At 65.5% G+C, this 57,671-nt stretch carries 45 protein-coding genes and 3 pseudogenes (1 of these 48 running past the window's edge); 27 read left to right on the forward strand and 21 right to left on the reverse strand.

Going from position 1 to position 57,671, the window contains the following annotated elements:
* A pseudogene (locus AWC27_RS31275) lies at window positions 1-667 on the forward strand (PE family protein); the annotation flags it as partial.
* Here AWC27_RS31275 and sucD read toward each other — a convergent pair.
* A complete protein-coding gene (sucD, locus tag AWC27_RS20290) occupies window positions 664-1,566 on the reverse strand; it encodes a succinate--CoA ligase subunit alpha (RefSeq protein WP_085672129.1) in 903 nt (300 codons plus the stop codon). The pseudogene AWC27_RS31275 and the gene sucD sit on opposite strands and share 4 nt — an antisense overlap.
* 19 nt (window positions 1,567-1,585) lie before the next feature.
* Complete coding sequence (gene sucC, locus AWC27_RS20295) at window positions 1,586-2,749, reverse strand: ADP-forming succinate--CoA ligase subunit beta (RefSeq protein ID WP_085672130.1); 1,164 nt, start codon at window positions 2,747-2,749, stop codon at window positions 1,586-1,588.
* 273 nt (window positions 2,750-3,022) lie between these two features.
* On the opposite strand from sucC, the gene AWC27_RS20300 reads away from it, so the two are divergent.
* Both AWC27_RS20300 and AWC27_RS20305 read left to right on the forward strand, forming a co-directional pair.
* Window positions 3,023-4,090 (forward strand): M23 family metallopeptidase, encoded by a 1,068-nt coding sequence (locus AWC27_RS20300; RefSeq protein ID WP_085672131.1) that lies wholly within the window; start codon window positions 3,023-3,025, stop codon window positions 4,088-4,090.
* A gap of 3 nt (window positions 4,091-4,093) precedes the next feature.
* Window positions 4,094-4,708: a hypothetical protein gene (locus AWC27_RS20305; RefSeq protein ID WP_139837119.1), complete on the forward strand. Its 615-nt coding sequence runs from the start codon at window positions 4,094-4,096 to the stop codon at window positions 4,706-4,708.
* A gap of 82 nt (window positions 4,709-4,790) precedes the next feature.
* Here the strand turns inward: AWC27_RS20305 and pcrA are convergent, their stop codons facing one another.
* Window positions 4,791-7,103 (reverse strand): DNA helicase PcrA, encoded by a 2,313-nt coding sequence (gene pcrA, locus AWC27_RS20310; protein WP_085672132.1) that lies wholly within the window; start codon window positions 7,101-7,103, stop codon window positions 4,791-4,793.
* 84 nt (window positions 7,104-7,187) lie between these two features.
* Window positions 7,188-9,188: a PPE family protein gene (locus AWC27_RS20315; RefSeq protein ID WP_085672133.1), complete on the reverse strand. Its 2,001-nt coding sequence runs from the start codon at window positions 9,186-9,188 to the stop codon at window positions 7,188-7,190.
* Between the two features lie 295 nt (window positions 9,189-9,483).
* Here AWC27_RS20315 and AWC27_RS20320 point away from each other — a divergent pair, with 295 nt between their 5' ends.
* The 3 genes from AWC27_RS20320 (at window position 9,484) to pgi (ending at window position 12,617) form a co-directional block, all read left to right on the forward strand.
* Entirely contained in the window at window positions 9,484-9,798 is a 315-nt protein-coding gene (locus AWC27_RS20320; RefSeq protein ID WP_085672134.1) for a chorismate mutase, read from the forward strand.
* A gap of 62 nt (window positions 9,799-9,860) precedes the next feature.
* Window positions 9,861-10,826, forward strand: a complete 966-nt coding sequence (locus AWC27_RS20325; RefSeq protein ID WP_085672135.1) for an esterase family protein — start codon at window positions 9,861-9,863, stop codon at window positions 10,824-10,826.
* Between the two features lie 126 nt (window positions 10,827-10,952).
* Window positions 10,953-12,617, forward strand: a complete 1,665-nt coding sequence (gene pgi / locus AWC27_RS20330; protein ID WP_085672136.1) for a glucose-6-phosphate isomerase — start codon at window positions 10,953-10,955, stop codon at window positions 12,615-12,617.
* Between the two features lie 43 nt (window positions 12,618-12,660).
* On the opposite strand, the gene AWC27_RS20335 is transcribed toward pgi, so the two are convergent.
* The 6 genes and pseudogenes from AWC27_RS20335 to cobF form a co-directional block, all read right to left on the reverse strand.
* Window positions 12,661-13,407, reverse strand: a complete 747-nt coding sequence (locus AWC27_RS20335) for an SDR family oxidoreductase (RefSeq protein ID WP_085672137.1) — start codon at window positions 13,405-13,407, stop codon at window positions 12,661-12,663.
* Between the two features lie 29 nt (window positions 13,408-13,436).
* Entirely contained in the window at window positions 13,437-13,904 is a 468-nt protein-coding gene (locus tag AWC27_RS32315; RefSeq protein WP_245847354.1) for a zinc finger domain-containing protein, read from the reverse strand.
* 150 nt (window positions 13,905-14,054) lie between these two features.
* Window positions 14,055-14,300 (reverse strand): annotated as a pseudogene (locus AWC27_RS32320) (DNA-formamidopyrimidine glycosylase family protein); the annotation flags it as partial.
* 48 nt (window positions 14,301-14,348) lie between these two features.
* On the reverse strand, window positions 14,349-16,046 hold the full coding sequence (locus tag AWC27_RS20345; protein WP_085672139.1) for a PE family protein: 1,698 nt from the start codon (window positions 16,044-16,046) through the stop codon (window positions 14,349-14,351).
* A 103-nt stretch (window positions 16,047-16,149) separates the two neighbouring features.
* Complete coding sequence (locus tag AWC27_RS20350) at window positions 16,150-17,856, reverse strand: PE family protein (RefSeq protein ID WP_085672140.1); 1,707 nt, start codon at window positions 17,854-17,856, stop codon at window positions 16,150-16,152.
* Between the two features lie 128 nt (window positions 17,857-17,984).
* Window positions 17,985-18,758, reverse strand: a complete 774-nt coding sequence (gene cobF / locus AWC27_RS20355) for a precorrin-6A synthase (deacetylating) (RefSeq protein WP_085672141.1) — start codon at window positions 18,756-18,758, stop codon at window positions 17,985-17,987.
* A gap of 127 nt (window positions 18,759-18,885) precedes the next feature.
* On the opposite strand from cobF, the gene AWC27_RS20360 reads away from it, so the two are divergent.
* Both AWC27_RS20360 and AWC27_RS20365 read left to right on the forward strand, forming a co-directional pair.
* Window positions 18,886-19,791, forward strand: coding sequence for an AurF N-oxygenase family protein (locus AWC27_RS20360; RefSeq protein ID WP_085672142.1), 906 nt, complete (start codon window positions 18,886-18,888; stop codon window positions 19,789-19,791).
* Between the two features lie 203 nt (window positions 19,792-19,994).
* Window positions 19,995-20,972 carry a DUF4873 domain-containing protein gene (locus AWC27_RS20365; RefSeq protein WP_245847357.1) on the forward strand — a complete coding sequence of 326 codons (978 nt, stop codon included), beginning with the start codon at window positions 19,995-19,997 and terminating at the stop codon, window positions 20,970-20,972.
* A 293-nt stretch (window positions 20,973-21,265) separates the two neighbouring features.
* Here AWC27_RS20365 and AWC27_RS33440 read toward each other — a convergent pair.
* Window positions 21,266-21,358, reverse strand: a pseudogene (locus tag AWC27_RS33440) (DUF8092 domain-containing protein); the annotation flags it as partial.
* 30 nt (window positions 21,359-21,388) lie between these two features.
* Between AWC27_RS33440 and AWC27_RS20370 the strand changes: the two are divergent.
* Entirely contained in the window at window positions 21,389-22,153 is a 765-nt protein-coding gene (locus AWC27_RS20370; RefSeq protein ID WP_085672143.1) for an STAS domain-containing protein, read from the forward strand.
* A 1-nt stretch (window position 22,154) separates the two neighbouring features.
* A complete protein-coding gene (locus AWC27_RS20375; protein WP_085672144.1) occupies window positions 22,155-23,024 on the forward strand; it encodes a TIGR03619 family F420-dependent LLM class oxidoreductase in 870 nt (289 codons plus the stop codon).
* On the opposite strand, the gene AWC27_RS20380 is transcribed toward AWC27_RS20375, so the two are convergent.
* Both AWC27_RS20380 and AWC27_RS20385 read right to left on the reverse strand, forming a co-directional pair.
* Window positions 23,021-23,824, reverse strand: a complete 804-nt coding sequence (locus tag AWC27_RS20380) for an SDR family NAD(P)-dependent oxidoreductase (protein WP_085672145.1) — start codon at window positions 23,822-23,824, stop codon at window positions 23,021-23,023. The genes AWC27_RS20375 and AWC27_RS20380 overlap by 4 nt on opposite strands.
* Window positions 23,825-23,838: 14 nt before the next feature.
* Window positions 23,839-25,227, reverse strand: coding sequence for a cytochrome P450 (locus AWC27_RS20385; protein WP_245847337.1), 1,389 nt, complete (start codon window positions 25,225-25,227; stop codon window positions 23,839-23,841).
* 26 nt (window positions 25,228-25,253) lie between these two features.
* Between AWC27_RS20385 and AWC27_RS20390 the strand changes: the two genes are divergently transcribed.
* Window positions 25,254-26,075: a mycofactocin-coupled SDR family oxidoreductase gene (locus tag AWC27_RS20390; protein WP_085672147.1), complete on the forward strand. Its 822-nt coding sequence runs from the start codon at window positions 25,254-25,256 to the stop codon at window positions 26,073-26,075.
* Between the two features lie 36 nt (window positions 26,076-26,111).
* Here the strand turns inward: AWC27_RS20390 and AWC27_RS20395 are convergent, their stop codons facing one another.
* The 4 genes from AWC27_RS20395 to AWC27_RS20410 all read right to left on the reverse strand — a co-directional run bounded on the left by AWC27_RS20395 (window position 26,112) and on the right by AWC27_RS20410 (window position 31,172).
* Window positions 26,112-27,374, reverse strand: a complete 1,263-nt coding sequence (locus tag AWC27_RS20395) for an amidohydrolase family protein (RefSeq protein ID WP_085672148.1) — start codon at window positions 27,372-27,374, stop codon at window positions 26,112-26,114.
* A 28-nt stretch (window positions 27,375-27,402) separates the two neighbouring features.
* Entirely contained in the window at window positions 27,403-28,218 is an 816-nt protein-coding gene (locus tag AWC27_RS20400; protein WP_085672149.1) for a mycofactocin-coupled SDR family oxidoreductase, read from the reverse strand.
* Window positions 28,219-28,256: 38 nt separating this feature from the next.
* On the reverse strand, window positions 28,257-29,744 hold the full coding sequence (locus AWC27_RS20405) for an aldehyde dehydrogenase family protein (protein ID WP_085672150.1): 1,488 nt from the start codon (window positions 29,742-29,744) through the stop codon (window positions 28,257-28,259).
* A gap of 63 nt (window positions 29,745-29,807) precedes the next feature.
* Window positions 29,808-31,172 (reverse strand): cytochrome P450, encoded by a 1,365-nt coding sequence (locus AWC27_RS20410; RefSeq protein ID WP_085672151.1) that lies wholly within the window; start codon window positions 31,170-31,172, stop codon window positions 29,808-29,810.
* 645 nt (window positions 31,173-31,817) lie between these two features.
* Between AWC27_RS20410 and AWC27_RS20415 the strand changes: the two genes are divergently transcribed.
* From AWC27_RS20415 to AWC27_RS20460, 10 genes are all read left to right on the forward strand, one after another.
* Window positions 31,818-34,583, forward strand: coding sequence for an AAA family ATPase (locus AWC27_RS20415; protein ID WP_085672152.1), 2,766 nt, complete (start codon window positions 31,818-31,820; stop codon window positions 34,581-34,583).
* A 90-nt stretch (window positions 34,584-34,673) separates the two neighbouring features.
* A complete protein-coding gene (gene idsB, locus AWC27_RS20420) occupies window positions 34,674-35,708 on the forward strand; it encodes a geranylgeranyl diphosphate synthase IdsB (RefSeq protein WP_085672184.1) in 1,035 nt (344 codons plus the stop codon).
* Window positions 35,709-35,719: 11 nt separating this feature from the next.
* A complete protein-coding gene (locus AWC27_RS20425) occupies window positions 35,720-37,108 on the forward strand; it encodes a cytochrome P450 (protein ID WP_085672153.1) in 1,389 nt (462 codons plus the stop codon).
* Entirely contained in the window at window positions 37,101-38,087 is a 987-nt protein-coding gene (locus AWC27_RS20430) for a terpene synthase family protein (RefSeq protein WP_245847339.1), read from the forward strand. The genes AWC27_RS20425 and AWC27_RS20430 overlap by 8 nt, the downstream gene beginning before the upstream one ends.
* A complete protein-coding gene (locus AWC27_RS20435) occupies window positions 38,087-38,839 on the forward strand; it encodes a hypothetical protein (protein WP_245847342.1) in 753 nt (250 codons plus the stop codon). The genes AWC27_RS20430 and AWC27_RS20435 overlap by 1 nt, the downstream gene beginning before the upstream one ends.
* A gap of 38 nt (window positions 38,840-38,877) precedes the next feature.
* Window positions 38,878-39,894, forward strand: coding sequence for a hypothetical protein (locus AWC27_RS20440; RefSeq protein ID WP_085672185.1), 1,017 nt, complete (start codon window positions 38,878-38,880; stop codon window positions 39,892-39,894).
* On the forward strand, window positions 39,891-40,838 hold the full coding sequence (gene ispH / locus AWC27_RS20445; RefSeq protein WP_085672155.1) for a 4-hydroxy-3-methylbut-2-enyl diphosphate reductase: 948 nt from the start codon (window positions 39,891-39,893) through the stop codon (window positions 40,836-40,838). Before AWC27_RS20440 ends, ispH begins: the two co-directional genes overlap by 4 nt.
* On the forward strand, window positions 40,835-42,628 hold the full coding sequence (locus AWC27_RS20450; protein ID WP_085672156.1) for a 1-deoxy-D-xylulose-5-phosphate synthase: 1,794 nt from the start codon (window positions 40,835-40,837) through the stop codon (window positions 42,626-42,628). The genes ispH and AWC27_RS20450 overlap by 4 nt, the downstream gene beginning before the upstream one ends.
* The gene (ispG, locus tag AWC27_RS20455) at window positions 42,625-43,752 is read left to right on the forward strand and encodes a flavodoxin-dependent (E)-4-hydroxy-3-methylbut-2-enyl-diphosphate synthase (RefSeq protein WP_139837121.1); all 1,128 of its coding nucleotides are present in this window, start codon (window positions 42,625-42,627) and stop codon (window positions 43,750-43,752) included. Before AWC27_RS20450 ends, ispG begins: the two co-directional genes overlap by 4 nt.
* Window positions 43,753-44,958, forward strand: coding sequence for a cytochrome P450 (locus tag AWC27_RS20460; protein ID WP_085672157.1), 1,206 nt, complete (start codon window positions 43,753-43,755; stop codon window positions 44,956-44,958).
* A gap of 3 nt (window positions 44,959-44,961) precedes the next feature.
* Here AWC27_RS20460 and AWC27_RS20465 read toward each other — a convergent pair whose 3' ends face one another.
* A complete protein-coding gene (locus AWC27_RS20465; RefSeq protein ID WP_085672158.1) occupies window positions 44,962-45,768 on the reverse strand; it encodes an enoyl-CoA hydratase/isomerase family protein in 807 nt (268 codons plus the stop codon).
* 57 nt (window positions 45,769-45,825) lie between these two features.
* Here AWC27_RS20465 and AWC27_RS20470 point away from each other — a divergent pair, with 57 nt between their 5' ends.
* Window positions 45,826-47,190 (forward strand): HNH endonuclease signature motif containing protein, encoded by a 1,365-nt coding sequence (locus AWC27_RS20470; protein ID WP_085672159.1) that lies wholly within the window; start codon window positions 45,826-45,828, stop codon window positions 47,188-47,190.
* Between the two features lie 31 nt (window positions 47,191-47,221).
* Here the strand turns inward: AWC27_RS20470 and AWC27_RS20475 are convergent, their stop codons facing one another.
* From AWC27_RS20475 to AWC27_RS20485, 3 genes are read right to left on the reverse strand one after another with little or no spacing between them, the layout of a single operon-like run.
* Window positions 47,222-48,847 carry a PE family protein gene (locus tag AWC27_RS20475; protein ID WP_085672160.1) on the reverse strand — a complete coding sequence of 542 codons (1,626 nt, stop codon included), beginning with the start codon at window positions 48,845-48,847 and terminating at the stop codon, window positions 47,222-47,224.
* A gap of 56 nt (window positions 48,848-48,903) precedes the next feature.
* Entirely contained in the window at window positions 48,904-50,847 is a 1,944-nt protein-coding gene (locus tag AWC27_RS20480; RefSeq protein WP_085672161.1) for a fumarylacetoacetate hydrolase family protein, read from the reverse strand.
* Complete coding sequence (locus AWC27_RS20485; protein WP_085672187.1) at window positions 50,844-53,111, reverse strand: ATP-dependent DNA ligase; 2,268 nt, start codon at window positions 53,109-53,111, stop codon at window positions 50,844-50,846. Before AWC27_RS20485 ends, AWC27_RS20480 begins: the two co-directional genes overlap by 4 nt.
* A 22-nt stretch (window positions 53,112-53,133) precedes the next feature.
* On the opposite strand from AWC27_RS20485, the gene AWC27_RS20490 reads away from it, so the two are divergent.
* The 5 genes from AWC27_RS20490 to AWC27_RS20510 form a co-directional block, all read left to right on the forward strand.
* Window positions 53,134-54,057 (forward strand): carbohydrate kinase family protein, encoded by a 924-nt coding sequence (locus tag AWC27_RS20490; RefSeq protein WP_085672162.1) that lies wholly within the window; start codon window positions 53,134-53,136, stop codon window positions 54,055-54,057.
* Between the two features lie 54 nt (window positions 54,058-54,111).
* Complete coding sequence (locus AWC27_RS20495) at window positions 54,112-54,333, forward strand: CsbD family protein (RefSeq protein WP_085672163.1); 222 nt, start codon at window positions 54,112-54,114, stop codon at window positions 54,331-54,333.
* 56 nt (window positions 54,334-54,389) lie between these two features.
* Complete coding sequence (gene ku / locus AWC27_RS20500; protein ID WP_085672164.1) at window positions 54,390-55,307, forward strand: non-homologous end joining protein Ku; 918 nt, start codon at window positions 54,390-54,392, stop codon at window positions 55,305-55,307.
* Window positions 55,308-55,361: 54 nt separating this feature from the next.
* Window positions 55,362-56,486, forward strand: a complete 1,125-nt coding sequence (gene pstS, locus AWC27_RS20505; protein WP_085672165.1) for a phosphate ABC transporter substrate-binding protein PstS — start codon at window positions 55,362-55,364, stop codon at window positions 56,484-56,486.
* Window positions 56,487-56,756: 270 nt separating this feature from the next.
* Window positions 56,757-57,671: the 5' portion of a serine/threonine-protein kinase PknD gene (locus tag AWC27_RS20510; protein WP_085672166.1), read on the forward strand. It continues 1,197 nt past the right edge of the window; the window shows 915 of its 2,112 coding nt (coding positions 1-915); it begins with the start codon at window positions 56,757-56,759; its stop codon lies off the right edge, out of view.

Here is a 57,671-nt window from a genome sequence, read left to right on the forward strand (position 1 = left end):
CGGGATCGGCGGCGTTGCCGGCTGGGGCGGCCAGGGCGGCGACGGCCTCGGTCTGCTCTTCGGCCTGGGCGGCACCGGCGGCGCCGGCGGCGCGACCAACAACACCGTTGGGATCGCGGGCATAGGCGGGACTGGCGGCAGCGGCAACCTCCTGTTCAACCTGATCAGCACGGGCGCCGACGGCGGTGCCGGCGGCGCCGCGCCCGGCATCAACAACATTGGCGGTCAGGGCGGCACCGGCGGAAGCGGCGCCGGCCAGCTCTTCGGTTTCGGCGGCAACGGCGGGGCCGGCGGGGCGTCGCTGACCGCCGGGCATGGTGGGCCGGGCGGGTACGGCGGCGACGGCGGCGCCATCTTCGGCATCGGCGGCGCCGGAGGTGCCGGCGGGGCCGCCCAGACCGGCGGCCATGGCGGGGTCGGCGGGCTGGGTGGCCTCGGCGGCATCCTGTTCGGGCTCGGCGGCGCCGGGGGCAATGGCTTCGGTGCGTCCGACCTGGCGTTCGGCGGTAACGGCGGCCAGGGCGGCTACGGCGGCATCTTCTTCGGCATCGGTGGCGCCGGCGGCAACGGCGGCATCGGAGCCACCCCGGGCATCGGCGCGCCCGGCGGCTTCGGTGGCTACTTGGTGTTCGGTCCGAACGGCCGCAGCGGCGTCACACCCGGCTAGAGAGTCTTCAGGATCTCCCGGGCCAGCGCCGCCGTTGCGGACGGAGTCTTGCCGACCTTGACGCCCGCGGCCTCCAGCGCCTCCTTCTTGGCGGCCGCCGTACCCGATGACCCGGACACGATGGCACCCGCGTGACCCATCGTCTTGCCTTCCGGCGCAGTGAATCCCGCGACATAACCGACGACTGGCTTGGACACGTTGGCCTTGATGAACTCCGCCGCTCGCTCTTCGGCATCACCGCCGATCTCGCCGATCATGACGATCAGCTTGGTGTCGGGGTCTTTCTCGAAGGCCTCGATTGCGTCGATGTGGGTGGTGCCGATCACCGGGTCGCCGCCGATACCGATCGAGGTAGTGAACCCGAAATCGCGTAGCTCGTACATCATTTGGTAGGTCAGCGTGCCGGACTTGGACACCAGCCCCACCGGACCGGGACCGCTGATGTTGGCCGGCGTAATACCGACCAGCGCCTGGCCGGGGCTGATGATGCCCGGGCAGTTGGGGCCGATGATGCGGGTCTTGCCGCCCTTGTTCAGGTTGTAGGCCCACGCATATGCGGTGTCCTGCACCGGGATTCCCTCGGTGATGACGACCAGCAGCGGAATCTCGGCGTCGACGGCCTCGATGATCGCATCCTTGGCGAACTTGGGCGGCACGAACGCGATCGACACGTCGGCACCGGTCTTCTCCATCGCCTCGGCGACGCCGCCGAACACCGGCAGCTTGACGATCCTGCCGCCCTTGTCCTCGTGGGTAACCGTGGTACCGGCCTTGCGCGCGTTGACGCCCCCGACGATCTGGGTGCCCGCCTTGAGCATCCGAGCGGTGTGGACGGTGGCCTCGCTACCGGTGATGCCCTGAACGATGACCTTGTTGTCTTTGGTCAAGAAGATAGCCATGGGGTCTTGTCTCCTTATCTCAGGCGCTCGCCAGCTCGGCGGCCTTATCGGCGGCCTCGTCCATCGTCGGTACCAACGTCACCAATGGGTGATTGGCTTCGGCCAGGATTCGCCGGCCTTCGTCGACGTTATTGCCGTCGAGACGCACCACCAGTGGCTTGTTCGCCTCGTCGCCAAGGATTTCCAGCGCCTTGACGATGCCGGTGGCGACCGCGTCGCACGCGGTGATGCCGCCGAAGACGTTCACGAACACGCTCTTGACCTGCGGGTCGCTCAAGATCACGTCCAGCCCGGCGGCCATCACCTCAGCCGAGGCGCCGCCGCCGATGTCCAGGAAGTTGGCGGGTTTGACGCCGCCGTGCTTCTCACCGGCGTAAGCCACGACGTCCAGCGTCGACATCACCAGGCCCGCGCCGTTGCCGATGATGCCGACCGCACCGTCGAGCTTGACGTAGTTGAGGTCGTGCTCCTTGGCCTTGAGCTCGAGCGGGTCGGTGGCCGCGCGGTCCTCGAACTCGGCGTGACCCGGCTGCCGGAAGTCGGCGTTGGCATCCAGGGTGACCTTGCCGTCCAGCGCCAAGATCTTGTCGTCAGGGGTGCGCACCAAGGGGTTGACCTCGACCAAGGTCGCGTCCTCGCCGACGAACACCCCCCACAACTTCTCGATGGTGACCGCGGCGGCGTCGAGCACCTCGGCCGGCAGGTGGCCCTGCTCGGCGATGGACCGCGCGAACGCCAGGTCGACACCCGTGACGGCATTCACCGGAACCTTGGCCAGCCGGTCCGGCTTGGTGGCGGCCACCTCTTCGATCTCCATGCCGCCCTCCACCGAGCACATCGCCAGGTAGGTGCGGTTGGCCCGGTCGAGCAGGAAAGACAGGTAATACTCCTCGGCGATGTCGCTGGCCTCGGCGACCAGCAACTTCTTCACGATGTGGCCCTTGATGTCCAGGCCCAGGATGTTCTTGGCGTGCTCGTAGGCCTCTTCGGGCGTCGCCGCGTATTTCACGCCGCCCGCCTTGCCCCGGCCGCCCGTCTTGACCTGGGCTTTGACCATCACCGGTGCACCGATCTCGGTGGCTATGGCCTTTGCCCCCTCCGCGGTGTCGGTCACTCGGCCCTGAGTGCCGGGCACACCGTGCTTGGCGAACAATTCCTTGGCTTGGTACTCGAAAAGGTCCATGGGCTCACTGTCTTCGTCGACTTGTTGCTAGGCCAGTAGGTAAGCGCTGCCGGATTGGGCAACTCGCACGGAGGAACTGTATCGAGGCGGGAAAACGACTCAGCGTTCGCATCCACCCGTGTGGCGCAGGTCATCGAACGTTCATTCGGTTGAAACGTGATCCAAGTCACATTATTGGCGAGATTCCATACCGAGGTTGCCAGTTCGAGCCGTCAACCGATACCGTGCTCAGGGTCCAGATAACGTTATGGTCACGATCCGAGGACATTCAGGTTGTCCCAGCACCGATTCGCCCGCTCCGCCGTTGGTTCGGCTCGCGCACCCCGCGATCGTTGGTTGCACCATCACCGCAATGAAGTCACCGAAATCATTGCACTGGATTTCGAGGAATTCGACGATCTGGAACTCGCCGACCTCGATGAGCTGGATTTCGGTGACGAGTACACCTTCGATTACGAAGCCGAGCTGCTAAACGCTCCAGAACTCGACGACCTCAGCGAGGCCGACGATCCGACGCCCTTTGACCTCACCGCGCCCACCGAGGTGCTGGTTCTGACGGTCCCCGGTGCCGGTCCCGCCGGTCCCGACGGTTCGGACGTGGAGATCACCAACGTCATTCCCCTCCCCCGCCGTGCTGGACAGCACCGCAAGCAGCCGACCAGCGCGGCCAAGGGACGCCTGCTGATCTCGGCCATGGCCGCCGGCGCGGCCGCCGCGGCAGCGCACAGCGTGACCCACCACTCGGACGCCCCCAGGACCGAGACCGTACTGACCGCGAACGCGTCGGCGCTCAACGGCGGTTCGGGCGCCAACGCGCCGCGCGGTGTCCAGGTGATCGCCTCCCAGCCGGCGGCGGATGTCGCAGTGCACAACGAGGAGTTGGCGCGAGGCGTGGCCTTCGCCCAGGAGCGCGCCCAGCGTGAGGCACGCCTGCAGCAGCCGCTCTATGTCATGCCCACCAAAGGCATCTTCACCTCGAATTTCGGATACCGCTGGGGTGTGCTGCACGCCGGTATCGACCTGGCCAACTCGATCGGGACGCCGATCCTTGCGGTGTCCGACGGTGTCGTGATCGACGCCGGTCCCACCGCGGGTTACGGAATGTGGGTCAAGCTGCTGCACGCCGACGGCACGGTCACCCTCTACGGCCACGTCAACACCACGCTGGTCAGCGTCGGGCAGCGCGTGATGGCCGGCGACCAGATCGCCACCATGGGCAACCGAGGCAATTCCACCGGCCCCCACCTGCACTTCGAAGTACTGCTGGGCGGCAGCGAGCGCATCGATCCCGTGCCGTGGCTGGCCAAACGGGGACTCTTCGTCGGGAATTACGCCGGCTAACCGGTGACGGCGCCGAACGACCCCCCTGCGCGCGAGAATCCGCCCGAGCCTGAAGCCGGGAAGGCGCTGCCCCCAGAACCCCGGATGCCCCCCGAACCCCGGACGCGGATCATCCGTCGCGCGCCGACCGGACCGCTGCCGGCCGTGTCCGCTTCTGAGACCACCCAGCTGCCCGGCGGGCGTGGCCTACCACCGCAAGATGCGACCATCCGCGCGAACCGGCTGCCGAGTACGTCGCTGCTGGAGCCGAGTTCCCGCACGGCCGTCGCCGCTTGCGCCGTCAGCATCGTCAGCGGCTGGGCCACCTCGGTGGTGGCCACCGACCTGATCGCCGGCTGGTGGCGTACCGACCGGTTATTCTGCGTGGCCGTCGGGTTTCTCGCCCTGGTCTTCGCGATAGCGACGGTCTCCGGGGTGATCACGCTGCTGCTGCGGCGTCCCGTCGGGCGCTACCTGATCGCGGCGGGTGCGGTGGTGGCGGTGCTGACCTATGGCGGCGTGTTCATCGCGGGCGCCCGCGTCGGGTGGATCGTGCACACGCTACCGGTGCTGCCCATCGCCAGCGTGCTGCTGGCGCTGCACCCGCAGACCAAGCGCTGGGTGTTGTGGGGCGATTAGGGTCCGACCCCCGTCGCCGAACGTGTTCTCACTGCGAACAATTCGCGATTTTTTCGCAGTGAGTACACGTTCGGCGAGCCGGCTAGAGCTTGCTGACCGGGGCGTGGTTGTGCATCAGCTTGACCCGGCCCGAGCTGCCGAAGTCGATCAGCGACATCGCTGATTCGCCCATGCCGGAGACCTCCTCGACGCGGCCCAGGCCGTACTTGTCGTGCGTGACGCGGTCGCCGGGCTGCAAGACCAGCAGCGGACGCTTGCCCGCTCCGGAGCGAGTCGGTGACGGGCGGGGCGTGCTCCCGAACCGGCCGGCGCCGCTCACCGGCGCGCTGAACGACGGCTTGGGCGCCAGGCGCCGCCAGTCGATGAGCTGCTGCGGAATCTCGCGCAGGAACCGGGATTCCGGATTCAGCATCGGCTGGCCCCAAGACGAACGGACAATCGCCCTACTCACATACAGCCGTTGCCGGGCCCGGGTGATGCCGACGTAGGCCAGCCGCCGCTCCTCGGACAGCTCGGTGGGATCGTCGAGCGCCCGCATGTGCGGGAACATGCCGTCCTCCCAACCGGTTACGAACACCACCGGGAACTCCAGACCCTTCGCGGTGTGCAATGTCATCAACGTGACCACACCGGCGGCGTGCTCGGGTATCTCGTCGGTATCGGCGACCAGCGACACCCGCTCCAGAAACGCCGCCAGCACACCGGTGTCCGGCACGTCTTCGTTCTCGGGTGTCATCGCCTCAGCTTCTTTAATTTGCAAGGCCAGGTCGATGCTGAATTCGTGTGCGACGCTGACGAGTTCGTTGAGGTTGTCCAGCCGCGCCAGCTCCTGCGGGTCGGTGGAGGATTCCAGCTCGCGGCGGTATCCGCTGCGTTCCAGCACCGCTTCGACGAGCTCGCCGAGGTCTTCGTCGAGGTGGCCCCTTAATTCATCCAGCAGCTCGACGAAACTCGAAATCGCTTTCTCGGCACGGGAATTCAGCATCGGGACCTTGCCCTGAGCTGCGGCCAGCAACGCATCGGAGAAGCTGGCACCGGTGTTCTCGGCGTACACCGCCACACACGCCTCGGCCCGGTCGCCGATGCCACGCCGCGGCGTGTTCAGGATGCGCCGCATGCTGACCGCGTCGCCGGGGTTGTCCAGCACCCGCAGGTAGGCGACGATGTCGCGGATCTCCTTGCGTTCGTAAAAGCGCACTCCCCCGACGACTTTGTAGGGAATGCCGGCCCGGATGAACACCTCTTCCAGCGACCGCGAGGAGTTGTTGGTGCGATAGAAGACGGCCACGTCGTTGTAGGTGATGTCGCCGCGCTCGGCCAGCGCGTCGATCTCTTCGGCGACGAACCGCGCCTCGTCGTGCTCGTTGTCGGCGACGTAGCCGACGATCAGCTCGCCTTCTCCAGCGTCGGTCCACAGCCGCTTCTCCCGGCGCCCGGAGTTGCGGGCGATCACCGAGTTGGCCGCCGACAGGATGTTCTGCGTCGAGCGGTAATTCTGTTCCAGCAGAATGGTTGTGGCGTCGGGGTAGTCGCGTTCGAAGTCCTCGATATTGCGGATCGTGGCGCCGCGAAACGCATAGATCGACTGATCGGCGTCGCCGACGACGCACAACTCCCCGGGCGGCACGTCATCTGCCGATTCGCTGCCGCGGCCCACCAATTCCCGCACCAGCACATACTGCGCGTGGTTGGTGTCCTGGTATTCGTCGACGAGCACATGCCGGAAGCGCCGCCGGTAGTACTGAGCGATCTGCGGGAAGGTCTGCAGCACCGCGACCGTCTCGCCGATGAGGTCGTCGAAGTCCAGTGCGTTGGCCGCGCGCAGCCGCCGCTGGTATTCGCCGTAGACGGAGGCGACGGTGCGCGCCAGATCGTCGGATTCGTCGGTGAGGTCGGACACGGCCTGGTGCGGGTCGATCAACTCGTTCTTCAGGTTGGAAATCGCATTGGCCAACAGCCGCGGCGAATAACGCTTGATGTCCAGGCCCATGTCCCGGCCGATCATCTGCAGCAGCCGCCGCGAATCGTCGGCGTCATAGATGGAGAAGTTGGAGTTGAGACCTTCGATCAGCGATGCCTGATTGCGCAGGATGCGCACACAGGTGGAGTGGAAGGTGGACACCCACATGTACCGGGCCCGGTCGCCGACCAGCTTCACCACGCGTTCACGCATCTCGGCGGCGGCCTTATTGGTGAAGGTGATGGCCAGAATCTGCCCGACCCCTACGCCGCGGTCGGCGATCAAATACGCGATGCGCCGGGTCAGCACCGCCGTCTTGCCCGAGCCCGCACCCGCGACGATCAGCAGCGGCGAACCCTCATGCACCACCGCCTGGCGCTGTTGAGGGTTGAGACCTTCGAGGAGTTGGTCGGAGTCGGTCGCTTGCACACTCATGTCCGTCCAAACTTACCGCCGACCACCGACAACCTGGCGGACCAGGCGGGTTGTCCGGCTAACCAGCCGACCGGTGGATCGAGATCAGTTGCCGAACCCCGATTGCTGATTTCCCTTGTTGAATCCGCCCGAGCTGTGTGAACCCGAATTGGAGAAGCCCGAATTGTGGTCGCCCGACTGGCCGAAGCCGCCGTTGTCCAGGCCCACATTCATGAAGCCCACGTTGCCCGCGGTGCCGGCATTGCCATAGCCGACGCTGAGGTTGCCAGAGTTCGAGATGCCCACGTCATTGGTGCCGGAGTTGAAGAAGCCGGTGTTCTTGCCGTTCGTGTTCTGGAAACCTGTTTGCTGGTTCCCGGTATTTCCATAGCCTTCGCTGTCGTTGCCGACGTTCTGGAAGCCAGAGTTGTTGTTTCCGTTGTTGTTCCAGCCCGAATTATTGGTACCGGTGTTGCCGAAGCCGGAGTTCGTCAGGCCGGTGTCGGTCGCGCTGCCGAAGCCCGTATTGACGTCGCCGGCATTGCCGAAGCCGGTATTCGTGTTGCCTGAATTGCCCCAGCCGGTGTTGAAATTACCCGAGTTTCCGAATCCGGTATTACCCAATCCGGAGTTGCCGTAGCCCACGCTGCTGTTGCCCGAGTTGCCGAAGCCGAGGGTGCCGCTGGATGCGCCGTTGAGTCCGCCCATCGAGAAGCTGCCCGCATTGCCGAAGCCCATGTTGTCGTGGCCGGCATTGAAGAAGCCGACGTCGCCGTGACCGGAGTTGGCGAAACCGACTCCGGTGTCGGCAGTATTCGAGAACCCGGTGTTGATGTCGCCGGTGTTCCAGAAGCCGGTATTGGTGGCGCCCGTGTTCATGAAGCCGGTATTGAAGTTGCCGGAGTTACCGATGCCCCAGTTTCCGTTGCCCGAATTGAAGAAGCCGACGTTGTTGTTGCCGGAGTTGAACAGGCCGACGTTCCCGGTGCCGCCGTTCAGGCCGGCGAGGTTGATCCCGACCTGGTTGTTACCGGTGAGCCCAATCCCGAAGTTGTTGCTGCCGGTGTTCCCGAAGCCGATGTTGTTGTTACCGAGGTTTCCGAAGCCGAGGTTGCTCAGGCCTTTGTTGCCGATGCCGATGTTGAAGTTGTTCGTGTTGCCGAAGCCGAAGTTCTGGTTACCTTCGTTGCCGAAGCCGATATTGAAGCTGCCGAAGTTGCCGCTGCCCCTGTTGTAGCTACCGGTATTCCCGTTGCCGATATTGCCGCTGCCGCTGTTTCCACCGCCGGTGTTGCCGCTGCCGAAGTTCCCGATGCCCAGGTTTCCGCTGCCGCGGTTGCCACCGCCCAGGTTGCTGCTACCGACGTTTCCAGAACCCAGGTTGAAACTGCCGGTGTTTCCGTCGCCGAGGTTGATATTGCCGGCGGCGTTTCCGCTGCCGAAGTTGAGCAAGCCCTTATTGCCGCTACCGAAGTTGGCGCTACCGGTATTGCCGCTCCCTAGGTTGATACTGCCGATGTTGCCCAGACCTAAGTTCCCGGTGCCGATATTGCTGACGGCCGAGATAGCACCCAGAGCCGGGAAGGCTTGCACCACCTGCTCCCACGGGGTCAGCGCCGCGGCCACCGCCGACGCTCCGCTGTGGTAGCCGAACATCGCCGCGACGTCCTGAGCCCACATCTCCTCGTATACGGCTTCGGCAGCCGCGATCGCCGGCGCGTTTTGACCGAACAGGTTCGAAAGGACCAGCTGCACAAACCCAGAACGGTTGGCGGCCACGGCGATCGGATGGATCGTCGCCGCCCGCGCGGCTTCGAACACGCTGGCCACCGTCTGGGCCTGCCCAGCCGTCCCCGCCGCGTGCGCCGCCGCCGCACTCAGCCAGCCCGCATAGGGAGCGGCCGCCGACGCCATCGCCGCGGACGCTTGGCCCTGCCAAGCCTGGCTCACCAGCGTCGAGGTCACCGAACCGAATGAGTCCGCCGCCGCACCCAGCTCATCAGCCAGTCCCTCCCAGGCCGCCGCCGCCTCCGCCATGGGGGCCGATCCCGCGCCGGAGAACATCAGCACAGAGTTGATCTCTGGCGGCAACACCGAAAAGTTCATGAACAACGTCCTTCCTCACCGGGCCTGTCTGAGTGCCAGCGAGTGGAAGCCTAAGGCCATCGGGACGGAGAAAACGTGCGTTTTCGGCAAATCGAGTTGGCTTGCTGGAACGAGCGATTTGCGCATCTTTTTGCGCAGGCACGGCGCAGGATGGCACACTCGATTGGTGCTCAACATGCAGCGCCGATTTTTTTACGGGTACCGGCCAGCGGTGCCCGTGGTGTAGCTGCTTTCGCAGAGCCCCGTGGTCCGCTACCGGATACGGGGCTCGTCTCTTGTGTGAGGCCCGAACCGGATGAGACCAGAACCCCCACCTCACGACAACGCGGAGTTAGCAGAAATGAACCTCGAGACAATCGATACTCCACAGCTCGATATCGACGAGTTACGCGAAGAAATCGATCGGTTGGACGCCGAAATCCTGGCCGCGGTCAAACGCCGCGTCGAGGTATCCCAGGCGATCGGCAAGGTCCGGATGGCGTCCGGAGGCACCCGCCTGGTGCACAGCCGTGAGATGAAGGTGATCGAGCGCTACAGCGAGCTCGGGCCCGACGGCAAGGACCTGGCGATTCTGCTGTTGCGCTTGGGCAGGGGACGACTCGGCCACTAAACGGTTACTACCGTCGTGACCTTCGGCCGATCTCGGCTTTGCTGAGGTAAATTTCGCCGGAAATGGTTACGGCAGTGGCAACTGGGGCTTCGCCGTTGCGCCGGCTGATGCTCGTATCGGCGGCGATGTTGCTCGCGCTGGTGTGCGGGCTCTCGACAAGCTCGGCGACCTCGTCGGCGTGGTCACGGACCAGTCTGCCGATCGAGTACCTGATGGTCCCCTCACCCTCGATGAACCGCCAAGTGAAGGTGGAGTTTCAAGGCGGCGGCAGCCACGCGGTGTATCTGCTGGACGGGATGCGCGCCCGAGAGGACTTCAACGGCTGGGACATTCACCTCCCGGTGTTCGAATGGTTCGAGCCGTCGGGGCTATCGCTGGTAATGCCCACCGGTGGAACGGCCAGTTTCTACTCCGACTGGTACAAACCGGCCATCGGCAATAACGGTGTGTCGACGTACAAATGGGAGACCTTTCTCGCCCAGGAGCTGCCGCAGTGGCTGGCGGCCAACAAGGGGATCAGCGCAACCGGCAACGCCGTCGTCGGCGCATCGATGTCGGGCTCGGCGGCACTGATCCTGGCGGCCAAACATGCCCAGAACTTCGTCTATGCGGCGTCGATGTCGGGCTTTTTGAACCTGTCCGCCGGAAACTGGCCATCGTTGGTCAGCGCTGTGCAACTAGGCGCCGGTGGTTTCCGCTCCGAGGCAATGTGGGGGCCGCCCACCGACCCGGCGTGGGCGGCTAACGACCCCACCGTCAATGTGAAGAGCCTTATCGCCAACAACACCCGCATCTGGGTGTACACCGGAAACGGCGGGGAATCGGACCTGGGCACCAAGCTGGACGCCAGCCTGCTGGAAAGCGCTACGCGGATCAGCAACAAGGTTTTTCAGAGCCGGTATCAAGCCAAGGGCGGGCGCAACGGGGTATTCAACTTCCCCGACAACGGCACCCACACCTGGTCGTACTGGGGCCAACAACTCCAAGCCATGCTGCCTGACCTACAGCGCACCTTGGGCGCGGCCTAAACCAGTGCCGAGGCTGCACTTTTGCAGGCAATGTACGAGTAAGGCCCGGCGATTTCGCAGGCTCGGTGCCCGCTGTCCTGGCTCACGGCTGCCACCGCGCCAGCGCCTCCGCATTAATGTCGAGGCATGACCTCCGAGCAATCCATCGCTGACATCACCGCCACCCCGGCGTGGGACGCCCTGCGCAGGCATCACAACCAGATCGGAGAAACCCACCTGCGCCAGTTCTTCGCCGACGACCCCGCTCGCGGGCGCGAACTCACGGTCACCGTCGGCGACCTCTACATCGACTACAGCAAGCACCGTGTCACCAGGGAGACCCTCAAGCTGCTAGTCGATCTGGCCAGGGCAGCCGGCCTGGAACAGCGTCGCGACGAGATGTTCTCCGGTGTACACATCAACACCTCGGAGGACCGCGCGGTGCTGCACACCGCGCTGCGGTTGCCCCGCGACGCCGAATTGACCGTCGACGGAACCAACGTCGTCAAAGAGGTGCACGAGGTGCTGGAAGCGATGGGCGACTTCACCGACCGGCTGCGCAGCGGCGCATGGACCGGAGCCACCGGGGAACGGATCCGCACCGTGGTCAACATCGGCATCGGCGGGTCCGACCTTGGCCCGGTGATGGTGTACCAGGCGCTGCGGCACTACGCCGACGCGGGAATCTCGGCGCGCTTCGTGTCCAATGTCGACCCCGCCGACCTGGTTGCCACGCTTGCCGACTTAGAGCCTGCTACAACGCTTTTCATCGTCGCCTCGAAAACCTTCTCCACCCTGGAGACGCTGACCAACGCCACCGCCGCGCGCCGCTGGCTGACCGGCGCACTCGGCGATGCCGCGGTGGCCAAGCACTTCGTCGCGGTCTCCACCAACCGCCGCCTGGTCGATGAATTCGGCATCAACACCGACAACATGTTCGGCTTCTGGGATTGGGTGGGCGGACGCTATTCGGTCGATTCGGCGATCGGGCTGTCGGTGATGGCGGTCATCGGCCGAGAAGCGTTCAGCGACTTCCTATCTGGGTTCCACATCGTCGACGAGCACTTCCGCACGACTCCGCTGGAGTCCAATGCGCCTGCACTGCTTGGCCTTATCGGCCTGTGGTACTCCAATTTCTTTGATGCGCAATCACGTGCCGTGCTGCCCTACTCCAACGATCTGGCCCGCTTCGCGGCCTACCTGCAGCAGCTGACCATGGAATCCAACGGCAAGTCCACTCGCGCCGACGGCACACCGGTAACCACCGACACCGGCGAAATCTTTTGGGGCGAACCGGGAACCAACGGTCAGCATGCCTTCTACCAACTGCTGCATCAGGGCACCCGGCTGGTGCCGGCCGACTTCATCGGGTTCAGCGAACCTCTCGACGACCTGGCGACCGCCGAAGGCACCGGCAGCATGCACGACCTGTTGATGAGCAACTTCTTCGCACAGACTCAAGTGCTGGCGTTCGGCAAGACCGCCGAGGAGATCGCCGAAGAAGGCACCCCCGCCGATGTGGTGCCACACAAGGTGATGCCCGGCAATCGGCCGTCGACATCGATTCTGGCCAACCGGCTTACGCCGTCGGTGCTGGGCCAGCTGATTGCTTTGTATGAGCACCAGGTGTTCACCGAGGGCGTGGTGTGGGGTATCGACTCGTTCGACCAATGGGGTGTGGAGCTGGGCAAGACGCAGGCCAAGGCGCTGCTGCCGGTGATCACCAGCGACAATTCGCCCAAGCCGCAATCGGACAGCTCTACCGACGCGCTGGTACGTCGCTACCGGACCGAAAGAGGCCGCGCAAGCTGACTTTTCGGGCGCGCGAACCGTGCGCAGATGTACGCTCGCGGTACTAGAAGTACTTGGTCAGCGGGGGCGGGAGGACCCGCATCAGCTGCACCAGCGGCGCCCACGGCCACCACGGCACGACGGCTCGCCCGGGCTCGCGCTCCATGGCGCCGACGAGCGCCTTGACGCCAGTTTCGTTGTCCACCATCAACATTGTGGTCTCGGACTTGGCCGTCATCTCCGATTCGATGTAGCCGGGCTCTAACACCGTGACCTTGATGGGACCCTTGGCGTATTCGGCGCGCAGGGATTCACCCAAGGAACTAAGCCCGGCTTTGCTTGCGGCATAAGCGGCTTTGACTCCCGGCACGCCTTTATTGCCGAGTACCGAGGAGACCAGCACCAAATGGCCGGACCCGCTCTGCTGGAACATCTCCAGTGCCGTCTCGATCTGCACCAGCGCCGACACCAGGTTCGTCTCGATGGTGGCCTTGTTCGCCCAGAGCTTGCCCGAGCCCAGCCGCGCCCCCTTGCCGATGCCGGCATTGACGATGATGCGGTCGACGCCGCCGAGCTCGTCGCTCAATTCGGCGAACACCTTGGGCACCTGGTCGTGGTCGTCGACGTCCAGCGCGGCCACCGCGACCTTGATATCTGGATATTGTTGTGTCAGTTCGGCTTTCAGTTCGTCGAGGCGCTCGGTGCGACGGGCGCACAGCGCCAGGTCGCGGCCTTTGGCGGCGAAGGCTCGGGCCATTCCGGCGCCCAGGCCGGAACTTGCACCGGTGATGAGGATCTTCTGGCGAGTCACTCGGGCAGCATATCGAGGCAGCGTGGCGACTACTTGAGCAGCCGCGACATGCGCCGGTCGGCCAGCACCTTGCCGCCGGTCTGACAGGTTGGGCAGTACTGAAAAGACTTGTCCGCGAACGACACTTCGCGCACGGTGTCGCCGCAGACCGGGCAAGGCAGCCCGGTGCGGGCATGCACCCGCAGCCCTGAGCGCTTTTCCCCCTTGAGGGTGGCGGCCTGCTGGCCGACGGACCTGGTCACCGCGTCGGTCAAAACCGACACCATCGCGTCGTGGAGGCTGATCAGTTGTTTCTCCGAAAGCTTCCCGGCGGTGGCGAACGGTGACAGCCGGGCGACATGCAGAATTTCGTCGCTGTAGGCGTTGCCGATTCCGGCGATCACCTTCTGGTCGGTGATGACGGACTTGATCCGGCCGGTGTTGCCGGTCAATAGCCCGGCCAGGTCGTCGGCGCTGATATCCAGGGCATCCGGACCAAGCGCGGCGATGCCCGGCACCTTGGCCGGGTCGTCGACCAGCCACACCGCCAGCCGCTTCTGGGTTCCGGCTTCGGTGAGGTCGAAGCCCGGTGCGCTGCCCGGGGTGCCCAGGTGCACGCGCAGCGCGATCGGCCCCTTGCCGGGCCGCAGCGGCGCCGGCGCGAGCTGATCGGACCAGCGCAGCCAGCCCGCGCGCGAGAGGTGGGCGATCAGAAACAGGTCGCCGGCGTGCAGCCCCAGGTACTTGCCCCAGCGCTGGGCCTCATCCACGACCTGCCCGTGCAGGGCATTGATCGGCGGGTCGAAGGTTTTGAGCACCGACAGCGCGGCCACGTCGACGCGGCCCACCGGCAAGCCGACGGCGTGCCGCCGCAAGTGATCGACCAGCGCTTCGATCTCGGGGAGTTCGGGCACCCGTCCAGTCTGCCGATCACGGCCGACGGGTGTCCATCCACCCGCTTGTTACGCGGGCCCCGCCGCCCCCGGCGTGCCGAACAGCACTCCACGGCGACCGCCCGCGCCGCCCACACCGGCGAAGGGCGCGCCGGACCCGGCCCCGCCGTTGCCGCCATTGCCGATCAACTGGGCGTTGCCCCCGGCACCGCCGACACCACCCTCGAAGCTCGGGGCCGACGCCGCAGTACCTGCGTTGCCACCCCGGGCGCCATTGCCGTACAGCAGCCCGCCGTCACCGCCGCCACCGCCGTTGGAGATCTGAACCACGAAGCCGGTCCCGTTATCACCGCCGTTGCCCCCGACGCCGCCGTTACCGAGGAAGAACGCGTCGCCCCCGTAGCCACCGAAGCCCCCCAAACCAGCCTGGTTGGCGTGCACGCCATCGGTGCCACCATTGCCGCCGTGCCCGCCGCCCCCGCCGGCACCGCCGTCGCCGATGAATCCGGCCTTACCGCCAGAGCCACCCGATCCCGCGAAGCCCCCCATGCCAGCGAAGCTGCCGGGCGTGGCGGTGACGTCGCCACCGGCGCCGCCCGCGGCACCGACGCCTCCTGCGCCTCCGTTGCCCCAAATCCACCCGCCGTGGCCGCCATTGCCACCGCCGCCGCCGAAGCCTCCGAAACCGCCCACCCCGCCGGAGACGACGCTGGCCTGGCCGGCTCCGCCCAACGCTCCGTTTCCGCCGGCCCCGCCGCGGCCGAACAGGCCGGCATCGCCGCCGTTACCGCCGTACACGTCGAAGCTGCCGAGGCCGGCGCCATTTGCGCCATGGAAGACGGTCGCGTCGGCTACGAAGGATCCGCCGGCGCCGCTGTTGCCGCCGGCACCTCCGTCGCCGTAGAGCCATCCACCATTGCCGCCATTGCCGCCGCTGCCGCCGCGGCCGGCGGTGCCACCGGTGAGTTCAAGAGGGTTCGTGGCCCCCGTCGCCGCCCCGCCCTGACCGCCGGTCCCACCGGTGCCACCGGTGCCGAACAGTAGCCCTCCGTGACCGCCGGCACCTCCGGCGCCGCCGGCGCCACCGTTGAAACCTGCACCGGTACCGAGGTTTATCGCGCCCCCGCCGATTCCACCGACCCCGCCGGTTCCGCCAACGCCGTACAACCAACCACCGGCGCCGCCGGCACCCCCATTGCCGGCCGCACCGCCGACCCCACCAGAACTCGGTGAGCCCGTTGCGCCGGCGCCGCCCGCGCCCCCGGCTCCACCGTTACCGATCAAACCCGCGGCCCCGCCCGCGCCGCCGTTTCCGCCCATCGCCCCGGACCCACCGCGGCCGCCGTTGCCCCACAGGATGCCGCCGGCCCCGCCGGCGCCCCCGGTCCCGTCGACGCCGTCGCTGCCGTTGCCGATCAGCGGACGGTTCAGCAGCGCCATCGTCGGCGCATTGATCAGGTCGAGCAGCTGCTGCAGCGGGGAGGCGCTGGCGGCCTCGGCGGTCGCGTACGCCGAAGCGCCCGAGTTCATCAACTGCACAAACTGCTGATGGAATGTCGCCGCTTGAGCGCTCAGCGCCTGATAGCTCTGGGCGTGGGCGCCGAACAACGCCGCGACCGCCGCAGATATCTCGTCGGCGCCGGCGGCCAGGACCGACGCCGTCGGCGCTGCGGCGGCCGAATTGGCCTGGGTTATCGATGAGCCGATACTCGCCAGATCCGTTGCAGCCGAGGCCACCCACTCAGGCGATGCAAACACGAACGACATCCGAGAACCTCCCGACCACCGGCCGCATCGTTGCAGCACGTGCCAGGAGATGCTATCGCAGCTACCCCCTACCGGAGCGTGCGTTCCGCAAACTTGGTTCGAACTACGCGGGTCCGTTAGCCCCGTGCTGGCCGAATAGCGTGCCGCCGGTGCCGCCCTCGCCACCGGTACCGCCCTGGGCAGCTCCGGCACCCGGGCCGCCGTTGCCGCCGTTGCCCACCAGCCCGGCATTACCGCCATTGCCGCCGATGCCGTTACCGGTGGGTGCGAAGAAGCCGGGTGGGATGGTTCCGGCGAATCCGCCGTTGCCGCCGTTGCCGTAGAAGAAGCCGCCGTCGCCGCCATTGCCGCCGTCGGCCGTCTGGTTCACGACGGCGGCACTTCCGGCACCGACTGCCCCGGTGTTGCCGCCGGCGCCGCCGTTGCCGCCGTTGCCCCACAGCTGGGCGCTGCCGCCGAAGCCACCCAGCGCCCCTGGGCCGGCTCCGCCGCTGTTGTCTCCGCCGGTGCCGGAGTTCCCGCCGCCGCCGCCGTTGCCGGCGTTGCCGCCGTTGCCGATCAGGCCGCCCTGGCCGCCGTTACCACCGAAGCCGCCGAAGCCGCCGAAGCCGTTGAAGCTCAAGAAGCCGGATGCGGAGTTGCCCCCGTTGCCGCCCAGGCCGCCGACGCCGCCTTGCCCGCCATTGCCGTAGATAAACCCGCCGTCACCGCCATTGCCGCCGAACCCGCCGCCACCGCCCTCACCGGCAGTACCGGTGGCGCCGATGGTGACCGACTGGCCCGCCCCGCCCAATCCGCCATTACCCCCGGCGCCGCCGTTGCCGAACAGACCGGAGTTGCCGCCATTGCCGGCGGTGGCGCCGAAGCTGCCGCCGCTCACGCCGGCCGCGACCGTGTTATCGGCCACGAACGAGCCGCCATTGCCGGAGTTGCCACCTGCACCGCCGTCGCCGTACAGCCAGCCGCTGTGACCGCCATTGCCGCCATTGCCGGCCGCCCCGGCATTGCCGGCAAGCTGCCCACCTGTCCCGCCGGTGCCGTTGCCGCCGTTGCCGCCCAGCCCGCCGATTCCGCCCTGGCCGAACAGCAGGCCACCGGCCCCTCCTACGCCGCCGGCACCGCCATTGCCGCCGTTCAGGCCGCCACCGCCGACTGCGCCGCTGGCATTACCACCCAAACCGCCCGCGCCACCATTGCCACCCAGTCCATAGAGGAAACCACCGGCGCCGCCCGCACCGCCATTGCCGCCCGCCTGGCCGGGTTGATTGGTCCCACCGTTTGCACCCGCACCGCCCGCACCGCCGCTGCCGCCGTTGCCGAAGAAGCCGGCCGATCCACCGGCGCCGCCGTTCTGACCGACTCCCCCGGATCCGCCGTTGCCGCCGTTGCCGTACAACCACCCGCCAGGGCCGCCGGCCCCGCCCGTCCCGTTGACCCCGTTCGCGCCGTTGCCGATCAGCGGGCGCCCGGTCAGCGCCACGAAGGGGTCGGTGGACGCCGCGGCGACGACCGCCTGCAGCGGCGATGCGTTGAGCGCCTCGGCGGTGGCGTATTGCTCCGCGCCGCCGCTGAGCAGCGAGACGATCTGGTCGTGGAAGGCAGCCGCTTGGGCGCTGAGCGTCTGGTAAGCCTGCGCGTGCGCGCCGAACAACATGGCCAGCGCCGTGGACACCTCGTCAGCGCCGGCGGAAACCAGAGCCGTGGTCGGGAAAGCCGCCATCGCGTTCGCCGAGCTGATCGTGGACCCGATACCGGCGAGGTCGTTGGCCGCGGCCGATAGGTACTCGGGACCTGCGATCACCCACGACATCTACGACCTCCCACCATCTCGACGGCCCCGCCACCGCCAGTGATCCACGACACATTACTCATTCGGGAGCAGATGTTATCGCGTTACGAGAGCTAGTCCGCCGCTTCGGAGAAATTTGTACTCTCGTATCAAAAATTGGCGCGATAGCTGTGCGATTCGCCCTGCGCCGAACGCAGTAAATAGATGTCCATGAGCCAGCCGTGCCGCTCGCGGGCGTCGGCGCGCAGTGCCACGATTCGCTCCCCCACCTCCCCGACCGTGCCCGCTACCAGCAATTCGTCGTCGGTGCCCAGATACGCGCCCCACCAGATCTGGGTGTCCGGCGGGCAGGACCGGAACGAGCACTCGCCGTCGAGCATGACCACCGCCGAACCGGACAGCCCGTGCGCGCGCAGCTGTCTTCCCGTCGTAATCAGGACGGGCTCGCCAACTTCGTTGAGCGCAATGCGGTGCCGGGCGGTCAGCGCCTGCACCGCGGTGATGCCCGGAATCACGTCGTAGCTGATGTCGACTTCAGCGGCGACGACCTCCAGGATGCGCAGTGTGCTGTCGTAGAGCGACGGATCGCCCCAGGCCAGAAAGGCGCCGACGCCATCGGGCTGCAGTTCGTCGCAGATGGCCGCCGCCCAGATCCGCGCGCGGGTGGCATGCCATTGCGAAACCCCTTCCCGATAGCCGGCCTCGACCGACCGCTGGGGGTCGGGCAGCTCGACGAATCGATAGCCGGGCTCGCGGATGAACCGCGCGCAGATCTTCCGGCGCAACGCCACCAGGTCGCTCTTGGCCTCACCTTTATCGATCGCGAAGAACACCTGGGTGTCGTTGAGCGCGTCGATCGCTTGGACGGTCACATAGTCGGGGTCCCCGGCGCCGATGCCGATGACGTGGATATGCCGGCCCATGCCGGTCAAACTAGTGGAGACCGTCCGTTACCTATCCGAGACCGCCGGTACCCGGTACCAGAGGTATTGACTAAGTAGTGTGATCTGCCTAACGTCGGATTTACCCGATCGCGAAGGGACGTCAACGATGACCACTGCGGTGAAACCAAGTGGGCCGAGTCGTGAAGAGTTCTCAGAGCGCCTGCTCAAAGGCTCGGTCAAGAAGTCCTACGAACCCGTCGTCGATATCGACTGGGATGCCCCGCTCGAACCGGACAAGTTCTATCTGCCGCCCCGCCTGGTGTCGTTGTACGGCACGCCGATGTGGGACGAGATGACCCGCGAGCAACAAATCGAGCTGTCCCGCCAGGAACTGGTGAACACGCTCTCGGCCGGAATCTGGTTCGAGAACATGCTCAATCAGTCCTTGTTGCGCACCATCCTGCACGAGGACCCGACCAGCCGGTCGACGCACTACAAGCTGACCGAACTGGGTGACGAGACCCGGCATATGGTGATGTTCGGCAAGGCCATCGAACGTATCGGCGCCAAACCGGTGCGCCCGCGGCGATTCCACCGGTGGGTCATCAATGCGCTGCCGCTGGCCTTCCAGCGGGGCTCGATGCTGTGGGTGGCGGCCCTGATCGGCGAGGAGATCTTCGACTCGCTGCAGCGGCAGATGATGGATGATCCGGAATTGCAGCCAATCATCCAGCGGCTCATGCGAATTCACGTCACCGAAGAGGCCCGCCATATCCAGTTCGCCCGTGACGGCGCGCGCAAACGGGCGGCCGAAATGCCGCGGTTCAACCGCTGGTTCATGGCCAACATCAACGGGCTGGGTGGGTACTTCTTCAATTACCTGTTCAGCAACCCGATTCCGTATGCACGCACGGGCCTGGACGCAAAGCGGGCGCGACGGACCGCGCGCACCAGCGAGCATCGCCGGGAAACGCAGATTGCCGGCTTCGCTCCGCTGGCAGCGTTTTTGACCGAGGTGGGCCTGATGGGCCCGATCGCCCGCCGCGGCTGGAAGCGCAGCAGGTTTCTGTGACCCAGGCGCCGGCGCACTACCACGTCGTTGTTGTCGGCCACCCAGCCGCCGGTCTGCCCGCAGCAGCCCTGGTTCTGCCCAGCGATGAAGTCCTCGGTTCGGTCTTCGACGACTCGACCGACACCTGGGTGCTGAGCACGGCCGACCAAACCGTGCGCGCGGGCGTCGTCCTCGCCACCGATCCGGCCGGCTATACGCCGTGGATACCCGAACTCCCCGGCGTCTTCGGGGGTCAGTCGTTTGCCGCGGCGGCCTGGGACGCCGATTTCGATCCAGCCGGCAAGCACATCGCGGTGATCGGCACCGACGCGGCCGCCGCCCACTACCTCGGCGGGCTGACCGAATCGGCGAGATCGGTAACAGCTTTCGCCCACGCGCCGCGCCGCTTCATCACCGAGATACCGCTGCCGTCCACCCGCGCCAGGCGCTGGCTGCGCCGCCATACCCGGCGCGAGCGGGCGCAGCCGGCGGTGCGACGGGTGAATTCGGCGATCCAGGCCGTGACGTCGTCGGGTATCCGCACCAGCGACGGCGTCGAGCACCGCGCCGACGTCATCATCTACGGCACCGGCTACGCCGTCGGCGACTCCGACTGGAATCTGGTCGGCTCGCGCGGGGTGACCATCCGCCAGGCCTGGGACGACGGCATGGAGCCGTTTTTCGGCGTGGCCGTGCACGGCTTCCCCAACTACTTCTTCCTGACCGGGCCCGATTTCGGTACCCAGGCGAGCTATATCGCCGAGTGCCTGCAACTCATGAACCACACCGCCAGCACCCGCATCGAGGTGCGCCGCAGCAGCCAGCAGCTGTTCAACGAGCGCGCCCAGCTGACACCCGCCGCCGCGCCGCCGGTGGCGGCCGCTTTCGACATGTCCTCGGACGCCCCCGATTCAGCGGAGGGTCATTGCGGCTATGACGGCACCGCGACCCTGGACCTGGGTGGCGTCCGCCACGCCGTGCGCGTCCGGCTCACCGGTCACCTTGACCCGATCGACGGCAATTACCACTGGCAGGGGACCGTGTTCGTGCGGCTGCCGCTGGAGTCGCTCAAGCACGGGCGGGCGGCCACGCTCACCGTCGGCGAACACAGCGCGCCTGCACGAATCATCGAAGAAACACCGTGGGGCACACACTCGGTCGCCGGCGTGGGCACACCGCCCTATGCCCGCAGTGGCCGCTGACGCCACCCGCACATCCGTCGTCTGATGTGCGAATTCACCGCTTTCGGCGGTCAGAATCCCGATAGGCTGAGGATCTCCCAGGCAACAGGTTGGCCGCACGCTGTTAGTGGGTAATCCTGCTGGGTGGCGTGTGCTGCAGCAGACTACAGGGCAAACGAGAACGGTATGTTCGGCGTAGTGGCGGTCGGTGCTCCGGACTGGCGCGGTCGAGTCGGCTACTCGACCCGCGCCCAGGTTGCAGCGCAACAAGGTGCACAAATCGGGGCCGTTGTCCGAAGATAGAATTTCCGCCGTCAAACGTGCAGCACGAGAGGCGGCATCCTCAAGCAATTGGCGGGGCAGGAGTTCGAGGAGCAGGCGATGGAACCGGACGACCCGATAGCGCTGGCAGGCCGGTTCGTGCGAGGGTGGCTTCAGTGAACGCGGTAGCCAAGTCCTCGAACTCGTTAGCCATTGCGGCCAGAACTGAGGAGTCGACCGTCTTCCTGACAGCCGACGGAGTGCTCGACGCCAACAATTCCGCCGAACTCCGCGACACGGTCATGAAGGCCACCCTCGACGAGCCGTCGGCCGTCGTCATCGACGTGACAGGGCTTCAGGTTGCCGACGACGCCGGCTGGACGGTCTTCATCAGTGCGCGCTGGCAGGTCGACACCCGGCCCGACGTGCCGATCGTCCTGGTCTGCGGCAACCGCGCGGCCCGCGAGGCGATCACCCGCAGCGGGGTCACCCGCTTCATGCCGGTGTATCCGACCGTGAAAGGGGCCAGTAAAGGCCTCGCGAAGATCGCGCGCCGCAACTTCCGCCATGCCCAAGCCCAACTGCCGGCCAACCTGACCAGCCTTCGCGAGTCCCGCCGGCTGGTACGCGAGTGGCTTACCGCCTGGTCGAAGCCGAGGCTGATTCCGGTGGCGTTGGTCGTGGTCAACGTGTTCATCGAAAATGTCCTGGAACACACCGGCAGCGACCCGGTGGTGCGCGTCGAGTGCGACGGTCCGACCGCCACGATCGCGGTGTCCGACGGCAGCGGGGCGCCGGCGGTGCGGCTGTCCTCACCCCCGAAGGGCATTGACGTGTCCGGCTTGGCGATCGTCGACGCGCTGTCGCGAGCGTGGGGTAGCACGCCCACCTCGTCGGGCAAAACGGTCTGGGCGGTCATCGGCCCGGAAAACCAGCTTTGACGTGCGGTTCAGTTACGCGGAATCACTGACCGACCCGGCCTTCTATATTCCCCTGGCCAAAGCGGCCGAGGCGGCCGGCTACCACAGCATGACGATCGCCGACAGCCTCGCCTACCCCTACGAGTCGGATTCGAAGTATCCGTACACCCCCGACGGCAACCGCGAGTTTCTCGACGGCAAGGAAATCGTCGAAACCTTCGTCTTGACAGCGGCGTTGGGGGCGGTGACCACGACGCTGCGGTTCAACTTCTTTGTGCTCAAGCTGCCCGTGCGCCCACCGGCGCTGGTGGCCAAGCAGGTGGGTTCGCTGGCCGCGTTGATCGGCAACCGGGTGGGCCTCGGGGTGGGCACTAGCCCGTGGCCCGAGGACTACGAGCTGATGGGTGTCCCATTCGCCAAGCGCGGCAAGCGGATGGACGAATGCATCGAGATCGTGCAGGGACTCACCACCGGCGAGTACTTCGAGTTCCACGGCGAGTTCTACGACATTCCCAAGACGAAGATGTCCCCGGCTCCCAGCCAGCCGATCCCGATTCTGGTCGGCGGTCACGCCGATGCGGCGCTGCGGCGCGCGGCCCGGCTGGACGGCTGGATGCACGGCGGCGGCAGCGACCCCGAGGAACTCGATCGACTCATCAAGCGCGTCAAACAGTTTCGCGCCGAAGAGGGTAAAACGGGCCCGTTCGAGATTCACGTGATCTCGATGGACAGCTACACCGTCGACGGTATCAAGCGCCTGGAGGACAAGGGCGTCACCGACGTCATCGTCGGCTTTCGCTGGCCCTACATCAACGGACCCGACACTGAGCCGCTGGAGCGCAAGATCCGCAACCTGGAGAAGTACGCCGACAAAGTGATGTCCAAAGTCTAAGCACTGCAGGAATTCTCGCTGAGGAGCGCTCGGATTTGGGGCATGGCCGGCAAGTGCGCAAGCAGGCCGCTGTCGGCGGCGATCACCTGCCCGGTAATGAGCGCCGCCCGGTCCGAGGCCAGGAAACAGACCAGTTCGGCGATGTCACGCGGTTCGCCGATGCGCCCGCCAAGGTGGTGGGCGGTGAAAATCTCGACGATCGGCTGCGGCAGCCCCACCTGGAGTTTCGGGGTGCGCACCAAACCGGGCGCGATCGCGTTGCAGCGGATACCGTGGCACCCGTATTGCGTTGCCACATAACGGGTCAGGGTTTCGATAGCGGCCTTGGTGCAGGCGTATGCCGTCGACATGTCGTAGGCGGCATGGGCGGTTGCCGAAGAGATGTTGACGATAGCGCCCCCGCCCGAGCTGATGAGCCGGGGAATCGCATGCTTGCACATGAGCATGGTGCCGCGGGCATTGACCGCGAAGGTCTGGTCCCACATATCGGCTGTCATCTCGGTGACCAGCGCGTCGGCGACGTCGGCATGCGCGGCGTTGTTGTCCACGACATCGAGCCGGCCCAATGTGTCGACGGTGAAATCGATCAGGGCGCGCACTGATGCTTCGTCGGTGAGATCGACCGCGTGGTGGACGGCTCCCTCGCCGACGGCGGCGGCTGCGCCGGCGAGGTCGGTCTCGGCCAGGTCGGCCAACACAACATGGGCACCCGCGTGCGCCAACACCCGCGACGTCTCTAATCCGATACCACCGCATGCACCGGTGACAATCGCAACCTTGCCTTCGAGTTCTGCTGCCATAGCCGCTCGGCTGACTAGTCCCATACCACCGGAAGCGCCGACGGCCTGCGGAAGTGCATGCCGGTGATCAACGGCGGCGGCGCATCGGGATCGCAGCGCAAATTGGGCAGGTTGTCCAACATCGCCTCGATCAGTGCCGTGATCTGGCGCCGAGTGGTGTTGATGCCCGTGCAGATATGCGGACCGAAACCGAAGCTGACGTGGTGTGGTCCCGTGCGCCCGATGCGGAACTCGTCGGGATCGGGCGGATAAGCCTCGGGGTCCCTGTTGGCCGACCCGATGGCCACCAGCAGCGGCGTTCCGGCAGCGAGCTTCGTGCCTCGAATAACAACCTCGCGGGTGGTGATGCGCGGCAAGAAGACCGCAGGCGATTCGAGGCGCTCGCCCTCGACGAGCGCCAGCTGCAGGCGGCTGCGATCCCGGCGGATACGTTCCAGCTCGTCTGGCCGTTGCAGCAGCAGCGTCAACGTGTTCAAGAACTGGCGGGTCGTGTTATCCGTCGCCGCCAGCAGCAGCGCCCGCATGAACGACGTGATCTGCTCGTCGTCGAGAACGCCGCCGTCATACTCGGCTCGGATAAGGGAACTGACAAGGTCGTTTCGCGACGCACCGGCTGCCCGCGCGCGCTGCACGACCGGCAGCAGGCGATGCCATTGCCGCTCCGAGGCCTCGACGGCTCGGTCGAACCTGCGCCGAACTTGCTCTGCTTGCACCGGATCTGGGGTGGACCACCCCGCCAGCAGGATGCTCAGTCCATCGATCTCGAACTCTTCGTAGCTGTCTTCGTGGTCCTGCAGGCCCAAGATTTCATACGTCGCCCGCAACGGGTATTCCAGAGCCACTTCGATGAGGTCCGCACCGCGCTTGGAAGCCATCTCCGCCACGAGCTTTGCGGCCAGTGGCCGAAAGGTGTTCTCGTCCCACGCATTCAGGAGCTTGCCGCCGAAAACCGATTGCAGGTAGCCGCGCCACTGGCGGTGCTCGGCGCCGTCCAGCGCCAGGATCGAGCGCCCGATCAAAGCACCCTGGGAGACTTCCCAGATGCTGCTCGAGAAGGTTTCCGAATCGCGCAGGACGGCCATGATGTCGTCGTAGCGAAACACCGTGTACGTCTCGTCCGCGCGGTCACCGATGAAGGACGGAACTCCGAGTTCAACCATGATGTCGCCCTTCATCACCGGCGTCTCGCGCCGGTGCCGGGCGAGCACCGAATAGGGATCATCCATCGTCGACACGCGGAAGGCTTCCCCGAGTTCTTCTGAGAGTTGGGCAACCGATGGGCTCATGGGTGCGACGCTAACAGGGCGACGGCGCGTTTTTAAGGCTTGTGATGCCGCACATCCAACAATTGAGTCATTTGACTGATCAAACGAATCACCAAGCGAGACATAGTCCTTGATCAAGTGCGCCAATTGAGATGAGGACGGCGATGGCAGAGTTGACGAACCGAGTCGCGTTGATTACCGGAGCTGCCCGCGGGCAGGGCCGAAGTCACGCGGTCGCGCTGGCAGGCGAGGGTGCCGACATCATCGCCATCGATATCGCCGCCGACATCGAATCAATTCCATATCCGTTGGCGACCAAGGAAGAACTCGAGGAGACAGCACAACTCGTGCGCGACACCGGGCGACGGGCCGCCACCTATCTCGCCGACGTGCGCCAGCTGGCCGACCTGCGGGAGTGCGTGCAGTTGGGTACCGCCGAACTCGGCGACATCGACGTAGTGGTGGCCAATGCCGGTGTGGTGGGCGTCGGAAAGACCGACCCGCATGACGAACAGGTGTACCGCGACGTCGTCGAAGTCAACCTGTTCGGTGTGTGGAACACGATCGCCGCGACCGTGCCATCGATCATCCGCAAGGGCCGGGGCGGCTCGATCATCTTGACCGGCTCGACACAGGGACTGGTGGGCCGCGGCGGCGACGGCTCCGCGGCCATGTTCGCCTACGCGGCCTCTAAGCACGGCGTCGTGGGGCTGATGCGCTCTGCCGCGAATGCCTATGCGCAGCACAACATCCGGGTCAACACGGTACATCCCACCGGGGTGGCTACGCCCATGGTCACCAACGACTACGCTGCCGAGTCCTTTCAGGGCAGTCCGACGGCAGCCAAGGTCTCCACCAACCTGCTACCCGTTTCACTCATCGAAGCCCAGGATGTGACCGATGCGGTGGTGTGGCTGGCCAGCGACAAAGCGCGATATGTCACCGGTGTCAGCTTGCCGGTCGACGCCGGCTTCACCGTGATGTGACAGTGATGTGACAACCACCGCGGGCTCGCAGAGCGGTCAGGGTTCGACCAGGATGCTGGCCCGCTGCCCCGCCTGGTGCCGGTTGAGCGCCCGAACGGACACGTCGTGGCCCGTGGCCGCCGTACGTAACGCGCCAACCGTCGCCTGCTCGCGCTGGATTCGCGTGAACGGGTCGAATGAGTACCAGCGCATCGCGTTCCGGTGGGTGATCTTGTCGATCTCATCGTCCGGAACGTCGTTGAGCGACAGCATATCCCAGAGTTCCTCGGGGGCGCCCGGCCACATCGAGTCACTGTGTGGGTAGTCAGCCTCCCAGGCGATGTTGTCGATACCGATCATGTTGCGCAGCCGGATACCCACCGGGTCGCTGATGAAGCAAGTCAGGAAGTGCTCCCGGAACACCTCCGATGGAACCTTGCCGCCGAAGTCCTGACGGGTCCAGGTGGAATGCATCTCGTAGGTGCGGTCCGCTCGCTCCAGAAAGTACGGGACCCATCCCGTGCCCCCTTCGGACAACGCGATCTTCAGGTCCGGATACTGCTTGATCGGCTTGGACCACAACAGATCCGCGGCCGCCTGAATGACGTTCATCGGGCCCAGGGTCATCAATACGTCTATCGGCGCGTCCGGTGCCGTCGTCACCAACTTGCCGGACGAACCGAAGTGCAGGTTCATCACGGTGTTGGTGTCGCACAGCGCCTTCCACAGCGGATCCCAGTAAGCGTCATGGAAGCTCGGGTAACCCATCGCCGCCGGGTTCTCGGTGAAAGTCAGCGCGTGCACACCCTTCTTCGAAACCCGCCGCACCTCCGCCGCACATGCCTGGGCATCCCACAGCACCGGCAACGCCATCGGGATGAACCGCGCCGGGTAAGCCCCGCACCACTCATCGATGTGCCAGTCGTTGTAGGCCTGAACCAATGCCAGGGAGAAGTCGGAATCTTCGGTGGCGAACAGCCGCCCGGCAAAGCCGGGGAAGGAGGGAAAACAAATCGAAGCCAGGATGCCGCCGGCGTTCATGTCTTTGATCCGTTCGTCGACCTGGTAGCAGCCGGGCCGGATCTCATCCAGACCCTGCGGCTCCAGCCCGAATTCATCCTTGGGCCGGCCGGCTACCGCGTTGAGCGCTGGATTCGGAATCACCCTGTCCCGGAACTTCCAGACATCCGAACCATCCGGATTGTGCACCAGCCGGGGCGCCTCGGCCGAATACCTTGCCGGCAAATGGTTTTCGAACATGTCCGGTGGCTCGATGGTGTGGTCGTCGACGCTGATCAGGATCATGTCATCTTTGTGCATGGGCGTTCCTTCCTCCAAGGCGCAGCGGCTAGCGGATTGAGAAGCCGGCGTCGAGGGGCCACTGCACACCGGTGATGAAGCGCGCCTGGTCGGAAACCAGGAAGGCCACCGCGTTAGCGATGTCTTCGGGCTGCAGGATCTCGATGGGCAGCGCGTTCTGCATCGCGGCGATGCCTTCGGGACTGCGGGCCGCCGCCCGCGGCAGCGCCTCGTTGTCGGTCATGCCGCTGAGCACACCGGTCGGGTGAATCGTGTTGACCCGAATCCAGTGCGGGGCAAGATCATTGGCCATGGTCTGCATGTATCCGACGAGCCCGCGCTTGGCCGCGACGTAAGCTTGCATGGCCGCGTCGTGGGTCGCGCTGCCCTTCAGCCCGCCGGTAGAACTGGTGAGCACGATCGAGCCGCCCCGGCCGCCCTCGATCATCGAGGGCAACGCCGCGCGGACCGTCTGGAAGGGACCGGTGAGGTTGACGTCGATGACGTCCTTCCACTCCGCGACGAAATCCTCCTCTGGGTCGTAGCGGACGATCCCCGCGTTGGCGATGATGATGTCCACCCTGCCGAAGTCGGCGAATCCCTCCTGAAATACCTCGGCGACCTGCCCGTAGTCACGCACGTCAGCCTTGCGGCCGACCATGCGGCGGCCCTGGGCCTCGACCATCTTGATGGTGGTGGCGAGGTCCTCCTCGCTGGCGTTCGGGTAGTCCATCGTCGCGATGTCCTGGCAGATGTCGAATCCGATGATGTCGGCCCCGTCTCGAGCGAGACGGATCGCGTGCGCTCGCCCCTGTCCGCGCGCAACACCGGAAATGAAGGCGACACGTCCTTGCAATCCGCTCATCCCGTCCTCCTTGAACTGACGTATCGGTAGCACTGTGTTCAGCCGAACGGCAGCGCGGCAGTCGTTCCAACGCCGACACCTTTGAGTCGCAAGAACTCCTCGATGCCGGCGCGGCCACCCTCCTTGCCCTGCCCGCTCATGCCGAGCCCGCCGAATGGCCGCCACACCGCAACGTTGGACCCGCCATTGATCAGCACCTCGCCGGTCTGCAGCTCCTCGGCCACCCGCAGCGCGCGGTTCAGGTCACGGGTCTGGATGTAGCCGGACAGCCCGTAGCGGGTGTTGTTGGCGATCGAAACCGCCTCGTCCTCGTCCCGGAACGGCATGATCGCCAGCACCGGCCCGAAGACCTCCTGCTGCGCCAGCTCGGACACGGGGTCGACGTCGGCGAAAGCGGTTGGCGCGAAGAAGAAGCCGTCGGTCAGGTCACCTCCGAGCCGTTGCCCGCCGGTGAGCAGCCGCGCACCCGTCGCCTGGGCTCGTTCGACCGTGCCGCGCACCCGCCTCAGTGCGGCCTCGGTGATCAACGGCCCGGAGGCCACCTGCGGGTCGAACGGGTCGCCCACCGCCAGGTTCCCGGCAATGTTGACCACCCGCTGGCACACCTCGTCATAAATCGATTCCGCGACGATCATGCGGGTGGGAAACGCGCAACCCTGGCCGCTCAAAAGACCGATCGACATGAACGTGCCGTGCAGGCACACCGAGTCCAGATCCGCGTCTGCGAAGACGATGTTCGCCGACTTGCCACCGAGTTCGAGCACCGCGGGCTTCATGGTCGCCGCACAATCGGTGAGGATCCGTTGCGCGGTTGCCGGCCCCCCGGTGAAACTCACCTTCGCCACCGACCGATGGCCGACCAGGGTGGCACCCGCGGCAGCGCCGCCGGGCACAACCGAGAGCACGCCGTCGGGTATGCCCGCGCGCTGCGCCAGCTCGGCGTAGAGGCCGCAGCAGAACGGGCTCAACTCAGATGGCTTGACCACCACCGTATTTCCCGCCGCGAGCGCCGCGGGTACCTTCATCGCCAACGAGATCAGCGGGCTGTTCCAGGTGACGACGACCCCGATCACCCCATAGGGCTGCCGCAGGGTCAGACCGAGCTCACCATCAGCAGTGAACGACGCGGTCGTGTTTCCCTCGATCTTGTCCGCCCAGCCTGCGTAGTACCTGGTCCATTCCGCGGCGATCGCCGGAGATGCGGCGGCGGTGGTGATCGGGGTTCCGTTGTCGAGCACTCCCAGCCTGGCGAATTCCGCCGCATGCTCTTCGATGAGGTCCGCGAAGTGCGTGAGGATCGCCCGGCGCTCGGCGGGCTTGGTCCGTCGCCAGCTGTCGAACGCCTTATCCGCCGCACGCACCGCTTGATCGACCTCGGCGGGTCCCGCCAGCGGAATGGTGGCGTCCACCAGCCCGGTTGCCGGATTCACGTGTTCGTACAATCCGCCGCTGCCGGCGTCGCGTCGTTCACCGGCGATGTTCAGGAAAACCTCGGGTGCGGTCCGGATCGTTGTGCAGGTCGACATTGGGTGCGCTTTCGGGTCGGCAGGCGATGCGGCGGCTGGGCTGCTGTCACGAATCGTGTTGAGCTACAGGGCCGTACGTCTTGGCGATGGAGTCATCCGCAGGCCGTGCGGTTGCACGATTGCCCAGGGCCGTTCCCGGACGCGGGCGCCGGGCTCAAGTGACAGCCGCCAGTCGCGCAACACGGTGGCGGCCGTGACATGCATTTCGGTGATGGCGAACGAGTCGCCGATGCACTTGTGCTTGCCAATTCCGAAGGGAATGAACATATGTCGCGGCAGGCGCGCCGAGTTCTCCGGGGCCCAGCGGTCCGGTTTGAAGGCGAGGGCGTCGTCATAGACCGTTGGATCTCGGTGAATTGCGGTGGGGCTGAACCCAACCTCTGCCCCGGCCGGAAGCCGGAACTGCCCGAGTCGAACCTCCCGCACGGCTCGACGGGACAGCATCGAGTTCGGCGTGTGCAGCCGCAGAGTCTCGTTGACAACCCGTTTGACAAGCTCGAGGTTGCGCAGGTTGTCGTAGGTGATGGGCCCCCCGGCCAGCCTGTCGTCGAGTTCGTGGGCTACCGCGCGCTCGATCTCGGGGTGCCGGTCCAGCTCGTAGAAAAGCCAAGACAGGGTGGTGGAAGACGTCTCGGTTGCTGCGAGTAGGAGCGTGAGCACTTCGTCTCGCACCTGGTCGTCATCCATGGGTTGGCCCGTGTCTGCGTCACGGGCTTGGAGCAGCATGGCCAGCACACTCTCGCCACCTTCGCCGGTGGTGCGATATGCGGTTATGAGGTCCCCGACCAGCGCGCGTACGTCGGTGATCGCGGACTGGAACCGGCGATTTACCGGAATGGGCAACCGGGTGAGCCAGTCGAATGGGTAGAGGGTCTGCCAGATCACCCCTTGGTTGATTCCGGTCAGCGCCCGCTCGACTCGGGAGACCGCACAGTGGCCGAGATCGGTCTGGAAGAGTCCCCGGCACACCACCGCCAGGGCCATGGTGTGTATTTCGTGGGTCACTTCGATCGGCTGGCCGGGGCGCCACGTCCGCGACAAGGTCTCGGCGGCCTCCGCCATGACCGCGGTGTAGCGGGCGATCTGCCGTTGCTGGAAAGCGGGCTGAAGCAGCCGACGTTGACGGCGGTGGAGCTCGCCGTCGGAGACGAGCAGCCCTTGGCCGAGGGCCTTGCCGGCGCGCTCGAAAACCGCTCCGCGGGTGAAGTAATCGGATTGACTGACCATCATGTCGCGCACCAGGTCATGCGAGGTGACCAGATAGACCGGACGTGGGCCCAGGTAAATGGTGACGACATCGGCCACTGAGCGAAGCCGTGCCATGAATCCGAGTGGGTCACGGGCCAGTGCGCCCAGATGCCCCAGGCCCGGCAGCCGTCCGGGGGCCAGCGGCGGTGTGCTCAGCGTTGATGGAGTCGCGACCGTCATTTCAAGGTCATTTCAGGGTCATTTCGGTTCTCGGCGAGCAGGATTCGCGGGGATCGCTTCCCAAAGTTCTTCTGACACTCGACCGGTGAGGCCATGGGCGCCGACGCTAACACGACAACACCGCCGTTTTAAGGGTCTCGACGCAGCACCCGACACAATTGAGTCATTTGACTCAACAACATCGCCCGCCAGTTCGGGCCCGGCGAACCCACGGGACCCATCCCCCGCCCGGCCCGCTAATCACATGGCAAATCGTTGTATTTTCTACGTGAGCGCTAGTCATCGCCTGTGAATCTGCTGTAAAAGTGATTTGACGGGCGTTCGGCCCTAGCGCCATTGGTGAAGAGTGTGCGGCGCCGCCTGGAGGCGATGGGAGCTGACACCGAGTATCGGGAGGAGAGGGGCAGCTGCTGCTTTGATCGAGGGCCGGATCGACACGGTTGGACGGTCCGGAATCACCGATCTGAGCAGCGGGACGAGCGATATGTATCTGTGTGCGATCCGCGGCGAACGCGCGCCCGCCACCCCGAGGGCGGCGCCGTTCGATGCGAGCCACCGGTTGGAATCGGATTTCGTTGTGGCAGTTGCTAATTGCGCTGCTGTACACAAGTCTCCGCTTAGCTCCGCCACGGAAGCAAGCTAGCGGTGTCCACTTTCTCGAGGGAACCGCAGCTCGGCGGCGAGAAGCTGATCGACCGGGTGGATGAACTAGTCGCGCTGGAGTCGTTCCTCGATGACACCGGCTCTCCTGGTGGCCTGTTGCTCCGTGGCGACGCCGGGGTCGGTAAGTCGATGCTGATCCAGGAGCTGTCGGACAGAGCGGCCGCACGGGGCTGGCGGCTGTTGCGCTGTAGCGGCGTCGAAGCCGAGGCATCCTTCGTGCTGGCCGGCCTGAGCCAGCTCGTCTATCCGCTGCGCGATTTCATCGGCGGCCTCGGGGTCGAGGATCAGCGCACCTTGCAAACCGTGTTGGGCGCGTCATGCGATAGGGCACCCTCGGTGAGTGGGCTGACGTTCGCTTTGCTGAGCCTGTTGACGGCAGTGGGTGACGCGGAGCCGTTACTGGTGGTTATCGATGACGCGCATTGGTTCGATGATGTCAGCGCACGGGTGATCGGCATGGCCGGCCGCCGGCTGGATGTGGCAGCGGTTCGGTTGATCGGCGCATGCCGCAACGAGGTACCTAACCCGCTGGCCGACGGCGGATGGCCACAGCTGACGCTGGGTCCGTTCGGTGCCGAGCACTCCGCGAGTTTTCTCGACGAACTCGGAATCGACTTGGGGCCAACGGCACGTCTTGCCGTGCTGGAGCAGGCCGCCGGCAATCCGCTGGCGCTGGCAGAGCTTTCCCGGTGTGCATTGGAGAACGCGTGGACCCCCGACACACCGTTGCCGCTTACGCAACGCCTGGTCGCAATCTTCGGCCACCGGCTCAAAAGCCTCGACGAGGCCGCGCGGGCCGAGCTGCTGCGCGGGGCCCTCGACGGTGCCGCCACCGCGGGCGTGGCATCGGCCCCGCTGCGAACCCGCTACGTAATGCGGGGTGTCGAGGCCGCTGTCGAGTACGGCATCCTGATGGTCGACAACCGCGGCGAAATGGTGTTCAGGCATCCGCTGGTACGTGCCGCGGTAATCCAAGCCTCGATCGCCGAACACCGCCGGGCCGCTCACGCACTGCTGGCCGACCTCTATCCCGATGATCTCGTTCGCCGCGCAGCGCACCTCGCCGACGCCACCGTCGGTCCCGATCAGGCCGTTGCCGATACCCTGGCCAAGGCGGCTGAACTGACGATCCGGCGTGGCGGCGCGCGGCAGGCGATCGGATTGTTCAGGCGCGCAGCCGAATTGTCCGAGGAACTGCGGCGGCGAGAAGACCTGTTGGCCTACGCGGCCTTCGTCGCGTTGCAAGCCGCGCAGCTCGACGAAGCCGAGCAACTCCTCGCTGAGGTGGATCTGGGTGCGCGCGCGTCCGGTGCCGCCGTGCTGACCTCGTCATTCATCTCGCTGTATCGCTACGGCGATGTGGCCGCAACGCATCGGCGCCTTGTCGAACGGTTGCGATCATCCGACGACCTCGACGCCGAAACCCTTTCTCGCATGGTCAATTTGCTGCTAGCGGCAAATATGTTCGGTGGCGACCCGGTTCAGTGGGGCATCACCGATGGCCTCGTGGACTCACTCGTCGACAGGCTGGGCGAACTGACCCTGATTTACCGCGACGCCTGGGCCGACGCGGCCCGCCGCAGCCAAAGCGTGCGACCGCGACTGAACGTGCAATTGAATCGACTGCCGGAGCTGCAGCCGTGGGATCTGATGCGGCTTGCCCTGGCGGGCTACTACGTTGACGTGATCGATGACTTCCGTCCAGCACTGGACCGCGTCGTTGAACGCGAAATGTACGGTGGCGCAGCCACTATCGCACTCGCGACGCTCGCGCTGGTAATGGTCCATCAGATGGCCAGCGGTCAGTGGGCCGAGGCGCAGCGCTCGGGCCAGCGCGGAATGGCGTTGTGCAGCCGGCACAAATACGAGTTGTTCGACTGCCAGTTCAAGAGCTACATGGGGCTGCTGGCAGCTTGCCAGGGCGATGTCGCGCGGGCCGCCGAGCTTGCCGCGGAGGTAAGAGTATGGGCCGAGCCGAGGAGGGTGGGCTTCCTGATAGGCAACGCCCAGCAGATCGGGGTCCTATGCAGCCTTGGCGAAGGCAACTACGAATCGGCCTACCTGCAGGCCGCGACGATCACTGCACCGGGCGAATTCCCGCCTTACTCGCTGCACGCCCCCCGCACCCTCTTCGACTTGGTCGAAGCCGCCATTCACACCGACCGGCTGGACGAGGCGCACCGGCACGCGCAGGCTGCCGAGCGCCTTCAGTTTGCTGACGCCTCGCCGCGGCTGGCTATCGCGACGCGTGCAGCGGCGGCCATGTGCGCCTCGGACGAGCTGGCTCCCGCGCTGTTCGAGGAGGTATTGCAGCACCCCGGGATCCACTCATTCCCGTTCGAACACGCCCGCGTTCGCCTGGCCTACGGCATGCGCCTGCGCCGGTCGCGCCAGGTCACCGGCGCTCGCGTCGCGCTGGGTGCCGCCGCGGAGATCTTCGCCGGTCTGGGCGCGCAACCGTGGGCCCAGCGGGCCCGGAATGAACTTCGCGCGGCAGGCGCCACCCTGCATCACTCAGCCGCGGGGGGCCCGGCCCCACTGAGCGCACAGGAACGGCGCATCGCCGAATTGGCCGCCAAAGGCCTGACCAACAAAGAGATCGCCAGGCAGCTCAGTCTGTCCTCGCGCACCGTCGGTGCGCACCTTTATCGGCTGTTCCCGAAGCTGGGTGTCACCAGACGCGCCGGATTGCATGACGCCCTGAAGGCCTTCGATGCTGCACCGGGCGCGATTGAGTCATCTGACTGATCCCGGCCAGTCCACCAAGCGCGACCATCTCTTGGCATGTCACCGCGACGAAGCGGGACCAGGGCAAGGGCTATCGGATGGCGCATGTGGATGTCAGTTGATACAACGCAGGTAACCGAGGTGTCTCAGGCTGGATCAGCTGTTCTGAAACGCGCTCAGATCGAATGTGATCCGCTGCTGCGGAAGGCAATTGGATCGCTGCCTGAACCGCTGGCCACAATGGGCGGGTATCACTTCGGTTGGTGGGATGCCAATAGGTGTGATGCGCCAGGTGCGCCGGGAAAGTCGATTCGGGCGGCCCTGGTGTTCGGCGTGGCACGTGCGTGCGGAAATGGCGGCGACGCGATGCCCGCAGCGGCAGCGGTCGAGCTGATTCACAACTTCACGTTGCTTCACGACGACGTCATGGACGGTGATTCCACTCGCAGAGGCAGAGCAACCGTGTGGCGAGTGTGGGGAGTCAACAACGCGATCCTGCTCGGGGATGCGCTGCATGCCTTGGCAATGCGGATCTTGACCGAATCGCTCAGAGACACTGTGGCCGTCGACGCGATCGCGCGACTCGAGCAGACCTGTCTCGACCTGTGCGTGGGCCAACAGGAAGACTGCTCGTTCGAGCGGAGCACGAACATAACGGTTCCGGATTACCTACGCATGGCCGCCGGGAAGACCGCCGTGCTGATGGGATGCGCGTGCGCGTTGGGCGCGCTGAGCGCCGGCGCGGACGCAGCAACGGTAGCCGCGATGGAGCGGTTCGGTTACGAGCTCGGCCTCGCGTTTCAGATCGTCGATGATTTGATCGGGATCTGGGGTGATCCTGCTGCGACGGGAAAACCGGCCGGCAACGATTTGGCCCGGCGTAAGGCGACACTACCGATAGTCGTGGCGCTCAACGCCGACGGCGAATCTGCAGCCGAACTGGCGAAGCTGTATCAGTCCGACCACGCGATGAGCGCAAGTGAGGTTCTTCATGCGGCCGAGCTGGTGGAGGCGGCCGGAGGCAAGCAGGCCGCGCACCGCTACGCCGACGAGCGCATGCATGCCGCACTGACGGCGCTGCCCGAGTCGATGAGATCGGGTGAGCTTGTTGCGTTGGCGCAGCTGGTAACCGGTCGCGACAAGTAGGGGGAAATGCAATGACTGGGCCGATTCCCACTGCGCCGCGTGCGATGCCGCTACTCGGCCATACCTTGCCGTTGCTGCGTAACCCGTTGTCGTTCTTGTCCTCGCTGCCCGCTCTGGGAGACGTGGTGCGGATCCGGCTCGGCCCGATCGCTGCCATAGTCCCGTGCACCGCCGAACTCACCCATGATGTCCTGTGCGATGACCGTACTTTCGACAAAGGCGGCCTCTTCTTCGACAGGTTTCGCGAGCTGCTCGGCGACGGTATCGGCACCTGCCCGCGCAGCCTGCATCGCCGACAGCGCCGCCTATTGCAACCGGCCTTTCACTCGCAGCGGCTGCCTGGCTACGCAGAAACCATGGTCACCCAGGTAGATGCGGTCGTAACCCGCTGGCGCGACGGCCAGGTCATCGACGTGACCGCCGAGATGATGACAATCACCAGCCAAACCCTGCTCGCCACAATGTTTTCCGATAGCCTGCCAGGCCCGGTATTGCGCGGCGCACTCGACGATGTCGCCGCGATCTTTGAGGTGCTGTACTGGCGGATGCTGACGCCGCCGCCGCTGGATCGGCTGCCCACCCCCGGCAACCGTCGCTATCAACGTGCCCGCAGCCGGCTGCGTGATGCCGTCGGTTCGGCAATCGCCGGCCGCCGTGCCCAAGGCGGTGATCATGGTGACCTGTTGTCAGCAATGCTGACCGCGCGCGATGTCGATAACGGCAATGGCGCCTTGACTGATGCGGAACTCGTCGACCAGGTGGTGTCCTTCTTCGTTGCGGGCACCGAGACCACCGCACTTACCATCGCGTGGGCCCTGCATTTACTCTCCGAGCATCCGGCCATCGAACACCGCTTGCACACCGAGGTCGATGCGGTACTGGCCGGCCGGGCCGCCACCTACGGCGACCTGCCCCACCTCGGGTTGGTCAACCGCATCATCACCGAGACTCTGCGGCTGTATCCGCCGGGGTGGATCATCAGCCGACTGGTCACCACCGATACTCAGCTTGGTGACCACCGCGTCCCGGCCGGGGCGACGGTCATGTTCAGCCCATACCTGATCCACCATCGACCTGACCTCTACCCCGAACCGGAACGCTTCGACCCCGATCGCTGGCTTCCCGAGCGAGCCAAGGCCATCCGCCGCGATGCCTTCATCCCCTTCGGTGGCGGGGCGCGCAGGTGCATGGGCGACCAGTTCGGCAACACCGAGGCGGTGCTCGCGCTGGCTACCATTGCCGCCAACTGGCGGATGGAGCCCGTTGGCGGCACGCGCGTCCGCCCCGTCGCCGAAGCGTCATTGCGGCCACACGGACTCCGCCTGCGCGCCACTGCTCGTACGGTTGACCGAATTCTCGAACAGCCCAAAATGACTCAGGCGAGCCGGGAAATTGGCTGACTCCGAGGCGCTGACGACCCTTATGGCGGATTTCGCTCTGCCCGAATTCCATTGCCCGTTTCCCGCAGCCTTCGCGCACTCCCGCCACCCGGCTGCAACCGAAGTCGAAGAGGCGATAACGGCAGCCCTGCACCGCAACGGAAGCACTTTGGTGCAGCGAGCCGTCTCGGGCATACATCTGGTGGACTACGCCGGACGCCTTTACCCCGACGCGACCGCGGCCGGCTTGCAAGCCGTCAGCTGGTACTTCGTCGTCTTCTCCGTTCTGGACGAGTGGTCGGAGCCCAAAGACGGCTACGGGCAACGTTATACACCAGGAGCGGACAGCGAGGATCCCCACGCCCGCCAGCTCGCTCAGCTCCTTCGTCCGGTGCAGCGGTTCCTCACCGACGCGGGCGGTCAGGCTGCTGTCGAAGGCTTCCGGATTGCCTTCGAAAGCGCCATGCAGGCGCGGATGTGGGAGCTCGATCACCTGCAAACCGGAAGTGTCCCGTCGCTGGCGGTGTACCCGGAGTTGCGTCGGCAAAGTTCCATGGCCGTCCCATTGCTAGAGCTGCATCCGTTGCTGTTCGGGATGCCTGCGGCTGCCCGCCGGCTGGATCATCCCGCAGTCCGGCAACTCCGCATGATGCTGCTCAATTGTGTGCTGTGGAGCAATGACCTGCTGTCGCTGGCAAAAGAACTGCGCGAGCGCTCCCCCATGAATCTCGCCCTCGTCTTGCAGAAAGACCTCGGGTGTGTCCTACAGCAAGCCGTTGACGAGGTCGGGGAGCTCATCAAGCGGGAAACCCTTGCCTACCTTCGCCTTAAGGAGCAGCTTCCCCGGATCGGCATTGGCACGCCGGACGAATTAGCCGCCGTCACAGCGCTTCTCGACCGAGAGGAACGCTGGTACGCCGACTCCATCGAGTGGCATAAGTCCCCACGCTATGGAATCGGCAAGTTGACAGGTCAAACCCTCACGATTGGAGACCAGTGATGATGATCGGCATCCGGGACGCGATAGAGGCACGGGATATCCGCGCCGCGGGGTGGGCAGGCATTCTGGCCGTCATCCCGGGAATCGTGGTGAACTTCCTGACTGGCACCCCGCTGGAGCCGTACCCGAATTGGGGCTGGACCGACGAGCGGATCGTCGACTACTTCGCGGGCCAGCAATCCGCAATCGCCGTGCAGATCTTCTTGACGAGTGCTGGGTTCGTGCTACTGCTATGGGCTGTCGCCGGGGTGAAACGGGCGGTGCTCACCGACACCAGACCATCGCTGTACAGCGACCTGATCGTCCCGTCAGCAGCTGTGGCAACGATGGCGCTGCTGACCGGCAACGGCATTTACTGGACTGCCGGCCTACGAGGCTTTTCACCGCAGCTGACCCGGTTCGCCTGCGACTTCCTGGTTACCTCGGGCTACCTTGGCGTTCTGCTCAGCGCGGCGGTCATGCTCTTCTCTGCGGGCATGGCGATGCGTCGCAGCGCTGCCTTCCCCAGGTGGCTGGCGATCGGCACGACCTGGGCGGCTCTGCCCCTCGCTGTCGGCCCGTTGTTCTTGCTGGCCGATGCCGGGCCGGCCGCCCCCATGGGCCTGATCAGCCTGATTCCGTATTTTGTGCTCTACCTGTGGCTTCCGATTACCGGTATCGCCATGTTGCGTCTCACCGCCGCGGGCCGCTCCGCCGCCGCCGTCGCGGCCAGCGCGGCGTCGGCAAGCAACCAGGCAGCGGCCAGCAGCTGATGCGTAGCCAGTTCGCTACCGACGCCGTGGAGAGTGCAGTGACAACACATATCCGGAGAGCGATAACGTATTTGGCCGAGCAGCACGCCATCGGCTATCCGAACGCCGTACACAAGATGGGTGCGTACTCGACCGCGAAGTTCGTCGAACTGGCCGCGGGTCATCTCGACCTCACCGAAGAACAAGTGCGCAAGTTCTCCACATTCGCCTGCGAAAACAAGGCGTATCACGTGGCGATGATCACCGACGCCCTGCAAGATGCCGTCGAAGCGGGGTATTCGGAATGCCGGCGGATGGTCGACGACAATGTCGACTATCTACTGAACTGCCGGGACGAAATATCGTGGCGCTACTTTCCGGGCTTTGAGCCACTGCCCTACGACGCCGACAGCCTTGGCCAGATAACGCAGGTACTTGTTCGAGCGGGGCGCGCGACGCCTGAAATACTCACCGGCGCTTTCCAATTAGCAGCACTCAATGCGTGGGAAGACGGTCCGATAAGCACCTTCTTCGCAACCGATCCGGAGGACAAGGTTCTGGTCAACAAGATATGGGGGCGTGGGCGCGACGACAGCGGCCGTGATGCGGAAGTGGTGGCCAACCTCCTGTATGGGGCAACGCTCTATCAAGACGAAGTGGGCGACTCGGCGTTGACACCCTTGCTGGAACTCGCCACCAAGTGGCTGACGATTCAGCAACAACCGATGGGCTTTTGGCGTGCGGCATGGTACGTGGGGACCTCTTACAGCACGTATGTCGTGGTGCGCCAGCTGGTTGCCGCGGGCGGCTACCAATCGGCGATAGACCGTGCCGTGCGCTTTCTCCGGCAGGCGCCGGCGTCCGATCCGCTCAATCGAGCCCTGGCGATGCTGGCGATGACCAATGCTGACTGCACACCCGACGCCGAAGACGCCGCCCTGCTTCGGCACACCCAATTTCCGGACGGCTCCTGGGAAGCCATCCCACTACTCGACAACCACGCCCGGATCTGGGGAAGCCGCGCGGTAACCACTGCCATGTGCTTGAAGGCGTTGGTGCAACAGGAGTCTCGATGACCGAAACCACGGTCCTGTTGGCGTCACCACGCTCGTTCTGCGCTGGTGTGCAGCGGGCGATAGAGACGGTCGAGCGGGTACTCGACCGTGCCAGCGGACCGGTATACGTGCGCAAGCAGATCGTGCATAACCGGACCGTCGTCGCCGAATTACGCGAGCGCGGCGCGATTTTCGTCGATGAGCTCGATGAGATTCCAGATCCGCCCGCACCCGGCGCCGTCGTGGTCTTCTCCGCTCATGGCGTCTCCCCGGCGGTGGGCGCCGCCGCCAAGCGGCGCGGACTGGACGTGGTCGACGCGACCTGTCCACTGGTCACCAAGGTTCATGCGGAAGCCGCCCGGTTTGCCGAACGCGGCGACACCGTGCTGTTGATCGGGCACGCCGGACACGAAGAGGTTGACGGCACCCTGGGCGTTGCTCCGGACTCAACCCTATTGGTGCAAAGCGCCGACGATGTTGCGGCACTGGACCTTCCCGAAGACGCCCAAGTTTCTTACCTGACCCAGACGACGCTGGCGCTCGATGAAACCACAGACATCGTTGACGCCCTGCGCAAACGATTTCCCGGGCTCAGCGAACCACCCTCGGAGGACATCTGTTACGCGACAACCAATCGGCAACAGGCGGTGGAAGCCATTGTGCGGCAATGCGATGTCCTCTTGGTGGTCGGGTCGCAGAACTCCTCGAACTCGCAACGGCTGGTCGAACTCGCGCGGCGCCGCGGCACTCCGGCATACCTCATCGACGGCCCCGACGACATCGACCCCGGCTGGTTGGACTCGTCGGCAACGATCGGCATCACCGCCGGCGCCTCGGCCCCCGCGCGACTGGTTGAGCAGGTAGTCGAGACGCTGCGTTCGCGCGGTCCGATCACTGTGATCGACGACCCGGTTACAACGGAATCGGTGCGCTTCGCCCTGCCGCGAAAGGTGCGCATGTCGTGACCCTCGCGTTGCACGCCGATCAAACTGACCTACTTTCCGCCATCCGGGACCCGCAGGATGTCCAGGCTCTGGCCGATGACCAATTGCCCCTGTTGGCCAACCAGATTCGTCGGCGCATGATCGAAACGGTGACCAGCACCGGGGGCCACCTCGGCGCCGGGCTGGGTACCGTCGAGTTGACCATCGCTTTGCACCGGGTGTTCTGTTCACCGCGCGATATCGTGGTGTTCGATACCGGGCACCAGACTTACCCGCATAAGCTCCTCACCGGCCGCAGCGAGCAGTTCGCGGCGCTGCGCCAGTCCGGCGGGTTATCGGGATATCCCAACCGCAGCGAATCAGCCCACGACTGGGTCGAAAACTCGCATGCGTCAGTGAGTTTGGCGTGGGTCGACGGCATCGCCAAAGCACTGGCCCTGCAGGGGCGTCGTGATCGCCATGTGGTGGGTGTCATCGGTGACGGGGCCCTGACCGGTGGGGTCGCCTGGGAGGGCCTGAACAACCTGGGCGGTGCCGCACGCGCCGCAATCATCGTGCTCAATGACAACGGCCGCTCCTACGATCCCACCACGGGCGCCATCGCCACGCACCTGGCGGCGCTGCGCAGTGGTGTCAGCGCAGGCCCGAATCTGTTCGAGGTATTGGGTTTTTCTTATATCGGCCCAGTCGACGGACATGACATCGCATCGACGTGCTCGGCATTGCGGCGAGCAGCCACGCTCGACAAACCGGTCGTCGTCCATGCCGTCACCGCCAAGGGGCGCGGGTATCCGCCGGCCGAGGCGGACGAGGACGACCGCATGCATGCGTGCGGGGTGATCGATGTGGCCACCGGCCGGCCGACTACAGCCAGTCCGCCAAGCTGGACCGAAGTGTTCGGGGAAGAACTGGTCCGCATCGCCGACGAACGACCCGAGGTCGTCGGGATGACCGCGGCGATGCGCCTGCCCGCCGGCCTTGGCGCACTATCGCGCAAATATCCCGACCGGGTATTCGACTCGGGCATCGCCGAGCAACATCTATTGGCATGTGCCGCGGGCCTGGCAAGCGCGGGGGCACACCCGGTCGTCGCACTGTATTCGACGTTCCTGCACCGAGCCTTCGACCAGTTGCTGTTCGACGTCGGACTGCATCGCCTGCCCGTCACGCTGGTCCTCGACAGAGCGGGCATCACCGGCCCGGATGGCGCCAGCCATCACGGCATGTGGGATCTGGCGCTGCTGACCAATGTGCCCGGATTACGTATCGCATGCCCGCGCGACGCGGCGCGACTACGCCAGCAACTTGCCGCGGCATTGGCAGACACCGCGCCAAACGCGCTGCGCTACCCAAAAGGACCGCCAGGCAAGGATATTCCCGCGATCGACCACGTTGGCGGGATAGACGTGCTCTACGGCAACGGGACATCCGAGCGCGATGTGTTGCTGATCGCGGTGGGTGCCATGGCGCGCCCCTGCATTGACGCCGCTGAGTGCCTCAACGAGGCCGGAGTCGGCGTGACGGTTGTCGACCCGGGTTGGGTGTGGCCGCTCAACCCCGCACTCACCGAGCTTGCCGGCCAACACCGCGCCGCCATATGTGTGGAGGACGGAGTTGCCGATGCGGGAATCGGGACACGCCTCAACCACCACATCGGAAACATGTCTGCGCGTACCCGTATCCACAGCCTGGGCCTGCCGCGCGACTACATCGCACACGCCGGGCGCAACCAGATCCTTAGCGAGTGCGGCTTGTCTGGACCCGCTATCAGCGCAACGTGTCTCATGCGCCTACAACTGGATTCACCGTGACCATCGGCCTTGGGATGCCCACTGCGCCCGCTGCCACATTGGCCGCGCGACGGGAGACTCGTCAGCTGATGGTCGGCAACGTGGGCATCGGCAGTGCCTATCCCGTTGCGGTGCAATCAATGACGACGACCAAGACCCACGACGTGGACGCCACGCTGCAGCAGATCGCCGAACTGACAGCCGCCGGCTGCGACATCGTCCGGGTGGCGTGCCCGCGCCAAGAAGACGCCGATGCCTTACCGGAGATCGCCAAGCGCAGTCAGATCCCCGTCATCGCCGACATCCATTTCCAGCCGAAGTACATCTTCGCCGCGATCGACGCCGGTTGCGCCGCGGTGCGGGTAAACCCGGGCAACATAAAAGAATTCGATGGCCGGGTGAAAGAAGTCGCCATGGCCGCGGGTGATGCCGGCATCCCGATCCGCATCGGCGTCAACGCCGGTTCGCTGGACCGGCGATTCATCCAGAAGTACAACACAGCCACCCCCGAGGCGCTGGTGGAAAGCGCGCTGTGGGAGGCGTCGTTGTTCGAACAGCACGGCTTCGGCGATATCAAGATCAGCGTGAAGCACCATGACCCGGTGATCATGGTGGCCGCGTACGAGCTGCTGGCAGCGCAGTGTGACTATCCGCTGCACCTGGGCGTCACCGAGGCCGGGCCCGCGTTCCAGGGCACCATCAAGTCAGCAGTCGCGTTCGGCGCCTTGCTATCCCGGGGCATCGGCGACACCATCCGGGTGTCGCTGTCGGCCCCACCGATCGAAGAGGTCAAGGTCGGCAACCAGATCCTCGAATCGCTCAATCTGGCACCGCGATCGCTGGAGATCGTGTCGTGCCCGGCTTGTGGACGCGCCCAGGTCGACGTCTACACCTTGGCCGATGAGGTCAGCGCCGGCCTGGACGGGCTGGGGATTCCGTTGCGGGTCGCGGTAATGGGCTGTGTCGTCAACGGTCCGGGTGAGGCGCGCGAGGCGGACCTGGGCGTGGCCTCCGGCAACGGCAAGGGACAGATCTTCGTCAACGGCGAGGTGATCAAGACCGTGCCCGAGTCACAGATTGTGCAGACGCTGATCGCCGAGGCGTTGCGAATCGCCGAGGAGCGAACCGCTACGAGTGAGGTGTGAATGGAAGACAGCGAGCGGTTCGTTACCCGGTTGGCGCCGTTGACGTTGGCGGTAAAGAACATGGCCGGCCCGCAATCCGTGTACCACGAGAAGGCCAAAGAGGTGCGGGCCGAACGCGTCCAGCCGGGCGTGATCACGCTGTACCGTCGCGATGACCTGGTCCGGGTCAACCGTCACCCAGCGGTGCTGGGCGCCGGCGGTCGGGGCGGGAACTTCGGCAACGACAATCCGCTGATTCCGTTGGAGATCGACGGCGAGGACCACAAGAAGTGGCGACGGCTACTGGATCCGCTGTTTGCGCCCAAACAGATGACACGGCTGGAGGGCTTGGTACGCAAGCGCGCCGCGGAACTGGTCGAGGGCTTTGCCGGCGAACCCGCCGCCGAGCTGTATGAGGCCTACTGTATTCCGTTGCCGTGTTTGACTTTTCTGGAATTTCTCGGCGCACCGGCTGAGGACCTCGAGTTCTTCATCGGATTCAAAGACGGTGTGCTGCATCCGCAGGGGAACACACGCGAGCAGATCCGGGCCAGCCAGGCCAGCGCCGGGGCGGCGCTCTTCGACTACTTCGCCGGCTTCTTGGGCCAGCGGCGTGCCGACGGCGCGGTAGGAGACGATGTTCTCTCGGTGTTGCTGCGCGCGCGGATCGACGATCAACCGCTCAGCGACGCCGAACTGCTCAACATCATTTATCTGCTGATGTTCGCCGGCCTGGACACGGTCACCGCGTCCATGTCATGTTTGTTGGCCTGGCTGGGCCAACACCCATACGAGCGACGTCGCCTGGCCGAGGAACCGGCCTCGATCCCGAGGGCGATCGAAGAACTGATGCGTTACGAATCGCCGGCGCCCAGCAGCATCCGCTACGCCACCGCCGACATCGATCTCGGTGACGGACTGACGATCCGGGCCGGCGAAGCGATCCACGTCAGCTGGGCCGCCGCCAACGTCGACCCCACCGCGTATCCCGACCCCCTGCGGGTGGACTTCGACCGCGGCCGATTCCACCACCTCGCGTTCGGCAGCGGCGTGCACCGCTGTCTGGGATCGCACCTGGCCCGGCTCGAATTGCGGGTAGCCCTCGAGGAATTCCTGGCCCGCATCCCCGACTACACGGTCGACACGGATGGGCTCGTCTACGACAACGTGTCGGTGCGCACCGTGCAGCAGCTTCACATCAGCATCAACGCGCTGGTCGGCGGCTAGGCGCTACAGTCGATCCCACTTCGGAGCCCTCTTCTCCCGGTGTGCCCGTGCGGCTTCGGCCGGATTGTTGGTGAAGCCGGTGAGTATCTGGGTGCGATTCTCGATCTCGATGGCATGGCGCAAACTGGGCGCGTCCAGGGCGGCATTGAGCCCAATCTTGGTCTGCCACACGCCAAAAGCATTGTTCGCGGCGATCTCGCGGGCCTTGGCCAGCGCCGCCGTCATGAGGTCGTCCGGCGCCACCACCTCGTGTACCAGCTTGATGCGGTAGGCCTCGGCGGCGTCGATGATGCGTCCGGTGAGCATCAGTTCGCGGGCCACCCCGGCGCCGACGATCTTGGGTAGCAGGTAGCTGGTGCCCATGTCCATCGAGGAGAAGCCGGCCTTGATGAACACTGAGCCGAACCGGGCTTGCTCGGAGGCGATCCGGATGTCGCAGTGCAGTGCGAACGCCAGCCCACCGCCGACGGCCACCCCGTTGACCGCGGCGATCACCGGGATGGGCAACTCGTAGAGCCGCAGGTATTGTTCGGCCAGTCGGACCTGGGCGTCGTAGCTGGTCTTGAACGCCGGGGCGGTTTCCCTGGTTGCCGTCCAGGGCTCACCGGTGCCGCTCAAATCGGCGCCGGCGCAGAAGCCGCGTCCGGCTCCGGTGAGGATCGCCACCCGGAAGTCGCCTTTACTGAGCGTGTCCAGCGCTTCGTCCATCGCGTTGATCAGTGATCCGTCGATGGCGTTCAACACCCGGGGCCGATTCAGCGTGACGCAGGCGATGTCGTTGTCCAGAGCTTGCAATTCAACTGCTGACATATCCCCGCACGTTACCGGCGAGCAGGGTTTGTCGGTGGCTGCTCATAGTATTCGGGCATGGGTTCGAGTACGCGTGAGGAGATCGTCGAGGTCTTCGACGCGCTCGACTATGACGAGGATCGCTTGTGCGGGTTGACGTTTGACGTGCTGACCACGCCGGAGCGGATGGCCTTCCTCGAACGATTGGAGCGGCTGGCGCGGCGGCTGCGCGTTCCTGAGCACGCGTTGATAAATCAGATCGGCGAGCAGTCGTCTGACGAAGAACTCGGGGGCCGGCTGCGCTGCGCGCTGGCCGACCGGTTGCACATCACCCCCGCCGAGGCCGGCCGGCGCATCGCCGAGGCCGCGGATCTGGGTGAGCGCCGCGCTATGACGGGTGAGCCGCTGTCGCCGCAGTTGACCGCGACCGCCGAAGCCCAGCGCGACGGCCTGATCGGCGACGGGCATGTCAAGGTGATCCGCGACTTCCTGCGCGCGCTGCCCGCCGCAATCGACCTGGGTACCCGCACGGCCGCCGAAACCCAGCTGGCCCAGCTGGGCGCCAGCCGGCGCCCCGACGATCTGGCCGGACTGGCGAAACAGCTGATGGATTGGCTTAACCCCGACGGCAACTACACCGACGAGGACCGCGCCCGCAAACGCGGCCTGAGTTTGGGCAAGCAGGAACACGACGGCATGTCGCGCCTGAGCGGCTATGTGGATCCCGAGCTGCGGGCCACCCTGGAAGCCGTCGAAGCCAAACTGGCCGCACCGGGGATGTGTAACCGCGACGACGAAGCCCCAGTGGTCGATGACCAGCCCTCCGCAGAAGCGGCGCGCCGGGACCTACGGTCCAAACCCCAGCGTTTCCATGACGGGTTGCTCGCCGGGCTACGGGCGCTATTGATGTCCGGGGAGCTGGGTCAGCACAACGGCTTACCGGCCTCGATCATCGTCACCACCACACTCCAGGACTTAGAGGCTGCGGCCGGGCGCGGCCTCACCGGCGGCGGCACCATCCTGCCCATGTCCGACGTGATCCGCCTGGGCCGCCAGGCAAACCACTATCTGGCGATCTTCGACGAGGGCAAGCCGCTGACGCTGTACCACACGAAGCGTCTGGCCTCACCAGCACAGCGAATTGTCTTGTACGCCAAGGAACGTGGCTGTTCGGCACCGGGCTGCGACGTGAAGGGGTACTACTGCGAAGTCCACCACGTGGCGCCGTGGGCGGCGATCCAGAGCACCGACATCGACCAGCTCACCTTCGCCTGCGGCGGGCATCACCCACTGGCCGAGAAAGGATGGACCACCCGAAAGAACGGCAAAGGCGAGACCCAATGGATACCGCCGGCACACCTAGATCGCGGACAGCCGCGAACTAATCTTTACCATCACCCGGAGAAGCTCCTCTGCGACGGGGACGACGACGAACCCGTTTGACGGGTAGTGCATTGAGTCGTCACCGCCAACGTCACAAAGGCGTCGGCGGCGGGTACCAGGCGCCGGTGAGAACGAACAGTTCGTAACCGGCCAGCAGCGTGGACAAGCCGACAGTGGCGGCGATCGGCCGGCCGATCGCATTGACCAGGCCTTCGACCGGGGCGCCGTTGATCATCTGCTGGACCCCGTCCAGGAACAGGTGGGCGTCGTAGGCAGGGACCGCGGTCAGCAGGGCGGTCGCGATGTTCACCGTCGGCTGCACCTTGGCGAAGGCGTCGGTGAAGTTGGCCGGTAGCACACCACTGATCGCCGACACCGGATTCCACTTGAAGACGTCCGCGACGTCGGAGAGGGTCAGGCCCGCCAAGTCGTTTCCGAAAGCGGTGACGCCCTGCTGCGTGCCGGTAGCCAGGTGGCCCAGCAGGGCTTGGGGATCGACGGAGGGAAAGACGCCGAACGGGGTAGGTACATCGGGCGGCCCGGTCGAGTAGCCGTGTGCCAGATCGCCGTAGCCGAGGTTCACCAATACCCGCAAATCCGGTTCGATCAGATCTGCCATTGCGTTGCCCAGCAACGGAATTGACCGCAACGGCTGAACCAGCGGCAGATTCGGGTTGGTGATCATGTAGTAGGTGGTGTTGCCCGTATAACCCTGCGACGGTTGCAGCATCTTCAGCTCGTAGCCGGTGGGCAGCGCCGCCGGATTCAGGCTCGGATACAACGGATGCGCGTAATAGAACCCGGCGAAGGCGTTGAGGTCGGCCAGCACGTTGATCGGATACTGCGGCCAGTCGGAGATGCCGTCGTATTCCAGGGTGTAGATGGTGGTCGGCCACACGGTGTTCGACGGCGTCGCGCCGTAGAACGTCTGCCCCAGGCTGGGAAAGCTCAGGCCTGGGAAGCGCGCGAAGAGGCCGCCATTGGGATTCATCGGGTCGCCCAGGAGCTGGAAACCGAGTTGCTGGTCGGTCAGCGGGCTGTGCATGTTCAACAGCTTTTGCATTTCCAGCGATGCGATGATGGCACCCTGTGAAATCCCATGCACGACAACGGGATTACCGCCGGGAGTGATCAGCCCATGCTGGCCGGCCGCCGTCCCGAACAGCGTCGTGTCCAGGATCTGCAGGCCTTGGGCCACCGACTCGTTGAGTGTCAGGACCGTGGTGCCGGTCAACGGGTAAAGCCCGGCCGGGGTGAACATCGCGAACGCGTTGCTCAGCAGTCCGCCGGGGAAGGCGGGCTTGATGTAGTTGGCCAGAACGGTCGTTATGTAGTCCGGGCTGGGCATGCCGTTGCCGCTGCCGGAGATGAACACCGATGCGTAGTTGGCCGGAAAGGTGAACGGCGGTGTGGCCGCCGCGGCGAGCGCGCCCGCGCTAGTGGCCTCGGTGCCCGCGTACGCATTAGCGGCACCCCCCAGGGCAGCGACGAAGTCGCGTTGATAGCCCTCGATCAGCCGGGTGACCGCCTGGTATTCCTGGCCTAAGTCGTTGAAGAGCATCGCGGTCGCCGCCGACACCTCGTCGGCGGCTGCCGCCAGCACACCGGTAGTCCGCGTCGCCGCGGCCGCATTGGCTTCGCTGATCGCCGAACCCAGCCCAGCAATATCCGCGGCGGCGGCCGCCATCGCCGCGGGTTGCGCGAGCATGTTTGTCATCGGCGACAGCGTAGATCGCTCTCACCCGTCATGTCGGTATTTGGGCATGCCGGTATTTAGGCCGTTTCGCGTTTGGCCAGCCACTCGGCCTGCATCACCATCAGCCCATACAGCTCCGGCGTCGGGGTGTTCGGATCCAGTTCGCGATAGCGCTGATAAATGTTGACGACGACGCGTTCGGAATCCAGCCAAGACGCATACTCGCCGAGGTCGACGGTATCGACCGCCTCTTCGAACGACAGCCCGTTACGGAAGGCGGCTTCGGCTTGTTCGCTCACGTGCACGAGATAGCCACGCACGGCACGTATTCCGTCGGGGTCGGTAACCGGACCGTGGCCGGGAACCACCGTGGGCGCATCGAGGGCAATCATCGCGTCGCAGGCCGCGATCCAGTTGGCGATCGGGCCGGCCCAGACGATCGGCGTGCAACCGATGAACAACAGGTCCCCGCCGAACAGCACGCCGGCGTCGGGTACATGCACCACCGAGTCGGCGGCGGTGTGCGCGGGGCCGAGGTTGAGCAGATTCACCTGTCGGCCGCCGACGTCGATGGTCAGCTCGCGGTCGAAGGTCTCATCGGCATTGCGCACAGTAATACCACTGAAGTCGAAGTGCCCGAAGCGATCTCGCGCATACCGGGTCGCGACGGGCCCCAGATCGGCGGTCTGGATGCGTGCGAGCATCTCGGGGCCGTGGCCGTGTTCGATCTCCTGCGCGGTACCCGCGGCGGCGATGATGCGCACCGAGGGATCCAGCAGTTGATTGCCGTGGGTGTGGTCGCCATTGGAGTGGGTGATCAGGGCATCGGCGATGGGTGCGCGCTCGGTGATGGGCCGCATCGCGGCCAGCATCTCGCGGGTGAGCGCGAGGTCGAACAGGGTGTCCACCAGCAGCGACGCGCCGTCGCCGGCCACCAGACCGGCGTTGCTCCAACCGTATCCGCCGTCCGGCAGCGTCCACGCCCAGACCCGCTCGGCCACCTCGTGCAGCCCGCGGGTGTACGGGACCTTGGACTTCGCCGGATTGACCCGGGGCCGGGCCGGCGCGGCATCTGGATTGGGCCGCACCGCCAACGGCACGGGCGGGGCGCTGGCCCGAACCGTCTGGCGCGTTTCGCCCAGCCCCTCGACCCGCAACGTCACCACGTCGCCGTCGCGCAGCCAGCCCGGGAAGGACTCGGGCTCCCTGAGATGCTCGACCAACGTGCAGGTAGGCACCGTGCCGGAGCCGAACACGTCGCCGGGGTGCAGCGGCACCCCGCGCGAGGCGTAGGAGATGACTTCGCCGAAGGTCCAGTCCATCTGCCCCGTCGATCCGGAGCCGATCACGGTGTTGTTGACCAGCGCGGTCACCGACAGGGTCAGCCTGCCGTCGCGCAGGTAGGGCGCCAGTTCGTCGGGGGTCACCAGGTACGGGCCCAGCGTGACGCCGCTGTCCTTGCCCTTGGCTTGCCCAATCCGCAGCTGCCCTTCCAGCATCTGCAGGTCCCGTGCCGACCAGTCGTTGAAAATCGTGTAGCCGATGATCGAGCTTTGCGCCTGTTCCACCGAGAGGTTTTTGCCTGGCGTACCGATGACGGCAGCGATCTCCAATTCGAAGTCCTGCCAAGCACTTCCGGGCGCCATCGGAGCGTCGTCATAAGGGCCGAGCACGGTTGCCGGGCACGCGAAGTAGAACGCCGGGATGCGATACCAGGTGTCCGCCAGTATCCGGCCGCCGCCGGTCGCTTCCTGGCAGTTGCGCATGTGGTCCAGAAAACACAGCGAGTCCCGTATCGACGGCGGCCGCGGTATGGGCGCCGCCAGAGTCGCGTCCTGCAGGCTGATCACCTCGGCCGGTGCACGCAGGGCTTCCTCACCGGCCGCGCGCAGCCCGTCGGCGCCGCGCCCGATCAGCTCGAGCAGCGTCACTCCGGCGGGCACCCCATGGATCGAGCCGCCGTCGCGGGAGAGCACACCGGTGCGTTCGCCGGCGTCGCTTCGATATGTCACCCACTTCATTCCCGTACCACCTCACTAGGGTTCTTGTCCGGCCGCAGTCCGCGCCAGCTCACTTGCCGCAGCCGGTTGTCCGGCGTCCATTCGCTGTAGCGCACCTCCCCCACCAACGTCGGCTCGACGTACGTCACACCTTTGGCGTCGCGGGTGGAAAGCTTTGCGTCGAACGGTGATTCATCGGTGTGCAGCGGCGCCAGGGTCTTCTTGAGATTGGCCAGGTCGCGTTCGGTGAAGCCGGTACCGACCCGGCCGACGAACTGCAGTCCATCCGGGCCGGGAATGCCCATCAGCAGCGCACCGATGCCGCTGCTGCGCCCGCCCTCACCGGCTCGCCAGCCGCCGATGACCACTTCCTGAGTGTTCCAATGCTTGTCCTTGATCCACGACGCCGAACGGCGTCCGGGCTGATATGTGGAGTCGCGCTTCTTGGCGACCACACCTTCCCAGCCGCGCTTGCCCGAGTACTCCAGCGCCTGTGCACCATTGCCGGGCAACAGGTCCGGAACGATGAGACCGCCAGTGCTGGCCAGGGTTTCCAGTAGCTTGCGCCGGTCTTGATACTTGGCCCGCAACAACGAGCGGCCGTCCAGGTAGAGCAGGTCGAACGCCCAGAATTCGATGCGGGTGGCGCGGACCCGATTCTGCATCTCGTTGAAGCTGGGCACGCCGGACTGGTCGAGTGCGACCACTTCGCCGTCGATGACCACGTGGTGATCGGCGAGATCTGCGGCCAGCGCCTTCAATTGGGGATACTCCCCGGTGACGTCGCGGCCGCTGCGGGAACGCAACCGCAGCCTGCCGTGGTCGGCGTCGACCAGCAGCCGGTAGCCGTCCCACTTACCCTCGAAGGCCCATTGGCCCGCGGTCAAACCCGCCACCGAACCGTGGCTGGCGAACATGGGCGTAAGCGCGTCGAAGTCGAAGACCTTCTGATCCTTGGTCCGGTGCGCCAGCCACTGATTGCCATCGGTCTGAATCAGCGCATACCGCCCGGAGATCCGATTGCCGTGCAGATTCACGATCACTTCATCATCGAGGAACTTCTCGGCCTCGTAGGTGCCGGAGTCCCAGATGATGACCTTGCCGGCGCCGTATTCGCCCTTGGGGATGGTGCCCTCGAACGAGCCGTATTCCAGCGGATGGTCCTCGGTGTGTACCGCCAAATGGTTCACCGATGGGGTTTCGGGGAGGTTCTTCGGCACCGCCCACGACACCAGCACCCCGTCTCGTTCCAGCCGGAAGTCGTAGTGCAGCCGGCGGGCGTGATGCTCCTGAATGACAAACGTATTATTCTGCCCTGCCGCGGGTTTCGAGCTCGGCACCGGCTCCGGGGTCTTCGCCGCGTCGCGCATGCTGCGGTACTTGGTCAACCGGTCCCGGCTGGGCAGGTCGGCATCCAGCGGCGCGAGCAGGTCGCCATCGCGGGCCACCCGGGCCAGCACCTCGTCGTAGCGCAGCTGACCCAGCTTCTTGTCGTCGAGCTCGGCCCAGGTGCGCGGCGCGGCAACCGTCGGAAACTCGCGTCCGCGCAGTGAATACGGCGCAATGGTGGTCTTCGCCCCGTTGTTCTGGCTCCAGTCCAAGAACACCTTGCCCGCCCGCAGGCTCTTGGTCATGGTCGACGTGACCAGCTTTGGCATCGTCTTTTCCAGTTGCTGCGCAACGCGTTTGGCCAGCACGGTGGCACCGGAGCTGCTCACCGGTTCGGCCAGCGGGGCGTAGAGATGCAGCCCATTGCTACCGCTGGTGAGCGGAAATGTGGTCAGCCCGATATCGGTCATCAGGTCACGAACCGCGCGGGCCACCTGGGCCAGCTGCGCCATGGTCACACCCTCACCCGGGTCGAGGTCGAACACCAATCGTGTTGCCGGGCCGGGCTTGAACTCTTCGGCCTTGCGGCGCGTCCACTGCGCGACGAACCGCCACTGCGGCACGTGCACCTCCAGCGCCGCCTGCTGCGCGATCCAGGCCAGCCCGTCGTCGTCGTCGATGATCGGGTAGGTGGTGGTGCCGGAGCGGTGGGTGATGCTGGCTCGCGGCAGCCAGTCCGGCGCCGACGACGCCAGCTGCTTCTCAAAGAACGAGGCCTCCTCGACGCCGTTGGGCCAGCGCTTGCGCGTTGCCGGACGGCGCGCGATGTGCGGCACCATCACCTCGGCGATACGGGTGTAGTAATCGAAGACGTCTGCCTTGGTAGTGCCGCTCGCGGGGTAAAGCACCTTGTCGGCGTTGGTGAGCTTCACCCGCCGCGCTGCCGCCGAGCCCATGTTGTCAACGTAACCTGTCGGCATGGCGCGCGGGATGGTGATCGGCGAAGCGCTGATCGACATCGTCGAGGGCGCCAAAGACCGCAATATCAGCGAGCATGTGGGCGGCAGCCCGCTGAATGTCGCCGTCGGGCTGGCCAGGCTGGGCCGCGACATCGATTTTCTCACCCATATCGCCGACGACGGACCCGGAAAAAGCATCGTCCGTTACGTCAAAGAGTCTGGCGCACAACTTGTTCCGGGAAGCATCGGGGCTGCGCGCACGCCCACCGCGGTGGCCAAGATCGCGCCGGACGGGTCGGCGCGCTACGAGTTCGACCTCGATTGGCAGCTGTCCGGCACCCCACCCGTCAGGCCGCCGCTCTTCGTGCACACCGGATCCATCGCTGCGGTACGCGAACCGGGATGCTTGGCGGTGGTGGCGCTGCTGGATGCCTATCGCGTGTCGGCCACGGTGACGCTGGACCCCAACGTGCGGCCGTCACTGATCGTCGACCGGGATCAGGCGCGCGAGCGCATCGAGCGCCTCGTCGAACGCAGCGACGTCGTCAAGGCCAGCGACGAGGACTTGCGCTGGCTCAATCCTCAGCACGACCCGGAACACACCGCCCAGACCTGGTTGGCGTCCGGACCCGCGATCGTGGCGCTGACCATAGGCGCCCGCGGCGCGGTGGCATTCTGCGCGGCAGGCCAGACCCGCGCTGACGCCCGTTCGGTGAGGGTGGCCGACACCGTCGGGGCCGGCGACGCCTTCCTGGTGGGCCTGCTCGACACGCTCTGGGAACTGGGCTTGCTGGGCGCCGACCGGCGCGCTGATCTGCACCGGATCGGACTCGATGCGCTGGGGCGCGCGCTCGAAGTGGCCAGCCTGTGCGCGGCGCTGACGGTCGCACGCCCCGGTGCCGACCTGCCCGATCGCGCCGCCCTCGACGCCGCGGCACAGTAGCCGATTCCGCGGCCTGAGGGTTATCCCGGCGGCCCTGGTGGGTACCCGACTCCCATGTCTGGTGCGGACAAGATCAGGAATAAATTCGACAAAGTTGGCGGGATGGCCAAACAAGCCGTCGGGCGAGCCACGCGCAACCGCAGGCTGGAAACCGAAGGCCGAAGCGACCAGCGCCGAGCCGACCTGAAGGATGCCGGCGAGAAGATCAAAGACGCCTTCCGGCCACGGGGACGGCGCACATCGCGCCCGGCCACGGGTTCTCGGCGTTGGCGGTAGCGACACCCCAGGCCTGCTAGCTGCTTACCGGCCCATTGCTGTGGGCATACTGGTATATGCGCTCCATCTGGAAGGGTTCGATCGCATTCGGGCTCGTGAACGTCCCGGTCAAGGTGTACAGCGCCACCGAGGACCACGACATCAAGTTCCATCAGGTCCATGCCAAGGACAACGGGCGAATCCGCTACAAGCGCGTCTGCGAGGTGTGTGGCGAGGTCGTCGAATACGGTGACATCGCCCGGGCCTTCGAATCCGACGACGGCCAGTCGGTGGTGATCACCGACGAGGACATCGCCACGTTGCCCGAAGAACGCAGCCGCGAGATCGAAGTGCTGGAGTTCGTGCCGGCCAGCGACGTCGACCCAATGATGTTCGACCGCAGCTATTTCCTGGAGCCCGACTCAAAATCGTCCAAATCCTATGTGCTACTTGCCAAGACGCTCGCCGAGACGGACCGGATGGCGATCGTGCACTTCACGCTGCGCAACAAGACCCGGCTGGCGGCGTTGCGCGTCAAGGACTTCGGCAAGCGCGACGTGATGGTGGTGCACACCCTGCTGTGGCCCGACGAGATCCGTGACCCCGATTTCCCCGTGCTGGACAAGAAGGTCGACATCAAACCGGCAGAGCTCAAGATGGCCGGCCAGGTAGTCGAGTCGATGGCCGACGAGTTCAACCCGGATCGCTACCACGACACCTACCAGGAACAGTTGCAGGAGCTGGTCGACGCCAAACTCGAAGGCGGAGAGGCGTTTACCGTCGAGGAGCAGCCGAAAGAGCTCGACGAGACCGAGGACGTGTCGGACCTGCTCGCCAAGCTGGAGGCCAGCGTGAAGGCGCGCTCGGGTGACGGAAAGGCGCCGGCCAAGAAGGCCCCGGCTAAATCAACGGCGACAAAGTCGACGGCCAAAAAGGCTGCGCCCAAGAAGGCGCCGGCGAAGAAGGCACGACCCAAAGCAGCGTCAAAGTCTTGACGCGGGCGTAAGCTCATCGTGCTGCCGAACCCGAGTCTTCAAGAGGAGATTTGCGTGAAGTTCACTCGATCTGGCGCTCGATTTGGCATGGGCCTGATCATCGTTACCGCTCTGGTGCTGTCGGGATGCGGTGGGCATTCGAACAACGCGGCATCCTCATCGGGGTCCAGCGCTCCAGCGGTGCCCGTCAACTGCGGCGGCAAGAAGAAGATTCTGGCTGCGGGCTCGACGGCCCAGAAGAACGCGATGGAGCAGTTCGTCTACGCCTACATCCGGGCCTGCCCTGGCTACACGCTGGACTACAACGCCAACGGTTCCGGCGCCGGGATGAAGTTGTTCCTCGACGGTCAGACCGATCTGGCGGGTTCCGACTCACCCATGGATCCGGCCAAGGGCGAACCCGACAAGGCGGCGCAGCGGTGCGGATCGCCGGCCTGGGACCTTCCGGTGGTGTTCGGCCCGATCGCGGTCACCTACAACATCAATGGAGTGAGTTCGCTCAGTTTGGACGGGCCCACCACGGCGAAGATCTTCAACGGCGCCATCACCAGGTGGGACGATCCGGCGATCAAGGGCCTCAACCCGAGCGTCAATCTGCCGGGCACCCAGATTCACGTCGTCTTCCGCAGCGATAAATCCGGTACCACCGACAACTTCCAGAAGTATCTGGACGCCGCATCCAACGGCGCGTGGGGCAAAGGCACCGGCCAGACCTTCAACGGCGGCGTCGGGGAGGGCGCCAGCGGAAACGACGGTACCTCGCAGGCGCTGAAGCGAACGGACGGCTCGATCACCTACAACGAATGGTCCTTCGCCGTCGGCCATCAGCTGAACATGGCGCAGATCATCACCTCGGCCGGGCCGAATCCGGTAACGATCACCGCCGAAACCGTGGGTAAGACGATCGCCGGAGCCACCTTCCGCGGCGAGGGCAATGACCTGGTGGTCGATACGTCGTCGTTCTACCGGCCGACGCTGGTCGGGGCGTATCCAATCGTGCTGGTGACCTATGAGATCGTCTGCTCGAAGTATCCGGACGCCCCGACCGGCACCGCGGTAAAAGCCTTTATGCAGGCCACAATTGGCGAGGGCCAAATCGGTTTGGACGAGTATGGATACATTCCGCTGCCGTCCACGTTTCAATCGAAATTAGTTCCGGTGGTGAACAGTATTGCGTAAGCGGGTGCCGCGGACCGGCAACCCTTGGCGACTCGGGCCGAATCGCCAAGGGCCCGAACGGCTTTAATACATTAAGCGATTTCTCAGCCCGAAACCGTATCCTGGCGGTCGGAACGTCGTTACTGACTCGTGATTCAAAATTCACTGTGAGTGGCGAGATTTTGTTGTGTGCCCACTCTCCGAGGATTTACCGTGGGTTAACCATCCGTTTGATACGGCGGCCGGTTCGGCCTCTGCGTATCGGGTGGCCTAGCGAAGGGAGCGTCGACGGTGAGCGTCACCGGGCCGGATTCGCGGGTGGGGCAGCGCTTTGGACCGTATCTGCTGGTGCGCCTGATCGGCCGCGGCGGCATGGGCGAGGTCTATGAGGCCGAGGACACCCGCAAACGCCGGGTGGTGGCGCTGAAACTGATTTCCACGCAATACTCCGGCAATCCGACGTTCCTGGCGCGCATGCAGCGCGAGGCCGACATCGCTGGGCGGCTGACCGAGCCACATATCGTGCCGATTCACGATTACGGCGAGATCGACGGCCAGTTCTACGTGGAGATGCGGCTGATCGAAGGCGTTTCGTTGCGGTCGATGCTGACCCAGTTCGGTCCGCTGGCCCCGGCCCGGGCGGTAGCCATCGTGCGCCAGATCGCGGCCGCACTGGACGCCGCACACGGCAGCGGCATCACCCACCGCGACGTCAAGCCGGAAAACATCCTGATCGCCCAAAGCGATTTCGCCTATCTGGTGGACTTCGGCATCGCCCGCAACGCCGCCGACCCGGGGCTGACGCAGAGCGGGATGGCGGTGGGAACCTACAACTACATGGCCCCGGAGCGGTTCACCGGCGACGAGGTCACCTACCGGGCCGACATCTATGCGCTGGCCTGCGTGTTGGGTGAGTGTTTGACCGGCGCGCCACCGTATCGCGGTGAGAGCGTCGAGCGGCTGATCGCCGCACACCTGATGGAACCCGTCCCGCGGCCCAGCCAGATTCGGCCCGGGCGGATCCCACCGGCGCTGGACCAGGTGATCGCCAAAGGCATGGCCAAGAAACCGGCAGACCGTTACATGAGTGCCGGCGATCTGGCGATCGCCGCCCACGAAGCGCTGACCACGCCCGAACAGCACCAGGAAGCGACCATTCTGCGCCAGGGTGACAATGCGACGCTGATGGCACCGGTCGTCACCCCG

This window comes from Mycobacterium szulgai (assembly GCF_002116635.1).
GTDB classification, from domain to species: Bacteria; Actinomycetota; Actinomycetes; order Mycobacteriales; family Mycobacteriaceae; genus Mycobacterium; species Mycobacterium szulgai.

Coding starts and splice junctions, on each gene's coding strand:
- sucD (WP_085672129.1), bottom strand. CDS start 1,566: ATGGCTATCTTCTTGACCAAAGACAACAAGGTCATCGTTCAGGGCATC.
- sucC (WP_085672130.1), bottom strand. CDS start 2,749: ATGGACCTTTTCGAGTACCAAGCCAAGGAATTGTTCGCCAAGCACGGT.
- pcrA (WP_085672132.1), bottom strand. CDS start 7,103: ATGAGTGTGCAAGCGACCGACTCCGACCAACTCCTCGAAGGTCTCAAC.
- AWC27_RS20315 (WP_085672133.1), bottom strand. CDS start 9,188: ATGAACTTTTCGGTGTTGCCGCCAGAGATCAACTCTGTGCTGATGTTC.
- AWC27_RS20320 (WP_085672134.1), top strand. CDS start 9,484: ATGAGACCAGAACCCCCACCTCACGACAACGCGGAGTTAGCAGAAATG.
- AWC27_RS20325 (WP_085672135.1), top strand. CDS start 9,861: ATGGTTACGGCAGTGGCAACTGGGGCTTCGCCGTTGCGCCGGCTGATG.
- pgi (WP_085672136.1), top strand. CDS start 10,953: ATGACCTCCGAGCAATCCATCGCTGACATCACCGCCACCCCGGCGTGG.
- AWC27_RS20345 (WP_085672139.1), bottom strand. CDS start 16,046: ATGTCGTTCGTGTTTGCATCGCCTGAGTGGGTGGCCTCGGCTGCAACG.
- AWC27_RS20350 (WP_085672140.1), bottom strand. CDS start 17,856: ATGTCGTGGGTGATCGCAGGTCCCGAGTACCTATCGGCCGCGGCCAAC.
- cobF (WP_085672141.1), bottom strand. CDS start 18,758: ATGGGCCGGCATATCCACGTCATCGGCATCGGCGCCGGGGACCCCGAC.
- AWC27_RS20360 (WP_085672142.1), top strand. CDS start 18,886: ATGACCACTGCGGTGAAACCAAGTGGGCCGAGTCGTGAAGAGTTCTCA.
- AWC27_RS20380 (WP_085672145.1), bottom strand. CDS start 23,824: ATGGCAGCAGAACTCGAAGGCAAGGTTGCGATTGTCACCGGTGCATGC.
- AWC27_RS20390 (WP_085672147.1), top strand. CDS start 25,254: ATGGCAGAGTTGACGAACCGAGTCGCGTTGATTACCGGAGCTGCCCGC.
- AWC27_RS20395 (WP_085672148.1), bottom strand. CDS start 27,374: ATGCACAAAGATGACATGATCCTGATCAGCGTCGACGACCACACCATC.
- AWC27_RS20400 (WP_085672149.1), bottom strand. CDS start 28,218: ATGAGCGGATTGCAAGGACGTGTCGCCTTCATTTCCGGTGTTGCGCGC.
- AWC27_RS20405 (WP_085672150.1), bottom strand. CDS start 29,744: ATGTCGACCTGCACAACGATCCGGACCGCACCCGAGGTTTTCCTGAAC.
- AWC27_RS20410 (WP_085672151.1), bottom strand. CDS start 31,172: ATGACGGTCGCGACTCCATCAACGCTGAGCACACCGCCGCTGGCCCCC.
- idsB (WP_085672184.1), top strand. CDS start 34,674: ATGTCAGTTGATACAACGCAGGTAACCGAGGTGTCTCAGGCTGGATCA.
- AWC27_RS20425 (WP_085672153.1), top strand. CDS start 35,720: ATGACTGGGCCGATTCCCACTGCGCCGCGTGCGATGCCGCTACTCGGC.
- AWC27_RS20435 (WP_245847342.1), top strand. CDS start 38,087: ATGATGATCGGCATCCGGGACGCGATAGAGGCACGGGATATCCGCGCC.
- ispH (WP_085672155.1), top strand. CDS start 39,891: ATGACCGAAACCACGGTCCTGTTGGCGTCACCACGCTCGTTCTGCGCT.
- AWC27_RS20460 (WP_085672157.1), top strand. CDS start 43,753: ATGGAAGACAGCGAGCGGTTCGTTACCCGGTTGGCGCCGTTGACGTTG.
- AWC27_RS20465 (WP_085672158.1), bottom strand. CDS start 45,768: ATGTCAGCAGTTGAATTGCAAGCTCTGGACAACGACATCGCCTGCGTC.
- AWC27_RS20470 (WP_085672159.1), top strand. CDS start 45,826: ATGGGTTCGAGTACGCGTGAGGAGATCGTCGAGGTCTTCGACGCGCTC.
- AWC27_RS20475 (WP_085672160.1), bottom strand. CDS start 48,847: ATGACAAACATGCTCGCGCAACCCGCGGCGATGGCGGCCGCCGCCGCG.
- AWC27_RS20480 (WP_085672161.1), bottom strand. CDS start 50,847: ATGAAGTGGGTGACATATCGAAGCGACGCCGGCGAACGCACCGGTGTG.
- AWC27_RS20485 (WP_085672187.1), bottom strand. CDS start 53,111: ATGGGCTCGGCGGCAGCGCGGCGGGTGAAGCTCACCAACGCCGACAAG.
- AWC27_RS20490 (WP_085672162.1), top strand. CDS start 53,134: ATGGCGCGCGGGATGGTGATCGGCGAAGCGCTGATCGACATCGTCGAG.
- AWC27_RS20495 (WP_085672163.1), top strand. CDS start 54,112: ATGTCTGGTGCGGACAAGATCAGGAATAAATTCGACAAAGTTGGCGGG.
- ku (WP_085672164.1), top strand. CDS start 54,390: ATGCGCTCCATCTGGAAGGGTTCGATCGCATTCGGGCTCGTGAACGTC.